This is a genomic window from Photobacterium sanctipauli (genome assembly GCF_003026495.1).
Taxonomy (GTDB): Bacteria; Pseudomonadota; Gammaproteobacteria; order Enterobacterales; family Vibrionaceae; genus Photobacterium; species Photobacterium sanctipauli.
On the sequence record NZ_PYMA01000020.1, the window covers coordinates 57,672 to 100,173 of the forward strand.

The 42,502-nt window shown below is 52.3% G+C and carries 42 protein-coding genes and 1 riboswitch (1 of these 43 running past the window's edge); of the genes, 29 read left to right on the forward strand and 13 right to left on the reverse strand.

Going from position 1 to position 42,502, the window contains the following annotated elements; translation table 11 throughout:
• The 5 genes from C9I98_RS22665 to hemN all read left to right on the forward strand — a co-directional run.
• Positions 1-35, forward strand: partial view of a c-type cytochrome gene (locus tag C9I98_RS22665; RefSeq protein WP_036820819.1) — the 3' end only. It extends 583 nt beyond the left edge of the window; 35 of the gene's 618 nt are visible here — the last part of the coding sequence; the start codon falls outside the window, past its left edge; its stop codon occupies positions 33-35.
• Between the two features lie 889 nt (positions 36-924).
• A complete protein-coding gene (locus C9I98_RS22670) occupies positions 925-1,566 on the forward strand; it encodes a class I SAM-dependent methyltransferase (protein WP_036820817.1) in 642 nt (213 codons plus the stop codon).
• Positions 1,566-2,102: a Der GTPase-activating protein YihI gene (gene yihI, locus C9I98_RS22675; protein ID WP_036820813.1), complete on the forward strand. Its 537-nt coding sequence runs from the start codon at positions 1,566-1,568 to the stop codon at positions 2,100-2,102. The genes C9I98_RS22670 and yihI overlap by 1 nt, the downstream gene beginning before the upstream one ends.
• A gap of 3 nt (positions 2,103-2,105) precedes the next feature.
• Entirely contained in the window at positions 2,106-2,597 is a 492-nt protein-coding gene (locus C9I98_RS22680) for a DUF2489 domain-containing protein (RefSeq protein WP_036820810.1), read from the forward strand.
• Between the two features lie 157 nt (positions 2,598-2,754).
• Positions 2,755-4,128, forward strand: coding sequence for an oxygen-independent coproporphyrinogen III oxidase (hemN, locus tag C9I98_RS22685; RefSeq protein ID WP_036820807.1), 1,374 nt, complete (start codon positions 2,755-2,757; stop codon positions 4,126-4,128).
• 106 nt (positions 4,129-4,234) lie between these two features.
• On the opposite strand, the gene C9I98_RS27070 is transcribed toward hemN, so the two are convergent.
• The 5 genes from C9I98_RS27070 to glnA form a co-directional block, all read right to left on the reverse strand.
• Entirely contained in the window at positions 4,235-4,363 is a 129-nt protein-coding gene (locus C9I98_RS27070; protein WP_276203177.1) for a hypothetical protein, read from the reverse strand.
• A 209-nt stretch (positions 4,364-4,572) separates the two neighbouring features.
• Positions 4,573-5,982 (reverse strand): nitrogen regulation protein NR(I), encoded by a 1,410-nt coding sequence (gene glnG, locus C9I98_RS22690; protein WP_107272514.1) that lies wholly within the window; start codon positions 5,980-5,982, stop codon positions 4,573-4,575.
• Positions 5,983-6,023: 41 nt separating this feature from the next.
• On the reverse strand, positions 6,024-7,073 hold the full coding sequence (gene glnL / locus C9I98_RS22695; RefSeq protein ID WP_107272515.1) for a nitrogen regulation protein NR(II): 1,050 nt from the start codon (positions 7,071-7,073) through the stop codon (positions 6,024-6,026).
• A gap of 121 nt (positions 7,074-7,194) precedes the next feature.
• Entirely contained in the window at positions 7,195-7,752 is a 558-nt protein-coding gene (locus C9I98_RS22700; RefSeq protein ID WP_107272516.1) for a DUF4124 domain-containing protein, read from the reverse strand.
• A gap of 126 nt (positions 7,753-7,878) precedes the next feature.
• Positions 7,879-9,288, reverse strand: a complete 1,410-nt coding sequence (glnA, locus tag C9I98_RS22705; RefSeq protein WP_107272517.1) for a glutamate--ammonia ligase — start codon at positions 9,286-9,288, stop codon at positions 7,879-7,881.
• A 486-nt stretch (positions 9,289-9,774) separates the two neighbouring features.
• Between glnA and typA the strand changes: the two genes are divergently transcribed.
• Complete coding sequence (gene typA / locus C9I98_RS22710; protein WP_036820891.1) at positions 9,775-11,604, forward strand: translational GTPase TypA; 1,830 nt, start codon at positions 9,775-9,777, stop codon at positions 11,602-11,604.
• A 95-nt stretch (positions 11,605-11,699) separates the two neighbouring features.
• Complete coding sequence (locus C9I98_RS22715; protein WP_036820888.1) at positions 11,700-12,239, forward strand: AAA family ATPase; 540 nt, start codon at positions 11,700-11,702, stop codon at positions 12,237-12,239.
• Here the strand turns inward: C9I98_RS22715 and C9I98_RS22720 are convergent.
• A complete protein-coding gene (locus C9I98_RS22720) occupies positions 12,236-12,877 on the reverse strand; it encodes a DUF2959 domain-containing protein (RefSeq protein ID WP_036820885.1) in 642 nt (213 codons plus the stop codon). The genes C9I98_RS22715 and C9I98_RS22720 overlap by 4 nt on opposite strands.
• Before the next feature lie 59 nt (positions 12,878-12,936).
• Between C9I98_RS22720 and C9I98_RS22725 the strand changes: the two genes are divergently transcribed.
• Genes C9I98_RS22725 through C9I98_RS22735 form a run of 3 tightly spaced genes read left to right on the forward strand, consistent with a single transcriptional unit; the run spans position 12,937 to position 15,274 of the window.
• Complete coding sequence (locus tag C9I98_RS22725) at positions 12,937-13,875, forward strand: virulence factor BrkB family protein (RefSeq protein WP_036820898.1); 939 nt, start codon at positions 12,937-12,939, stop codon at positions 13,873-13,875.
• On the forward strand, positions 13,872-14,309 hold the full coding sequence (gene dtd / locus C9I98_RS22730; RefSeq protein WP_036820884.1) for a D-aminoacyl-tRNA deacylase: 438 nt from the start codon (positions 13,872-13,874) through the stop codon (positions 14,307-14,309). Before C9I98_RS22725 ends, dtd begins: the two co-directional genes overlap by 4 nt.
• A 44-nt stretch (positions 14,310-14,353) precedes the next feature.
• Complete coding sequence (locus C9I98_RS22735; RefSeq protein WP_036820883.1) at positions 14,354-15,274, forward strand: bifunctional GNAT family N-acetyltransferase/hotdog fold thioesterase; 921 nt, start codon at positions 14,354-14,356, stop codon at positions 15,272-15,274.
• Here C9I98_RS22735 and C9I98_RS22740 read toward each other — a convergent pair.
• From C9I98_RS22740 to hslR, 4 genes are all read right to left on the reverse strand, one after another.
• A complete protein-coding gene (locus tag C9I98_RS22740) occupies positions 15,229-17,238 on the reverse strand; it encodes an AsmA family protein (protein ID WP_036820882.1) in 2,010 nt (669 codons plus the stop codon). The two genes, C9I98_RS22735 and C9I98_RS22740, sit on opposite strands and share 46 nt — an antisense overlap.
• Positions 17,239-17,399: 161 nt before the next feature.
• On the reverse strand, positions 17,400-19,031 hold the full coding sequence (gene pckA, locus C9I98_RS22745) for a phosphoenolpyruvate carboxykinase (ATP) (protein WP_036820881.1): 1,632 nt from the start codon (positions 19,029-19,031) through the stop codon (positions 17,400-17,402).
• 319 nt (positions 19,032-19,350) lie between these two features.
• Positions 19,351-20,229 (reverse strand): Hsp33 family molecular chaperone HslO, encoded by an 879-nt coding sequence (gene hslO / locus C9I98_RS22750; RefSeq protein WP_036820880.1) that lies wholly within the window; start codon positions 20,227-20,229, stop codon positions 19,351-19,353.
• A gap of 90 nt (positions 20,230-20,319) precedes the next feature.
• The gene (hslR, locus tag C9I98_RS22755) at positions 20,320-20,730 is read right to left on the reverse strand and encodes a ribosome-associated heat shock protein Hsp15 (RefSeq protein WP_036820879.1); all 411 of its coding nucleotides are present in this window, start codon (positions 20,728-20,730) and stop codon (positions 20,320-20,322) included.
• Between the two features lie 291 nt (positions 20,731-21,021).
• Here hslR and gspC point away from each other — a divergent pair, with 291 nt between their 5' ends.
• The 14 genes from gspC to cysQ all read left to right on the forward strand — a co-directional run bounded on the left by gspC (position 21,022) and on the right by cysQ (position 33,839).
• A complete protein-coding gene (gene gspC, locus C9I98_RS22760) occupies positions 21,022-21,915 on the forward strand; it encodes a type II secretion system protein GspC (protein WP_036820878.1) in 894 nt (297 codons plus the stop codon).
• Positions 21,916-21,953: 38 nt separating this feature from the next.
• On the forward strand, positions 21,954-23,975 hold the full coding sequence (gene gspD, locus C9I98_RS22765; protein WP_036820875.1) for a type II secretion system secretin GspD: 2,022 nt from the start codon (positions 21,954-21,956) through the stop codon (positions 23,973-23,975).
• Positions 23,975-25,477: a type II secretion system ATPase GspE gene (gene gspE, locus C9I98_RS22770; protein WP_107272518.1), complete on the forward strand. Its 1,503-nt coding sequence runs from the start codon at positions 23,975-23,977 to the stop codon at positions 25,475-25,477. Before gspD ends, gspE begins: the two co-directional genes overlap by 1 nt.
• A 3-nt stretch (positions 25,478-25,480) precedes the next feature.
• Positions 25,481-26,701: a type II secretion system inner membrane protein GspF gene (gspF, locus tag C9I98_RS22775; RefSeq protein WP_036824397.1), complete on the forward strand. Its 1,221-nt coding sequence runs from the start codon at positions 25,481-25,483 to the stop codon at positions 26,699-26,701.
• 22 nt (positions 26,702-26,723) lie between these two features.
• The gene (gene gspG, locus C9I98_RS22780; protein ID WP_036824400.1) at positions 26,724-27,158 is read left to right on the forward strand and encodes a type II secretion system major pseudopilin GspG; all 435 of its coding nucleotides are present in this window, start codon (positions 26,724-26,726) and stop codon (positions 27,156-27,158) included.
• Positions 27,159-27,163: 5 nt separating this feature from the next.
• Entirely contained in the window at positions 27,164-27,760 is a 597-nt protein-coding gene (gene gspH, locus C9I98_RS22785) for a type II secretion system minor pseudopilin GspH (RefSeq protein ID WP_036824403.1), read from the forward strand.
• Entirely contained in the window at positions 27,760-28,131 is a 372-nt protein-coding gene (gspI, locus tag C9I98_RS22790; protein WP_036824405.1) for a type II secretion system minor pseudopilin GspI, read from the forward strand. Before gspH ends, gspI begins: the two co-directional genes overlap by 1 nt.
• On the forward strand, positions 28,118-28,786 hold the full coding sequence (gene gspJ / locus C9I98_RS22795) for a type II secretion system minor pseudopilin GspJ (RefSeq protein WP_036824408.1): 669 nt from the start codon (positions 28,118-28,120) through the stop codon (positions 28,784-28,786). Before gspI ends, gspJ begins: the two co-directional genes overlap by 14 nt.
• Positions 28,773-29,798, forward strand: coding sequence for a type II secretion system minor pseudopilin GspK (gene gspK / locus C9I98_RS22800; protein WP_036824411.1), 1,026 nt, complete (start codon positions 28,773-28,775; stop codon positions 29,796-29,798). The genes gspJ and gspK overlap by 14 nt, the downstream gene beginning before the upstream one ends.
• Positions 29,767-31,059 carry a type II secretion system protein GspL gene (gene gspL, locus C9I98_RS22805; RefSeq protein ID WP_245907227.1) on the forward strand — a complete coding sequence of 431 codons (1,293 nt, stop codon included), beginning with the start codon at positions 29,767-29,769 and terminating at the stop codon, positions 31,057-31,059. Before gspK ends, gspL begins: the two co-directional genes overlap by 32 nt.
• A complete protein-coding gene (locus tag C9I98_RS22810) occupies positions 31,056-31,532 on the forward strand; it encodes a type II secretion system protein M (RefSeq protein WP_107272519.1) in 477 nt (158 codons plus the stop codon). Before gspL ends, C9I98_RS22810 begins: the two co-directional genes overlap by 4 nt.
• Before the next feature lie 2 nt (positions 31,533-31,534).
• A complete protein-coding gene (locus C9I98_RS22815) occupies positions 31,535-32,293 on the forward strand; it encodes a type II secretion system protein N (protein ID WP_036824957.1) in 759 nt (252 codons plus the stop codon).
• A 152-nt stretch (positions 32,294-32,445) separates the two neighbouring features.
• The gene (nudE, locus tag C9I98_RS22820; RefSeq protein WP_036824959.1) at positions 32,446-32,997 is read left to right on the forward strand and encodes an ADP compounds hydrolase NudE; all 552 of its coding nucleotides are present in this window, start codon (positions 32,446-32,448) and stop codon (positions 32,995-32,997) included.
• Between the two features lie 8 nt (positions 32,998-33,005).
• Positions 33,006-33,839 (forward strand): 3'(2'),5'-bisphosphate nucleotidase CysQ, encoded by an 834-nt coding sequence (gene cysQ / locus C9I98_RS22825; protein ID WP_107272520.1) that lies wholly within the window; start codon positions 33,006-33,008, stop codon positions 33,837-33,839.
• An 82-nt stretch (positions 33,840-33,921) separates the two neighbouring features.
• On the opposite strand, the gene sthA is transcribed toward cysQ, so the two are convergent.
• Positions 33,922-35,337 carry a Si-specific NAD(P)(+) transhydrogenase gene (gene sthA / locus C9I98_RS22830; protein ID WP_036831628.1) on the reverse strand — a complete coding sequence of 472 codons (1,416 nt, stop codon included), beginning with the start codon at positions 35,335-35,337 and terminating at the stop codon, positions 33,922-33,924.
• Between the two features lie 305 nt (positions 35,338-35,642).
• Here sthA and fabR point away from each other — a divergent pair, with 305 nt between their 5' ends.
• Positions 35,643-36,275, forward strand: coding sequence for an HTH-type transcriptional repressor FabR (gene fabR, locus C9I98_RS22835; protein ID WP_036831631.1), 633 nt, complete (start codon positions 35,643-35,645; stop codon positions 36,273-36,275).
• A 24-nt stretch (positions 36,276-36,299) separates the two neighbouring features.
• On the forward strand, positions 36,300-36,674 hold the full coding sequence (locus C9I98_RS22840) for a YijD family membrane protein (protein WP_036831638.1): 375 nt from the start codon (positions 36,300-36,302) through the stop codon (positions 36,672-36,674).
• 71 nt (positions 36,675-36,745) lie between these two features.
• Here the strand turns inward: C9I98_RS22840 and trmA are convergent, their stop codons facing one another.
• Positions 36,746-37,852 carry a tRNA (uridine(54)-C5)-methyltransferase TrmA gene (gene trmA / locus C9I98_RS22845; protein WP_036831639.1) on the reverse strand — a complete coding sequence of 369 codons (1,107 nt, stop codon included), beginning with the start codon at positions 37,850-37,852 and terminating at the stop codon, positions 36,746-36,748.
• Positions 37,853-37,999: 147 nt separating this feature from the next.
• Positions 38,000-38,225, forward strand: a riboswitch (cobalamin riboswitch).
• Positions 38,226-38,266: 41 nt separating this feature from the next.
• Between trmA and C9I98_RS22850 the strand changes: the two genes are divergently transcribed.
• The 3 genes from C9I98_RS22850 (at position 38,267) to murI (ending at position 41,685) form a co-directional block, all read left to right on the forward strand.
• Positions 38,267-40,087, forward strand: a complete 1,821-nt coding sequence (locus C9I98_RS22850; protein WP_036831640.1) for a TonB-dependent receptor domain-containing protein — start codon at positions 38,267-38,269, stop codon at positions 40,085-40,087.
• A gap of 55 nt (positions 40,088-40,142) precedes the next feature.
• Positions 40,143-40,814 carry a Dph6-related ATP pyrophosphatase gene (locus C9I98_RS22855; protein ID WP_036831641.1) on the forward strand — a complete coding sequence of 224 codons (672 nt, stop codon included), beginning with the start codon at positions 40,143-40,145 and terminating at the stop codon, positions 40,812-40,814.
• 73 nt (positions 40,815-40,887) lie between these two features.
• Positions 40,888-41,685 carry a glutamate racemase gene (gene murI / locus C9I98_RS22860; RefSeq protein WP_036831643.1) on the forward strand — a complete coding sequence of 266 codons (798 nt, stop codon included), beginning with the start codon at positions 40,888-40,890 and terminating at the stop codon, positions 41,683-41,685.
• Here the strand turns inward: murI and C9I98_RS22865 are convergent.
• A complete protein-coding gene (locus tag C9I98_RS22865; protein WP_036831645.1) occupies positions 41,645-42,100 on the reverse strand; it encodes an RNA recognition motif domain-containing protein in 456 nt (151 codons plus the stop codon). The two genes, murI and C9I98_RS22865, sit on opposite strands and share 41 nt — an antisense overlap.
• Positions 42,101-42,502: the final 402 nt, after the last annotated feature.

The following is a 42,502-nucleotide window of genomic DNA, read 5'->3' on the forward strand; positions in this document are numbered from 1 at the left end:
CTGCACTGTCTCAATACGTAGGCGGCCTGCACTAATCTTTACAGCCTGGCTTCCAGTGATTGGTGAATGAAAAGGTAGCTTCGGCTACCTTTTTTATTGCCTCTATATATAGAGGCACGCCCCCCTTCCTGCAATTAAATTACAGTCCTTAGTACCCTATAAGCGGATTGCTGACTGGCTTGTGCGAGATCTGCCATAGTTGTTGGCCGATGATAATGGCAAGGTGGAGGGGATATTGTGCTCGTAGCCATAGATTACAAAGGGTTAGCTGTATTGAAAAATTATTTCAGCTTTTTTATTACCTGAACGGTAATTGAACCAAGCTGATATCGGCGTAAAGTATGCGTTGTCGACAGGGAAAGCGGCCAGGATGAGGAAAGCGCCAGAGACGGCATAAGCAGGAAGCTTAAAGGATTCATAGGATGTCTGGCTCGGAAGCCAGAATGTTTGCAAGATGCGTCAGGAAAGTCTGGATGACCCTGAAGGAATAGATGGAAGCGGTGTACTAAGGACAGTGTGCCCACATGGATGGTGAACTCGTTGCCTGAAGGCAACATGCTAATGGATAGCCAGCAACGGAAAGCTGCGTTAACAAGGACTGGTTCACGGAAGGAAAAAATTCACCACGGCTGGTGAAAAACAACAAGTTGGCACGGAAAGCAACAATAACAAAAGGACATTGTCAGACCGGGATGTTTACAGACTGGTTACGGACAGACTAGACAGGTTTATGCCAGCAATGGCAACCCCATAAAGCGACAGGCTTGCCTGTCGCTTTTTTCTTATTTGCCTTCGGAGTAGGGCGCTACCCCCTCTTTCTATTCGACTGCTGCGAAAATGCGCACTTCGCCAGCAAATCTGCTATGATACCCGGCTTCATTATGGCCGAGACAATGATTGGCTTGATTCAGGAGTCGTAACACCATGCACAATTGCCCGCTATGCCATAGCGAAGTGGCCGAAATCTTTCATCGTGATAAGCGCAGGGAGTATTTCCGCTGTCCGGAGTGTGCATTGATTTTCGCCGATCCTGAGGCGCTATTGGCGCCAAGCGACGAAAAAGCTGTCTATGATCAGCATGAGAACAACCCTGCTGATGAAGGGTATCGCCGTTTCCTGAACCGCCTTGCCGCGCCTTTGATGGCGCGCATCGGTGATGAGCCATTGCAAGGCTTGGACTTTGGCTGCGGCCCGGGACCAACCTTGTCGGTGATGCTGGAAGAAGCTGGCCATAACATGGCGGTATATGATCCGTATTTTGCTGACCAGCCTGAAGTGCTAGAGCAGCAATATGACTTCGTGACCTGTACCGAGGCCATTGAACACTTTTATACGCCTGCGAAGGAATGGGGGCTGCTACTTGGGATGTTGAAACCTGGCGGATGGCTGGGCCTGATGACCAAGCTGGCACGAGATGCAGATGCCTTTGCGCAATGGCATTATAAGAGCGATCCAACGCATGTGAGCTTTTTTAGCCGCGAGACGTTCCAATACCTGGCCGACAGAGATGGCCTGGACGTCGAATTCGTTGGGAATGATGTAATTTTGCTGAGGAAAACCCAGTAATGAGCCGTAAGAAAAGAAGCCGTAGCTCTGGTTCTAACGAGCAGTTAGTAACCATTAAGACACGCACCCAGCACGACCTTGAGGGTCTGCAACGTAAGAAAGACAAAAAGCGCAAGGGCCTGAAATCAGGTAGCCGCCACTCTTCTGTTAAGGTCGAAGATGCCCGCGCCGCCGCCAAGCGCAAGGACCCTCGCCACGGTAGCAAGAAGCCCGTGCCGTTGATCATCGAGCCGAAGAAGCCGATGACCAAACAAGAGCGTCGCCTCACGGCGGAGCAAGAACTGGCGATGCTGGAAAACGATGCCCAGCTGATGATCCTGCTTGACCGTATCGAAGCGGGCGAGAAACTTGGCGCTGGCTTGCAAAAGCAAGTGGACGAGAAGCTTGACCGTATTGAGCAGCTAATGGACCAACTGGGTCTGTTGGAAGAAGACGAGCCAGAGATGGACGCAGAGGCATACACCAAGCCGGCGTCGGATGATGATCTGCTGGATAAGTTTGAAAACATGGGCTTTGACGATTTCGACAAGGAGTAACCCTTGCAGAATTTGACACTTTGGCTAGGACTGGCCGGCAGTATTATTGCTGTATTGGCGACCTATGCAGGCTACCTGCTGTTTAAGCTGTACCGACAAAACCAGCGCCACAAGGCGTTTTTGGCTCGGGCCGAAAAGCAGCAGGCTGAAGGTATCAAGCAGCGAAATGCCAACATAATGGAAAGCGTGATGATCATTGCCGAGGCCGGCAAGCAAGATCAGTGCGATGTGTCAGAGTTATCGATCCGCTTGTACAAGCTGATGGAAGTGCTGCAGGGCGAGAAGCAAGTCGACTTCGCCAACCAGTACCCCGCGATGAACGAGCTGTACCAGGTGGTGAAAGACATGCCGCGCGGTGAAGAACGCAAGACATTGGCCAAGAAAGAGCGCATGAAGCTTGATTTGATCCGCATGAAGGCCGAAGCGCGCCTGCAGGATGCAATTAAGGCCGAGCTTGAACTTCTCCTTGAACAAAACCGTGCGGTTGCATCTTAATCGGCACTTTTTCCCTTGGCTATAATGAAGTAGCCAAGGGGATTTCTGATCGGGTTAGCACTTCAGCTATACCTAATAAGTAAACTATCTACATCTTTAGCGAATTATGGCACACTCGTTGGTTCGCAATTCCCCCTATGATAAGTGGAAGTAAGTCATGTCACATGAGCAGATTATTTGGGATCAGGCCTTAATCGAAAAATATAATTACTCTGGCCCGCGTTATACGTCATACCCGACCGCCCTGGAGTTCCATGAAGCCTTTACCCCGGCTGAGTTCGATATGGCTTGCGCCCAATATCCGGATCGCAAACTCTCGCTATATGTCCATATCCCGTTCTGCCATAAGCTTTGCTACTACTGTGGTTGTAATAAAATTATTACCCGCCATCAGCACAAGGCTGATCAGTACCTGGATGCGCTTGAGCAGGAAATTCGCCAGCGCGCTAGCCTGCTGGGCGAGCGTGAAGTCAGCCAGTTGCACTGGGGTGGGGGAACACCAACGTTTTTGACCAAGGCCCAAGTTAGCCGCCTGATGGCGCTGCTGCGCGAACAGTTCAACTTTGCCGGCGATGCTGAAATCAGCATCGAGGTCGACCCGCGTGAAATCGAGCTGGATATGCTGGATCACTTGCGTGCGGAAGGTTTCAACCGTTTGAGTATCGGGGTGCAGGACTTCAACAAGGAAGTGCAGAAGCTGGTTAACCGTGAGCAGGATGAGGCATTCATTTTTGCCATGGTGGAGCGAGCACGCGAGTTGGGCTTCCGTTCGACCAACCTTGATTTGATCTATGGCTTGCCCAAGCAAACCCAGTCACTGTTTGCCGAAACACTTGACCAGGTACTGACGATGCGTCCGGGGCGTTTGTCGATTTTCAACTACGCCCATATGCCTAAGCTGTTTGCCGCGCAGCGTAAAATCAATGAAGCCGATTTGCCGCAGGCCAAAGAAAAGCTGGCGATCTTGCAAGATACCATTGCCACGCTAACCGGCGCCGGTTACCAGTTCATCGGTATGGATCACTTTGCCCTGCCCGATGATGAGCTTGCGGTTGCGCAGCGCGAGGGGATTTTGCATCGCAACTTCCAGGGTTATACCACCCAAGGCGATTGTGATTTGCTGGGGCTGGGGGTATCGGCTATCTCGATGATTGGCGATTGCTATGCCCAGAACCAGAAAGAGCTGAAGCATTACTATGCCAACGTGGGTGAAAAGCGTGAGGCTCTGTGGAAAGGGGTATCCCTTGATAGTGATGACTTACTGCGACGTGAAGTGATCAAGGCGCTGATTTGTAACTTCCAGCTTGATAAGGCAGAGATAGAGCAGCGTTTCGGAATCGATTTTGACCGCTACTTTACCGAAGATATCGAATTGCTCCAGACTTTCATCGACGATGGCTTGGTGACGGTGGATGCGAAGCGTATCCATGTTGAGCTTAAGGGCCGATTGCTGATCCGCAATATCTGCATGTGCTTTGATAAGTACTTGCGTGATCGCGCCCGCCAGCAGCAGTTCTCGCGTGTGATTTAAGTCATACCAACCTGAGCAAGTGGTTATGTAGGTTGGTAGACAGCCGAACAGGGATGAAAAAGCCCCGCGACCGTGAGGTTGCGAGGCTTTTTTTATTCATACGGCATTAGCCATTGAACATGTTCACCGCGGCAATCAGCGCCAGGATGCCAGCAGCAAAATGGCCGGGGCCATTGGCTGCAAGTTCACTGACGGCAGGCATTGCCACGCTGAATGAAAATAAACTTTCCAGCATGGTGGGGTTCCCACTGTGTTTTTGGTGTTTTTACGGTGCGGAATTCGTTGCTGCGGCAATGTAAAAGCCGAGAACTGCTTTGGCCTGAGCTAAAGTTGGGGGTATTTTACGCAAAAAAGGCCGAAATGGAATGGATTAAGAGCAAAAAATGTCCACTCGGCCCGATTTATTAACTAAGTTGTTGATTGTTTGCTTGCGGTTGTTGCCGGCTAGGCGACGTTGAGCTCCTTGAGCTTGCGGGTCAGGGTATTGCGCCCCCAACCCAACAGGCGGGCAGCTTCTTGCTTGTGGCCATGGGTATGTTCCAGTGCCGCCTCGAGCAAGATTTTTTCAAACTCCGGCAGGGCTTCGCCGAGTAGGTTTTGGTGGCCTTGTTGTAGGTTGTCCTTGGCCCACTTTGCCAGCATCTGGTGCCAGTGCTGCTGTTCGCCACCGCCGTCTTCGATCGGTTGCGGCGACATGAGCTCGGGCGGTAGATCGGCAGGCAGGATCTCGTTGCCGCTCGCCATCACGGTGAGCCAGCGGCAGGTGTTTTCCAGTTGGCGGACGTTGCCCGGCCAATCCAGCGCAGTGAGCGCGGTTTCGGTATCAGGATGCAAGGTCTTGACTTCAACCCCCAACTCGTCGGATGCGCGCTGCAGGAAATGGCGGGTGAGTTGCGGAATATCTTGGCGGCGGTCTTTGAGTGCCGGCAGGTGAACCCGGATGACATTAAGGCGGTGGAACAAGTCTTCCCGGAAGTCGCCATCGGCCACCAACTGCTCAAGGTTTTGGTGGGTCGCGGCAATGATCCGGACATCGACGTTCACCGGGGAGTGGCCGCCCACCCGATAAAACTGGCCGTCGGCCAGTACGCGCAATAACCGGGTCTGGATATCGAGCGGCATGTCGCCGATTTCGTCGAGGAACAGGGTGCCGCCATTGGCTTGCTCGAAGCGGCCTTGGCGTACGCTGTTGGCGCCGGTAAAGGCCCCTTTTTCATGGCCGAATAGCTCCGATTCAATCAAATCCTTGGGGATCGCCGCCATATTCAGGGCAATGAACTCTTTGCTGCTGCGCGGGCTGTGGCGGTGCAAGGCGTGGGCAACCAGCTCCTTGCCGGTGCCCGACTCCCCGTTGATCAGCACCGAGATGGATGAGCGGGAGAGGCGGCCGATGGCACGGAATACCTCCTGCATGGCTGGCGCTTCGCCGATGATTTCCGGTGCGCTGGTGTCGGCCAGCTCCGGTTGCTGCTGGCGCTTTTGCTCCTGGCTGTGGGTCACTGCCCGCTCGACCAGGCTGACGGCCTCGTCAATATCAAAAGGCTTGGGCAGGTACTCGAATGCCCCTTCCTGGTAGGCATTGACCGCGGCATCGAGATCGGAGTGGGCTGTCATGATGATCACTGGCAGGGTCGGGTAGTCGCCCTGCAGGGTTTTCAGCAGGGTCAGGCCGTCCATGCCAGGCATGCGAATATCGGAGACCAGCACGTCAGGCACGCTGCGCTCAAGCGCCTCGATGACACTGTCGGCATTGGCAAAGGTCTCGCATTTTAGTCCGGCGGCATTGAGGGTGCGCTCGAGCACCCAGCGGATCGAGCTGTCGTCGTCGACGACCCAGATAAGTCCTTTGCTCATAATGACTCCTCTCTAGTGAGCCAGCTCTGGCTGGCTTATCGTTATTTTATGGGTAGATACAGGCTGAACTTGGTGTGTCCAGGCCAACTGATAACTTCAATCTTGCCCTGGTGTTGGTCTACCAGGTTCTGGGCTATCGACAAGCCAAGCCCGGTGCCGCCTTCGCGGCCGGTCACCATGGGGTAGAACAGGGTGTCTTGGATATCGCTCGGGATCCCGGGGCCGTCGTCGATAATGTCGATTTTGGCCGCGACCCGAAAGCGCTTGCCGTGGATCAAGGCCTGATGCACCGTTCTGGTGCGCAGGGTGATATTGCCGCCCTGGTGCTGCTGCAGGGCAAGCGATGCATTGCTGACAATATTCAAAATGGCTTGTTCGAGCTGGTCGGGATCCATAACGAAATCCGGCAGGCTCGGATCGTAATCGCGGTGGATGGCGATGCTATCGCCGCAATCCATGCCCACCAATTGGCGGACTTTTTCCAACACGATATGGATATTGTCTTCCTGCCGCGCCCCCGGCCGTTGCGGGCCAAGCAGGCGGTCGACCAGGTTTCTTAGCCGATCGGCCTGCTCGATGATCATTTGGGTGTATTCGGTATAGCTTGGGTCGGGCAGGGTTTTTTCCAGTAATTGGGCTGCGCCGCGCAAACCGCCTAGCGGGTTTTTGATTTCATGGGCCAGGCCGCGAACCAACTCCTTGGCTGCCTGCTGCTGGGCGTGCTGGCTGAGCTCTTGGCTGATCCGCCGCTGCTGGTCGATGGGTTTCAGCTCAAGCAAGATAAGTAGCTCTTTTTGCCATGACAGCGGGCTGGCATTGAGCTCCAGGGTGTGGTGGCGGCCGTCGATAACAAAGGTCACGTCGCTGTCGGCCAGCCCCTGGCCGCTGTGCAGCGTGGACTGGACCAAGCCCAGATCAAGCGAGGTATGCTGGAGCAGATCCGGAAAGCGGGTGTTATTGAGCCGCCGCTTGCTGAAAGACAGCAGTTGCTCGGCCGCGGGATTGACGTATCGGATTGCCAGATCCTCATCCAGCAGCACAATCGCCGTTACCAGATTGTCCAATATCAGTGGAGAAAACTCGTCCGTCACAATTACTATCCTTGTTAGCTCAATTCATTGTGGTGCATTGAACAGTGGTTGCACCAAAGTAGTGCAATCAAGTGTAGCCTGTCTGTTGGACGTCGTGAACGTAAATCTTGCGCAGTGCCTGCTATTTGGGCATTGGCGCGGGCGCATTCCTTGATTTGGTCGTGGCACGGTGCAGAAAGACAGTTACTTGTTCTGATGATGCAATAACCTTGCCGTATTTGAGTAACTGGCTTTGCAGGGTATGGCTGCCGCGATCAATATTGGTGAGTTGCCAATGGAGTTGGGTTTGCGGCCTGCCGTAAGGCTTGCCGTCCAGCAACAGCCTGACGCTGTGGCCCTTGTTCATCTTGCGGTTGGCCTCGGTGCGCACCCGGATAATGCCCTCGTTGCTGCGGATGGTTAGCTGGTCGCGGGGGGTGATCAGTTTGATAGTGGCTGGGGGAGGCACGTCGTCAGGAATGGGCGCGGTTGCTGAGGCAGGCCCTGCTCCGTGGGTGGTTGTTTGGGCTGGGGGCGCCGGCTCGGGTACGTTTAACTTTAGCTCGGCAGCGCCGGGTTGGGGGCGGTCGCTGAAGTGAACCGTGCCGTCCTCGTCTTCCCAGGTATAAATCGTGTCAGCCTGGCTCGTTGTGGTAAAGGCCAGCAAGGTGGCAAGGGTCAGTTTGCAAACACAATTCATGGCACCGCCGTGTAGGGGAAGGGAAGAAGTCCCCCATTGTTTTCTGGCAATCGGTTGGCGGCAATATGAAAAAGGCCAGCTTGTGAAGCTGGCCTAAATCTGCAATGTCGACTGTTAATCAGTTACTTAAACTGAGTAGTACAGTTCGAACTCAAGTGGGTGAGTTGTCATGTTGATCTTCTCAACGTCCTGAGATTTCAAGTCGATGTAAGAGTCGATGAAGTCGTCAGAGAATACACCGCCTGCAGTTAGGAATTCGCGGTCGTCGCTTAGTGCCTGTAGTGCACCCTGTAGTGACTCAGCAACAGTTGGGATTTCTGCCGCTTCTTCAGCTGGTAGGTCGTACAGGTCTTTGTCCATTGCTTCGCCCGGGTGGATCTTGTTCTGGATACCGTCAAGGCCAGCCATCAGCATTGCTGCGAAGCATAGGTATGGGTTAGCTGCTGGATCACCGAAGCGAACTTCGATACGGCGTGCTTTCGGGCTTGGTACCACAGGGATACGGATAGAAGCAGAACGGTTACGTGCTGAGTAAGCTAGCATAACTGGTGCTTCGAAGCCTGGAACTAGACGCTTGTATGAGTTAGTTGCTGGGTTCGCGAATGCGTTGATTGCGCGAGCGTGCTTGATGATACCGCCGATGTAGTAAAGTGCAGTCTCAGATAGGCCGCCGTACTTGTCGCCTGCGAATAGGTTAACGCCGTCTTTAGCTAGCGACTGGTGAACGTGCATACCAGAGCCGTTATCGCCTACTAGTGGCTTAGGCATGAAGGTTGCTGTCTTGCCAAATGCGTGGGCAACGTTGTGAACAACGTACTTGTAGATTTGGATTTCGTCAGCTTTGGTCGTTAGGGTGTTGAAGCGAGTAGCGATCTCGTTCTGACCCGCCGTTGCCACTTCGTGGTGGTGAGCTTCAACAACTAGGCCCATCTCTTCCATGATCAGACACATTGCTGAACGGATGTCTTGAGATGAATCAACTGGCGCGACTGGGAAGTAACCGCCTTTAACACCTGGACGGTGGCCTTTGTTACCGCCGTCAAATTCACTACCTGTGTTCCATGCTGCTTCTACGTCGTCAATCTTGAAGAAAGAACCAGACATGTCGGTGTTGAATTTCACGTCGTCAAATAGGAAGAACTCTGGCTCAGGACCGATCAGTACGGTATCTGCAACGCCGGTAGCACGCATGAAGTCTTCAGCACGCTTAGCGATTGAGCGAGGGTCACGGTCGTAGCCTTGCATGGTAGCAGGCTCTAGGATGTCACAACGGATGTTCAGGGTGGCATCTTCAGTAAACGGGTCTAGTACCGCGCTTGCTGCATCAGGCATCATCACCATGTCAGATTCGTTGATGCCTTTCCAGCCAGCAACAGATGAACCATCGAACATTTTACCTTCTTCGAAGAAGTCTGCGTCGATTTGGTGAGATGGGATAGAGATGTGCTGCTCTTTACCTTTAGTATCGGTAAAACGTAGGTCTACAAACTTAACTTCGTTTTCCTGGATCAGCGCTAGTACGTTTTCTACTGACATCTTGAGTAACCTCCGGTGTTAATTTGGGCAACTGGCCGCAAAAAAATTGAGTGGCGAGCAGGCGTTTTGCTCTATGACCAACTACATTGCTAGAACCGTGCCAACTTTTTAAAGCCCTAAAATTGCGCATTTACGCGGTTTTAGCGCCATGAAATTCCATTCTCTGCACCAAGATGGTGAGTTGTTGCACTGTTATGGTGCAATATCGCGAGTTTTCACTCATATGGTGCGTGCATCTACATTATCCCACCGGGACACATTGTCAATTGGCAAGGTGCATAAATAATGCGCTTTTGTGCAAGCTTATCGTCGGTGATTACCCGTTTTGCGGCGCGATGGACGGGCTATCGTGGCGCAGAAACAAAAAGGCGGTGATATAAATCACATATTTCGTGGGTTTTGGCGTAAAATCTGTTAGATTATGAGCCGTTTTTTTAACCAAGTAGCACCATAGGGTCGCTGCATGTTCTGAGTGAATGTGAATCCATGTCAAATCCACAGATCGATAAATTAAGAAATATCGCAATTATTGCGCACGTTGACCACGGTAAAACCACCTTGGTTGACAAACTGCTTCAGCAGTCTGGCACGTTAGAGTCTCGCGGTGAAGTTGAAGAACGCGTAATGGATTCCAACGACATCGAAAAAGAGCGTGGTATTACCATTCTTGCTAAGAACACAGCGATTAATTGGAATGATTACCGCATCAACATCGTAGATACCCCGGGACACGCCGACTTCGGTGGTGAAGTAGAGCGTATCATGTCGATGGTTGACTCTGTGCTTCTTATTGTCGATGCCGTTGACGGCCCGATGCCTCAGACGCGTTTCGTAACCCAGAAAGCGTTTGCCCACGGCCTGAAGCCAATTGTTGTTATCAACAAGATCGACCGTCCGGGTGCGCGCCCTGACTGGGTAATGGATCAGGTATTCGACCTATTCGACAACCTAGGTGCAACCGACGAGCAGCTAGACTTCCAGGTGGTTTACGCATCAGCGCTTAACGGCTGGGCAACATTGGAAGAGGGCGAGACTGGCGACGACATGGAACCTTTGTTCCAGGCTATCGTTGATAACGTTGCTGCGCCGGATGTTGACGTTGACGGCTCGCTGCAGATGCAGATCTCTCAGCTAGACTACAGCTCATACGTGGGTGTTATCGGTGTTGGCCGTGTAACCCGTGGTAGCGTGAAGCCGAACCAGCAAGTGTCTGTTGTCGGTGCAGACGGCAAAACCCGCAACGGTAAAGTGGGTACTATCCTTGGCTACCTTGGCCTTGAGCGTCACGAAGTTGAGCAGGCGACTGCTGGTGACATCATCGCAATCACCGGTCTTGGCGAGCTGAAAATCTCTGACACAATCTGTGACGTGAATGCGGTTGAAGCGCTACCTGCTTTGTCTGTTGACGAGCCGACAGTAACCATGACGTTCCAGGTAAACACTTCTCCGTTCGCTGGTAAAGAAGGTAAGTACGTGACTTCACGTAACATCCTTGAGCGCCTGCAGAAAGAGCTGGTACACAACGTTGCACTGCGTGTTGAAGAAACTGAAGACCCGGATAAGTTCCGCGTATCAGGCCGTGGTGAGCTTCACCTGTCTATCCTGATCGAAAACATGCGCCGTGAAGGCTTCGAGCTAGCGGTATCTCGTCCTGAAGTTATCATCAAAGAAGAAGATGGTCAGCTGATGGAACCCTACGAGACCGTGACTATCGACGTGGTGGAAGAGCACCAGGGCGGTATCATGGAGAACATCGGCCTGCGTAAGGGTGAGCTGACTGATATGTCTCCAGATGGCAAGGGCCGTGTTCGCATGGACTTTATGATGCCATCTCGCGGCCTGATCGGCTTCCAGACTGAATTCATGACTTTGACTTCTGGCTCTGGCCTGATGTACCACACGTTTGACCACTACGGCCCACACAAAGGCGGTACTATTGGTCAGCGTAACAACGGTGTGTTGATTGCTAACGCCGCGGGTAAAGCCCTGACTAACGCCCTGTTTAACCTGCAGGAGCGTGGTCGCCTGTTCATCGGTCACGGTGTAGAAGTGTACGAAGGTATGATCATCGGTATTCACAGCCGTGACAATGACCTGACGGTTAACGCCCTGAAAGGTAAGCAGCTAACCAACGTTCGTGCATCTGGTACCGATGACGCGCAGGTGCTGACTCCGCCGATCAAGTACACGCTTGAGCAAGCGCTTGAGTTCATCGACGATGACGAGCTAGTAGAAGTAACACCTGAAAGCATCCGTATCCGTAAGAAACTACTGACGGAAACTGATCGTAAGCGTGCGAGCCGCGCAGCAAAATAATTGCTAGCTGTTAGCCGTTAATCAATCCCCCCATCGGTGCTACCATGGGGGGATTGTTGTATCTGAACCCTACCAAACACGATAAGAAAAAAACTATGCAACCGATAATTATCACCGGTGGTCCCGGGGCCGGGAAGACCTCGTTGCTCAGTGCTCTGGCCCAGCGTGGCTATATGGCATTTACCGAAGTGTCGCGTACCTTGATCCGCCAGCAGGCTGCCCTAGACGATGGCATTTTGCCTTGGACTGACTTGCCGCGTTTTGCTGCGCTATGCCTTGAGGCGATGGGCGAGCAACGCCAGCAGGCCATGTGCGGCACGATGCCGGCCTTTGTTGATCGGGCGATAGGCGATATTTGCGCCTACCTGGTGATCGGTGGCGAAGCGGTAGCGCAGCATTATATCGAGGCGGCGAAAGGGTACTACCCGACGGTGTTCTGTTGTGCCCCGAACCAGGCCATTTATGTTCAGGACGACGAGCGTCCCCACACCTTTGCTGAGGCAGAGGCCATCCACCGCCAGTTGAAGCAGACCTATAGCGAGTTGGGTTACCAAGTGGTGGAAGTGCCGTGGGATACGGTCGATAACCGAGCCAGCTGGGTGCTGGCCCAGATGAGGCAGGCGGAAAAGGCCTAGCTTCTCTTCAGTTGTGAGATAAAGCGCTCGGACTCGGCAATCGCCGCTTCCATGTCGCTAATGGCGCGCTGGATATCCCGCTGCAGCGAGTTGAATTCGCCCTGAAGCGAGCCAATCGCGGCGGCATTCAAGTTATGCTTTAGATATAGGGTGTTGTCGCGTAAGGTATTTAGCACCGGCGCCATTTTCTGTTCGGCACGGTGCATGGCGCTGAGCATGCGTTGGTAGGATGCCTGTGTGCTTTTTAGCTTTTGCTCGCTGTCGCGGCGCAGGCTGTCGCTGGTATACAGCGAGAGTTCATCTTGCCATTCTTCGAACAGAGCGTCGGCGACATCCTCGATGGCGGCAATGCGCTCACTGACTTTGTCGGCTGCGTCGCTGCTGGCCTCGTACTGGTCATTGACATTGTTGTAGGCCGTTTCCAATTCACCGCCGTCAAATTGGTTCAGTGCCTTGAGGGCATCAAGCGCGCTGGTGAATTGTTCTTGGGCATCTTGCTGGGCTTCGTTGGCGTCTTCGACCCGGTCAACCATGATGTCGCGCTTATGCACCCCGACTTGCTCCATGGCCGAGTAGTAGGCGCTCTGGCAGCCGGTTAGGGTGGCTAGGCCGAGGATGACAGCAAACAGGTAGGGCATAAATCTTCTCCAAATTTGTCCTAAAATTTTGATAAAGAAAAGCAAATTACTACATGACTATGGCTGACAAAAAAACAACTGGCAAGCATCATTGGTGGCAGGGAATCCAAACCATGATAGCCTATTTCGGTTACCTGCAGCACCGGGCTATCCATGATCGCCTGACGGTAACCGCAGGCTCGATGGCCTATGTCACGCTATTGTCCCTGGTGCCTTTGATCACCGTGGTGCTGTCGGCGCTGTCCTCTTTTCCCGTCTTTGCCGGATTTGGCGAGCTGCTGCAAAACTTTGTGATCGAGAACTTTGTGCCGGCGGCAGGGGAAGTGGTAAAGAAATACCTTAACGAGTTTGTTGCCAATGCCGGCAAGATGACCGCCGTCGGGGTAGGGGCCCTGTTTGTGGTGGCCATGATGTTGATTTCCTCGATCGATAAGGCACTCAACTATATTTGGCGGGTTCACGAAAAGCGCCGTCCGGTGATATCCTTTTCCATCTATTGGATGGTATTGACCCTCGGCCCTATTCTGGTGGGCTCAAGCATCGCGGTCAGCTCGTACCTCGGCTCGCTTAACCTGCTCAATAGCGATGCGGTGAACGGGCTGTTCCAGCAGGGTTTGCGCGGCTTGCCGGTGATCATGTCGAGCAGTGCCTTTCTTGGTTTGTACTTATTGGTGCCCAATACCAAGGTGCGTTTCCGCCATGCGGTGATCGGCGCGGTGATTGCCAGTATCTTGTTTGAGCTTAGCAAGAAGGGCTTTGCCTTATACATAACGAACTTTCCATCCTATCAGGTTATCTACGGTGCCTTGGCGGTGATCCCGATTATTTTTGTTTGGGTATACCTATGTTGGTGCATCGTGCTGATAGGCGCTGAAATTACCGCGAGCCTCGGTGAGCGCGAGCACTGGCACCCTGATGCGAAGTCCCGTCAGGCAAGCGTGCCAACCGTGGAAGAACTTGAACAACAGACAATTGATGAAGGTAGTAACAAAGAATGATTGCGCTTATACAACGGGTGAGTGAAGCCAGTGTAACGGTTGATGGCCAGGTAACGGGTGCCATTGGTAAGGGCTTGTTGGTATTGCTAGGGGTGGAAAAAGGCGACGATGAAGCCAAAGCGCAACGTTTACGCGATAAAGTACTGGGCTACCGCGTGTTTGAAGACGAAGACGGCAAGATGAACCTGAATGTCCAGCAGGCTGGTGGTAGCGTGCTGGTGGTGTCGCAGTTTACCCTGGCGGCAGATACCAAAAAGGGCATGCGCCCTGGCTTTTCAACAGGTGCCGCGCCGGATGAAGCTGAGCGCTTGTACGAATATTTTTCTGCTTGTTGCAAAGACAAGGGGATCAAGACTGAAAATGGTATCTTCGGTGCTGACATGAAAGTGGCATTGCTGAATGATGGTCCGGTGACTTTTTGGTTGCAGGTATAATTAAATTACAGGGTTAGGCCCTAGGAAAGTTGGAGAAGGATTTCATGTTTCGACTGATCACCCCGCAAACCGAAGACGAGCTGGCGCGCTATTATGATTTCCGCTGGCGGATGTTGCGCGAGCCTTGGCATATGCCGGTGGGCTCGGAGCGGGATGCATATGACGAAATGAGCTGCCACCGGATGATCATCAACGACAAGGGGGAGACGATCGCCATCGGGCGCTTGTACATGACCCCGGACAATGATGGGCAGATCCGCTATATGGCGGTGCATCCCAACCATCGCCACCAGGGGATGGGGGCGCTGGTACTCATGGCGCTGGAATCGCTGGCACGCCAAGACGGGGCCAAGCGCTTGGTGTGTAATGCCCGCGAGGATGCCATCCCGTTTTACCTGCGCAGCGGTTTCACCAGCCAGGGGGAGCTCAGCGAGGAAAAAGGGCCGGTTCGCCATCAGCAGATGCTCAAGCACCTTGACCCGCTTCATGAGGTGGTGCGCCATCCCGACTGGTGCCAGGAGTTGCAGGAGCTATGGCAGTCGCAGTTTCCGATCAGCGACAAGATGGGGGTGAAGATCAGCCAATACACGGGCTATCGCTTCGAAGTCAGCGCGCTGATCAATGCCAACCTCAACCCGAACGAAAGCATGTTCGCCGGCAGCATCTTTACCATGGCGACCCTGGCCGGGTGGGGCTTTGTTTGGATTTTGCTAAAAGAGCGCAAGCTGCCCGCTGATATTATGCTGGTCGATAGCCATATCCGTTTCCTCTCGCCCGTCAAGGAGCGGCCGCGCGCCGTGGTGACGGTCGAAGATATCTGCGGCGATATCGACCGCCTGGCCCGAGGCCGAAAAGGCAAGGTCGAGGTCGAGGTCAGCGTTTACAGCGGCGACCAGCTAGCCTGCCGCTTCACTGGTACCTATATGTTGTTCCCGTCGCACAAAGAGTGCGATGTGATTTGTTGATCGTGCTGCCATACCTTGGTCAGGGCTTGGCACCCCAGCCAAGCCTCAAGCGTTAGCTGCTGCTCTGGCGGCGACGCCAAATCCCAATTGCCAGCAATGGTGGCGCGAAGCTCGCGGCTTTTTAGCTCGGCAGGGGCAATCACGACTCGCCCCCTATTGCTCGTTATGCTAAATGGTGTGATTGCCACGGGCTGTGCCTTGGGTGTTGAAACCGTTTGGGCGCTCCCTTCTTCCTGCCCTTCGGGGACGGTTTTTTGCCACGACTGCCATAGCGCGGTTGCTGGGGTGGTGAGTTCAAGGTCGCGAAATTGGCTGCTTAGTTTGCCATCCAAGCTATAGGCCAACGCCGCTTGCGATTGCCCCAGGCCGGAGAGCTGGGTGTCGAGATCCCATTTGCCCTTGAGCGGCAGCTCGATCCCCAACCAGCGGTCGATAATGGCAACCGGGAGGCTGTCTCCTGTGAGGGAAAGCGACCAAGGCTGCCCGTCGATATTTCTTTGCCATTGGCCGCTAGCCTCGGCAATACCGTGTTCGAAAGGAATGATGGCTTGGGTGAGCTGCCAATTGCCTTGGTTTGCCGTCATCTCAATCAAGGGCTCAACCATGTTGATACGGTTGAAGCTGGCAAAGCTTGCATTGCTCGACAACGCCCCCTGCCACAGTCCCCATTGCTTATCTCTCATCACAATCAAATCGTGGCCGTTGAGGTGCAGGCCCGACAGTTGCCACGGCTTGTCGTCGTCGGCAGCGGTTAGCTGCAGGTAGCCGGTATCGAGGCTGCCGACACTGATATCTTTGATGTTTGCCAGCGGCCCTTGCAATGATTGTTGCCAACCTTGAGGTGCTAGCCATTTGATCCCGTTTGCGGTCAGGCTGTCGAGCAGGATGGCGTCGGGGAGAAGGGTGCCCGCGGTGCGCAGGTACCCCTCAAGCAGGCTGACAGAGAGCCCCGATACCGTGATTTGCTGCGGGGCAAAGTGGAGTTCGGCGAGCGCAGCAGTAAAGGGGGTATCCAGCCAGATCCCGTCCTCGGCATTGAACGACAGTGTTGCTGCCTGTTGTTGCCAGTGGGGCTGGGGCCAGTGCCAGTTTTGCAGGGAGAGGTTGGCATGGTTAACCGTTATATCGGGTAGCTCGATACTGCTATCGAGAATATCGAGCCGTTCCAGGAACACTTGCGTACCGGCTTGCGCCATGTTCTGAACCATTGCGCTCAGTTGCTTGGCAAGCTCGGGCTCCTGGAGCTGTAGGCCGGATAGCGTGAGTTGTTGGACGTCAAGCAGGCTTTGTTGCTGGTGGTAGGCCAGCTGCCCGCTGATATCGGCCTGCTGCCAGTCGAGGGAGAAGCCGTTGAGCGTCCAGCGCCCCTGCGAATGGTGGCCATCGAGCAATACTTGCTTAGCGGCTTGCGATTGCCACTCGACTTGATCGGCGGAGAGCTGGAAGCCGCCATTGAATTGTTGCCATGGCGGCAGGCCTGAGTGGGGATCGTAGTGCCAGTTGTCGAGTTGGAATTCGCCGCCGGTGATCGCAAGCCCCCCATATTGGAGGTCAACATCGGTGAGTGCCAGCCGCTGGCTTGATACTTCTGCGCCTAATGGCGAAAAGGCGCTGGGCAAAGAAGAGGGGGCTTCGATTAGTAGCGATTCAAACTGCCAGCGTTGCTCGAGCAAGGCGGCAGGGGAGAGCCAAAGCGAGATTTTGTTGGCAGCCCAAGACGGTGGGTTACCGCCTGCTTCTATTTCGTCATTGAGCTGGATTTCTGGCTTATCAATAACCAGTTGCCAGGGGGAAGAAATATGGTAGTGCACTGCCTCGGCGGAGATAGGGTGGGGGGAGGCAAGGTTGGCCGTTGCTAGCGCGAGCCGGGTGGCGTACCGAGTGTGCATCATGGTGGCAAAGATGGTTGTGGCGAGCAGTGCCAATACCAGCATGGTTGCGAGCAATTTCCCCAGTAGGCGCATACATTCTCCCTGAAATGGCCATCGTCTTTCTTTTATTAGGGCGGAAAAAACGGCGGGCTGCAAGTGCTTCCTGTTGCCAGGGGCTTGCACCCGCAATGAAAAAGCCCCTCATAAGAGGGGCTTGGTAACCATGGTTAGTGGATAAACCACTTCAATGCGGCTTAGTCTAGCTGGGGACCGGCTGCAACTAGGCTTGCACCTTCGGTAGTATCAGTGTACTTCTCGAAGTTGTTGATGAAGCGCTCTGCCAGATCTTTTGCCTTGCTTTCCCACTGCAGTGGATCTGTGTAGGTATCGCGAGGGTCAAGGATCTCTGGGTCGACATTCGGTAGTGCTGTTGGTACTTCAAGGTTGAAGATTGGAATGTCTTTGGTTTCGGCGCTGTCGATAGAGCCGTCTAGGATGGCATCGATGATCGCGCGGGTATCTTGGATAGAGATACGCTTGCCTGAGCCGTTCCAGCCTGTGTTCACTAGGTAAGCCTCGGCACCCGCTGCTTCCATACGCTTAACCAGTACTTCTGCGTACTTGGTTGGGTGTAGGGTTAGGAACGCGTTACCGAAACAAGCAGAGAACGTTGGTGTTGGCTCGGTGATACCACGCTCAGTACCCGCAAGCTTGGCTGTGAAGCCAGATAGGAAGTGGTACTTGGTTTGCTCTGGCGTTAGCTTAGAGACAGGCGGTAGAACACCGAAGGCATCAGCCGATAGGAAGATCACCTTGTTGGCATGGCCACCCTTCGATACTGGCTTAACAATGTTTTCGATGTGGTAGATCGGGTAAGAAACACGGGTGTTTTCTGTCTTCGAGTTGTCATCGAAATCGATCGAGCCGTCGCTGCGAACCGTGACGTTTTCTAGTAGCGCATCGCGGCGGATCGCGTTGTAGATGTCTGGCTCAGCTTCTTTCGACAGGTTGATGGTTTTCGCGTAGCAACCGCCTTCGAAGTTGAAGATACCGTTGTCGTCCCAGCCGTGCTCGTCATCACCGATAAGTGCGCGCTTAGGATCTGTCGATAGGGTTGTCTTACCGGTGCCGGATAGGCCGAAGAATACAGCCACATCGCCGTCTTCACCCATGTTGGCAGAACAGTGCATGGATGCGATGTCTTGCAGCGGCAAGAAGTAGTTCATCATTGCGAACATACCCTTCTTCATTTCGCCGCCGTACCAAGTACCGCCGATCAGCTGCATTTTCTCGGTTAGGTTGAATACGGTGAAGTTTTCAGAGTTCATTTCGTGCTCTTTCCATTTCTGGTTAGTGCACTTCGCGCCGTTCATTACGACGAAGTCTGGCTCGAATGTTTCCAGCTCTTCTTCGGTAGGGCGGATGAACATGTTCTTCACGAAGTGAGCCTGCCATGCTACTTCAGTGATGATACGGATACATAGGCGGGTATCTGGGTTGGTGCCACAGAAACCGTCAATAACAAACAGGCGCTTGCCAGATAGCTGGCCTGTCACTAGCTCTTTCAGATCGTTCCACGCTTCCTGACCAATGCTCTTATTATCGTTTTTGCCTTGGTCTGCCCACCATAGGGTATCTTTTGTTGTGTCATCTTTAACGATGAACTTATCTTTTGGTGAACGGCCGGTGAAAATACCTGTATCAACCGCAACTGAGCCTAGCTCTGTTACGACACCTCTTTCATAACCTTCTAAGCCCGGTTTAGTCTCTTCTTCAAACAAGACTTCGTAGCTAGGGTTACGAACGATGTCTGTAACATTATTGATACCGTATTGAGATAGATCTAATTTTTTTGCAACCTTTTTCTCGACGTTCATGACAGTCATAGGTGCTCCTTGGGTAAGATGTTGTTTAACTGTTGACCATGCTAGCAACCCTAAAGGGGTATTTCAGGGAGGTTTATCAAAATTTAACCACTTAAAAGTTAAGGTTTAGTAAAAATTTTAAATGGGTTGTGGGTGGTGATTTTATCGCGATGTAAAGCGTTTGCGCTAGGTCTCGAAATTAATATTTTTCTTGAAAAAAGCGAGACTTAGCATGTTATTTGCTTACAGGGTGGTGGGTTTTTTCGTGCTTGAGGTTAAAAAAAAGCCGGACAATGTCCGGCTTCTGTAATTAAGTTACGGGCTTAATAATAGCCAATAATTAATGCACTTGGTTGCTGTTGTCGTTTGCTGCATTATTGAACAGTGCTGCAACATCAACACTATCAAAGTCATAGCTAGTGCCACAGTAGTCGCAATGCAGTGAAACCTTGCCTTCTTCTGCCACGATACGCTCTACTTCGCTGCGCTCGATAGAGGCGATAGCAGAAGCACTGCGCTCGCGAGAACAACCGCAGTGGAATGCCACATCCTGTGGGTCGAACAGCTTGACGGTTTCCTGGTGGTATAGGCGGTAAAGCACGTCTTGGCCTTCAAGGCCGAACAGCTCTTCGTTCTTAACCGTGTCGGTTAATTGCTCAAGGTGCTCGAAGTCGCCTTCGTGGCCCTGGCCGTCAGGCATGATCTGAAGCAGCATGCCGGCCGCTTTCGCTTCGCCGTTGTGCTCGCCGTTACGTAGCCAGATGCGGGTCTTCAACTGCTCAGAGTTTTCGAAGTAACCTTCTAGGCAGGCTGCTAGGCTGTCGCCTTCCAGACCGACAACACCTTGGTAGCGCTCACCCTGGTTCGGGGTGATAGTAATGACCATGTGGCCCTTACCCATTAGATCGTGGATTGAGCCTGATGCTGGCACTTCGCCATCCCAGCGGGCAACGCCACGAAGCTTTTGATCGTGGTCGCCATTGATCACTGCCAGCTTAACCGGGCCGTCGCCCTGAAGCTGAACGGTGATAGAACCTTCGAACTTCAGCGTTGCTGTTAGCAGGCTGGTTGCAACTAGCAATTCGCCCAGAAGGGTTTGTACTGGTGCTGGGTATTCCTTGCTGGAAATGATTTGTTGGTAGGTCTCGCCCAACTGAACCAATTCACCGCGTACTGATACACCGTCGAACAGGTAACGGTATAAAGTGTCTTTTGTCATTAGCTTGTATTCTCCAGCAGGTATTATTAGCCAATCGCTATAAAACTTTTCATGGCGGTGAAACTTATTCGCACCGCCATGCACTAATAGTTAATTGGAATTGCTCTTAAACTTAATTATATCGCGTCGCTGTTTTTTATCAGGACGCTTGTCTGGGCTTGGGCTGTTATAAGCATTGAGCTTGCGCATCTGGGCGTGTTGCTCTCGTTGCTTTACGCTGTCAGCCGTTTCGCTATAAAGCGTTTGTGCCTCGGGCGCACCGCGGCGGGTGTCTGACAATTTCTCGATAACCACGGTTTTTTCGTCGTTGCCCTGGCGTAGTCGGATTTCGGCACCGAGTTCGACTAACTTGCTTGGCTTGGAACGCTGGCCGTTGTATTGCACTTTGCCGCCGTCAATCATATTGCGGGCAATTGAACGGGTCTTGTAAAAGCGTGCCGCCCATAACCATTTATCGAGACGGACCTGGAGGGTGTCAGAATTGGAATTTTTCTGTCCCACGATCTGCTCCTTGCCCAAAAGGGCGCTAAAAGTACCATATTGCTGACCCGGCGTCAGCAGGCGGTTGAGTGTAATAAATGGTGATATAGGCTTAAGATTTCAACAGCAAATTGGGAATAAATTGCGCAAAGTGTCTAGTCTATTGATAGTAGGCAAAAATTTTTCGTGATCTCTTCAGATAAAATTTAATTAGAAATTTGATTTTCAGTGCTGAATCGACGTTAGAGCGGTATTCTGTGTGGTTATGCCGTTACGGTTTTGGTTTTTTCTTTATAAGACAATGGATTTCTCATGGTTGCAGCAAATTGGTTGGGAACACTACAGTCGAAAAAGTGGCTGTCTGTTGCCTCGCTCACTCGGAGTTTGACCTGGCTTTTGGTCGTGCTGTTGGCATGGATTGCGGGTCGCTTGGTTTGGTCTGTACTGCAACCGACGGTGTCCCCATCAAAATGGCAGGCTTCTCCCGTTTCTGTATCGGTGACGGCAACGCAAGGCAATGATGTGTCTGACGTGTTGGCGATGAACCTCTTTGGCCGCTACCTGCAGAACGCGCCGCAGAAAGTTGAGCGCCAGCAACCCACCCAGCAAAATGCCCCGCAAACGCGTCTAAGCTTAACGTTAACGGGAGTGGTCGCAAGCTCGGATCCTGAGCGTGCGCTGGCGGTGATCACCCACCGCGGCAAGCAAAACACCTATGGCCTAAATGAAGCCATCGACGGTACCCGCGCGACGTTGCAGGCGGTGTATCCCGATAGGGTTATTATCCGCAACAGCGGTAGGGACGAGACGCTGATGCTCGATGGTGTGGATTTCAATAAAGCCGCTTCCCGCCCAGTACGTCAGCCTGAGCCGCAAGCCCCGGCTGCTGAGCCAACCTCGGAGCTTGGTCGCATCAAGCAGGAGATTCTGGAAAAGCCGCAAACCTTGTTCAGCTATATCCGCTTATCCCAGGTTAAGCGCGATGGCGAGCTGGTTGGCTACCGTGTTAACCCGGGCAAAGAGCGCGCGTTGTTTGATGCGGTTGGTTTGCAGGCCAATGACTTGGCCGTGAGCCTAAACGGCAATGATTTAACCGACGCCACGGTAATGGCGAAGCTTTGGACAGAATTGTCACAGGCAACAGATTTTACATTGACCGTCGAGCGCGAGGGTCAGCTACACGATATTTATATTGAGCTGCAATAGTTGCTCAAGGCGATCATGCGATAACGCAGGAGTTTTTTGTGAAAAAGTGGATGGGTAAAAGTGCCCTCTGGTTACTAGGCAGCTTGATGTGCAGCTCTGCATTTGCCAGTGAGTTTAGTGCCAGTTTCAAAGGAACCGATATTCAAGAGTTTATCAATATTGTTGGACGCAACCTGCAGAAAACAATCATTGTCGACCCTGCGGTACGCGGTCAGGTGAATGTTCGTAGTTACGATCTATTGAATGACGAACAGTACTACCAGTTCTTCTTGAATGTGCTTGAAGTGTATGGCTTCGCCGTTGTCGAGATGGACAACGGGGTATTGAAGGTTGTTCGCGATAAGGACGCGAAGATTTCTGCTATTCCTGTTGTTGGTGACGAAGAAAGGCTCACTGGCGATCAGGTCGTGACGCGCGTGATTGCTGTTCGTAACGTTTCTGTGCGTGAACTGTCTCCGTTGCTGCGCCAGCTAAACGACAATGCGGGTGCGGGTAACGTGGTTCACTACGATCCTGCCAATATCATCATGATCACCGGCCGTGCGGCAACGGTGAACCGCCTTGCCGATATCATCGAGCGGGTTGACCGTGCGGGTGATAAGGAAATTGACGTTGTTGAGCTTAACAATGCCTCGGCAGCGGAAATGGTGCGCATCGTTGAAGCCTTGAACAAGACGGCAGATGCCAAGTCGACGCCAGGCTTCCTGCAACCTAAGCTGGTGGCCGACGACCGGACCAATGCGGTCTTGCTGTCGGGCGATCCGCAGGTCAGAGACCGCCTCAAGCGCCTGATCCGCCAATTGGACAGGGAAATGGCATCGCAGGGCAATAACCGCGTGGTCTACCTAAAATATGCCAATGCCGAAGATATGGTTGATGTCCTCAAGGGGGTGTCGGATAACCTGCAGGCTGAGAAGCAGGGTAATGCCAAGGCGGCGACCAGCGGTAGCAAGAATGAGGTGATGATTTCGGCGCACGTTGATACCAACTCGCTGATCCTGACAGCGCCGCCAGATATTATGCGCGCACTGGAAAACATCATTGCCCAGTTGGATATTCGCCGTGCCCAGGTGTTGATTGAAGCGATGATCGTCGAGCTGGCTGAAGGTGATGGCGTGAACTTCGGTGTCCAGTGGGGAACCACGGATGGCGGGGTGATCCAGTTTGGTAACTCCGGCGTGCCGATTTCCCAATATGCGATTGGCCTTGAGGAAGCGCAGGATACGACCCGGACGGAAACTTTTATAAACCCGAATACAGGTCTTGAGGAAACTCGTACTGTTACCGAAGACGGTGACTTCTCGACACTGGCCAGTGTACTGGGCGGGGTGAACGGTGCTGCCTTGGGTATCGTCATGGGCGACTGGACCATGCTGGTCAATGCCGTCGCCTCGGACCGCAACTCGAACATTTTGTCATCGCCAAGTATTACCGTGATGGACAACGGCGAAGCGTCGTTCATCGTCGGTGAGGAAGTACCGGTGGTGACGGGCTCTACCTCGAGCTCGAGCAACGATAACCCGTTCCAGACGGTTGAGCGTAAGGAAGTGGGTATCAAGCTGAACGTGACGCCGCAAATCAATGAAGGCGATTCGGTACAGCTGAAAATCGAACAGGAAGTGTCGAACGTATTGGGCGCCGACGGTGCCGTCGATGTCCGTTTCTCCAAGCGCCAGCTTACCACCAACGTATTGATCCAAGATGGCCAGATGCTGGCGTTGGGGGGCTTGATCCAAGAGCAGACCAACGAGAGCGAGCAGAAAATCCCAATCTTGGGCGACATTCCGGTATTGGGCCACTTGTTCAAGTCGACCAACACCACCACGGGCAAGACCAACCTGATGGTATTCATTAAACCAACCATTATTCGCGATGGTGTGACGGCCGATGGTATTACCCAGCGTAAATACAACTACATCCGTGCCGAGCAGCTATTCAAGGCGGATGAAGGTTTGCGCCTGATGCCAGAGGCTCAATCGCCGGTGCTGCCGAAATATGGCGAGGATCTGTCATTGCCGCCTGAGGTACGTGCCTTTGTCGCCCAGTTGGAGAATCAGTAATGGACGCCGGTAGCCAGCCTGCGGAATTACAGCCGCTGTTCCGTTTGCCCTTTTCCTTTGCCAGGCGCCACCGTGTGGTGCTGGAGGCGGTGGATGACCAAACCACGCTATTTTTTAGCGGCCAGTTATCAGCCGTGGTGCTAGCCGAGATCCGCCGTGTCGTTGGCGGGGGCTTTGTTCCCCATGAGTTGGACGAAAAAGCGTTTGAGCTGAAACTGACCGAGGCCTACCAGCGTGATTCGTCGGAAGCGCGCCAGTTGATGGAAGATCTGGGGTCGGATAGCGATGACTTCTTCTCGCTTGCTGAAGAGCTACCGGAAACCGAGGACTTGCTGGAGTCGGAGGACGATGCCCCGATCATCAAGTTGATCAACGCCATGTTGGCGGAAGCCATCAAGGAAGCGGCATCGGATATCCACATTGAAACCTTCGAGAAGGTGCTGTCGATCCGGTTCCGGGTGGATGGGGTGTTACGCGAAGTGCTGCAGCCTAGCCGCAAGTTGGCGCCGCTGCTGGTTTCCCGTATCAAGGTAATGGCGCGTCTCGATATTGCCGAGAAGCGTGTCCCGCAGGATGGCCGTATTTCACTGCGCATTGGTGGCCGTGCCGTCGATGTGCGTGTCTCGACCATGCCGTCATCCCATGGCGAGCGCGTGGTGTTGCGTCTGTTGGATAAGAACGCCACCCGCCTTGACTTGCACAGCTTGGGGATGACCCCGGCAAACCATGCCAACTTCCGCCGTATTATCGAAAGGCCGCACGGGATCATTTTGGTGACGGGCCCGACGGGTTCGGGTAAGTCGACAACCTTGTATGCCGGCTTGCAGGAGTTGAACGGCAAAGAGCGCAATATCCTGACGGTTGAAGACCCGATTGAATTTGATATCGACGGTATCGGCCAAACCCAGGTGAACGCCAAGGTGGATATGACCTTTGCCCGTGGCCTGCGTGCCATTCTCCGCCAGGATCCGGATGTGGTGATGGTCGGTGAGATCCGTGACTTGGAAACCGCCTCCATCGCGGTGCAAGCCTCGTTGACCGGCCACATGGTATTGTCTACCTTGCACACCAACACAGCAGTCGGTGCCATTACGCGTTTGCGCGATATGGGTATCGAGCCCTTCCTTGTGTCTTCGTCGCTGCTAGGGGTGTTGGCCCAGCGATTGGTGCGTACCTTGTGCCGTAACTGTCGCCAACCGTACGAAGCCGATGCCGAGCAGAAGAAATTGTTTGGCGCAGGCCCTGATGAGTCGTTGACGCTCTATCACGCCCACGGTTGTGAGGAGTGTAACAACAAGGGGTATCGCGGCCGTACCGGTATCCACGAGCTGCTGCTGGTGGATGAGCAGGTGCAGGAGCTGATCCATGCCGAAGCGGGTGAAATGGCGATTGAAAAAGCGATTCGGGAATATACCCCGAGCATCCGCGATGATGGCTTGGCCAAAGTGAAGGCAGGGATCACCACCCTTGAGGAAGTCATGCGAGTGACTAGAGAGGGCTAAGGGATGGCTGCATTTGAGTATAAGGCTCTGGATGCCAAGGGGCGCCAGAAAAAGGGAGTACAAGAAGGCGATACTGCCCGTCAGGTACGCCAGCAATTGCGTGAGCAAGGGCTGATCCCGGTCGAGGTTGTTCAAACCCATGAGCGTGAAAAGAAGAAGGCCAGCGGCGGCTTTCACCTGCGCCGTGGGATCAGCACGACGGAGCTATCGCTGATCACCCGCCAATTGGCCACCTTGGTGCAAGCTTCCATGCCGCTGGAGGAGTGCCTGAAGGCCGTTGCCGAGCAGAGTGAGAAGCCGCGTTTAAAAAACATGTTGCTGGCGGTTCGCTCTCGGGTGGTTGAGGGCTATACCCTGTCTGACAGCATGGCGGAGTATCCCCATATCTTTGATCAGCTGTTTCGTGCCATGGTGGCGGCGGGTGAGAAATCCGGCCACTTGGATACCGTATTGAACCGCCTGGCCGACTACACCGAAAACCGCCAGCAGATGCGCAGCAAGCTGCAGCAGGCGATGATCTATCCGACCATGCTGACGCTGATTGCTATCGCCGTGGTGGCCTTCCTATTGGCAACGGTGGTGCCAAAAATTGTTGATCAGTTTGTCCAGATGGGACAGCAGCTACCCACCATTACCGAGATATTGCTGGCCATGAGTAACTTTGTCCAAAACTGGGGACTGGTGGTTTTGCTGGTGGTGGCGGTGATATTCCTTGGCGTGAAAGCCGCATTGAGGCGGCCTGATTTTCGCCTCAAGTGGGATCGTTGGGTGATGAAGTTGCCGGTGATCGGCAAGGTGGCGAGGGGGCTGAATACCTCGCGCTTTGCCCGAACCCTATCCATCTGTACCTCGAGTGCCATTCCGTTACTGGAAGGCATGAAGGTGGCATCGGATGTGATGACCAACACTTGGGTTAACCAGCAGATCCGCGAAGCCTCTGACAAGGTCAGGGAAGGCTCGAGCCTGCGTATTTCGCTGGAGCAAACCAAGCTGTTCCCACCGATGATGCTGCACATGATTGCCAGCGGTGAGCGCAGTGGTGAATTGGAACAAATGCTAACCCGTGCTGCCGATAACCAGGATCGCGACTTTGAATCCTTGGTCAACATGGCGCTGGGTATTTTCGAACCCTTATTGATCGTCGCGATGGCTGGCATCGTGATGTTTATTGTTATTGCTACGCTTATGCCGATTATTGCCCTAAACAACATGGTCGGCATGTAATTTTTCTTTGGAGGTCTATTTAATGCAACGCAAACAACGCGGCTTTACGCTATTGGAAGTTATGGTCGTGATCGTGATCCTTGGTGTGCTGGCGAGCTTGGTGGTACCAAACTTGTTGGGTAACAAAGAGAAAGCCGATCAGCAGAAAGTGGTGACGGATATTACTGCGCTAGAGCAGGCGCTGGATATGTACAAGCTTGATAACAGCGTATACCCAACGACCGACCAAGGTCTGGATGCGCTGGTTACCAAGCCGACGTCTAGCCCAGAGCCACGCAACTACCGTGACAACGGCTATATCCGTCGTCTGCCGAAAGATCCGTGGGGCTACGACTACCAGTACGTGATGCCTGGCGAGCATGGCCCGGTTGATATCTTCAGCTTGGGTGCCGACGGCCAGGAAGGCGGTGAAGGCGTAAATGCTGACATCGGCAACTGGAACATGCAGGACTTCTAAGCTCGATGAAGTCATGTAAGCGCGCGGCAGGTTTTACCCTGATAGAAATCATGCTGGTACTGGTGCTACTGGCAACCAGTGCCGTGGCGGTGATTATTTCATTGCCGGAAAGTCAGGAAGACAAAGTCAAAGAGCAGGCCGCGCGTTTCCACCACCTCACCCAGCTGCTGGGTGAGGATGCGCTGTTGAATGGCATTGATTACGGCATCCGAGTGGAACGTAATCGCTACCAGTTTCTTCAGCTAACCAGTCAAGATTGGCAGCCAATCGAAGAGTCACGCTTTTTTACCGAAGTCGAAATGGACGAGGGCATTCGCCTGAAAGTCGAAATCGGTGGCTATTCATGGGAAGACAAGGATCGCTTATTCGAGCCCGGGTCATTGTTCAACGAAGACTTGTTTGCTGAGCAAACTGATAAAGACAAAATTAAGCCGCCCCAAGTGGTGGTGATGGCGAGCGGGGAGTACACCCCGTTCACATTGGAGTTCGAAGTGAGTGGCGAAAACCAGTTTTGGCGGGTTCAGGCCGATGAACTCGGTCAGCTATTCCTGCTTCCGCCGGGCGAGACCATTAAGTCATTGGCCGAGAAGGAGCCGTTTTAATGGCAACGCATCGACGTCACCAGCGTGGCCTGACCTTGCTGGAAGTATTGGTTGCCTTGGCGGTATTTGCTATTTCGGCGTTGGGGGTCATGAAGGCCGTCAGCCAACACCTTAATACCCTTGGCTATTTGGAAGAGAAGACTTTCGCCGCCATGGTGGCAGACAACGAACTTGCCAAGGTGCGCTTATCCGGCGAGATCCCGAGCTCGACCAAGCGCGGCAAGTCGGAGCTCGCAGGCCGTGAATGGTATTGGACGATAAAGAGCACCAAAACCGCCGATGGCTATCTACGCGCATTGGATGTAACGGTCGCCACAGATGAGGCGCGCAAGCAATCGGTAGTCGTGCTGAGAACTTATGTTGAGAACTAATTATTATCCGGGCGCTCGGCAAAAGCTGAACCGGCAGCAAGGCTTCACCTTACTGGAGGTCTTGGTGGCGATTGCGGTGTTTGCCATGCTGAGTTTGTCGGCCTATCAGGTGATGAACGGGGTGCAGCGAAGCGATGCCCAGTCCCGCGAGCACAGCGAACGGATGAAGGAAATACAGCGGGCGATGGTGATGATGGATAATGACTTCCGTCAGATTGTCGCGCGCAAGGTACGTAACCAAGGAGAGGAAATCAGCGAAAGGCTGATCCAATCCGGCGAGTACCTGCTTGATTCGGCCAGTAATGGGATCATCTTTACCCGAACCGGTTGGCAGAACCCGCAGCAGATGTTCCCGCGCGGGGAAAATGTCAGGGTGGGCTACCGGATCATCGAAGATACCCTGGAGCGGGTTTGGTTCCGCTACCCGGATACGGTCGTGGGTAGCGAACCCCTGGTTCGGGAAGTGCTATCAGCGGTTACCGAGCTGTCTTTCGAGTTCTACCGCGACAAAAAGTGGCAGGAGCAATGGGACCAAAGCTCGGCGCTACCTGAGGGGATCAAAATAACCCTGACCCTGGAAGACTTTGGTGAAATTGAGCGGGTATACATTTTGCCTGCTTCGGCACTGACGGCGGGTGATGATGAACAGAGCTAGAGCCATGAAGCAACAGCGCGGTGTCGCCCTGATCGTGGTGTTGTTACTGCTGGCACTGATGACATTGCTGGCGGTGCAGATGAGTGAACGCTTACATCTGAGTTTTTACCGGGCAGAGAACCAGCTCCAGAACCAGCAGGCATTTTGGTTTGCGCAGGGAATGGAAGAGCTGGGCAAGGTGGCGATCAAGCAAGGTATCGACGACAGCGATACCGTCAACCTCAGCCAAGCATGGGCAACGCAAGGCCAGCGTTATCCGCTGGATGGCGGCGAGGCGGTGGGTAATATCCTCGACCGCCAGGCTTGCTTCAATATCAATGCGTTGTCGGGGTTGCAACCGTTAACTGACAGAACCAACAAACCGTATTTGGTGAAGGTGCTGCAAGCCACCTTGGAAGAAGCCGGGGTGGAAAGCTACGACGCCGAGGTCGTTGCGGATTCGAGCTGGGAATATGTCGATCCTGACGAAGCGGTCCATGCGCCGTTTGGTGCCGGCGACAGTACCTATGAAGGGTTTCGCCCGCCGTATTTGCCGCCGCGGGATTGGATGGTCGATATCAGCGAGCTGCGTGCCGTTAACGGGGTCTCGGCTGATATTTTCAACCGGGTGAAATATCTGGTGTGTGCTATCCCTACCAATACGCTGGCGGTGAACGTCAATACCCTGTACGAGCACCAGGCTGCCTTGTTGGTTGGGTTGTTTACCCCAAGGCTCTCGTTGTCGGATGCCCAACGTATTATCAATGAGCGCCCCTACGATGGCTGGGACAGCGTGGATGATTTTCTTGCCGAGTCTGCCTTGGGTGGGGTGGACGCGGATGTAAAAGAACAAGCCAAGGCCCACTTGGCCGTAAGCAGTGACTACTTCCAGCTAGACACGGAAGTACTGGTCGACCGTTCAAGGGTTCGGTTGGTATCGCTGCTTAAACGAGATGGTGAAAACAAGGTGACGGTTGTTCGTCGCCGTTATGGAGGAATCAGTGAGCGAATTTCTGACAATCAGACTGAATAGCCGCGCCGATCAGCCGGTTCAATGGTTAGTCTGGTCGCCACAGCAAAAAGAGGTGATTGCGTCAGGCCAGCTAGCATCGATCGCACAGCTTGATGATATTGCTGACTACGCCGCTCAACGTGCTGTTTATGTCTTGGTTCCAACCAGTGATGTATTGCTGACGGAAGTGGCTATCCCCGCAGGTAGCAGCCGCCAGCTAGCAACGGTATTGCCGTTCTTGCTTGAGGAAGAGTTGGCGCAGGATGTCGATGATCTTCACGTCCACCTGCTGCAAAAGTCCGGTGAGGTGGCGCAGGTGGCGGTCGTTGAGCACCGCAAGGTGGAATTTTGGCTATCAGCCCTGCTTGATAGTGGCTTCGAAGTGAAAAAAATGCTGCCCGACAGTTTGTGCCTGCCGCTGTTTGACAACGGTTATAGTGCCGCCGAGCTCGAAGGCCAGTGGTTGATCCGCCAAGGGGAATCGCAAGGTGTTTGTGCCGAGTCCCAGTGGCTTGATGCTTGGTTGTCGGCCCAAAAAGCCCCATTGCGTTTTTCTGCCGAAGCCGCTGAGGAGGAAGAAGCCAGCGAGGAAAGCGAGGCAGAAAGCGAAGATACGGATCAAGCCGACAAGAGCGAGCAGCCGCTCGTGATCCACCACTACACGCCGGCACCAGCCGGTGTTTCAGGCGTTTGGCAGGCGGAGGCGCCGGAGCTGGTGATGCAGCTGCTGGCTCAAGGGGCGGCCACCAGTAAGGCTAACTTGCTATCTGGGGTCTACAAGCAGCAGCCGGTTTGGCGAAAATACCTCAAGCCTTGGCGCAAGGCCGCGATAGCGGCCGGTCTGGTGTTGTCCGTATTAATTGCTGAGCACCTGATTTCGGTACAGGCCATGGAAAAGCAGGCATTGGTTTACAAGGCCGAGAGTGAGCGTATCTTCCGCGAGGTGTTGCCGCAGTTTAACCGCATCCCGTCACAAAGTTATTTGAAGCGCCAGATGAACAGCGAACTGGCTCGCCTGGGTGGCACGAGCTCGAACAACGGTATCTTGCCATGGTTGGCAGAGTTGCAACCGGCGTTGGCGAAAGTCCCGCAATTGTCGGTGCAAAACCTCAAGTACGATCAGAATCGCAATGAGCTTCGTTTTCAGGCCGTGGCCTCTGACTTCCAGCACTTTGAGCAGCTTCGCACCTTGTTGCTGGAGGATTTTGAAATCGATCAGGGTCAGTTGAACCGAGAGGGTGAACAGGTGACCGGTGCCGTGGTGCTAAGGAGAAAATCATGAAGGCTTGGTGGACAGGCTTGAGCCCGCGTGAACAGCGCCTTGTGCTTGGCGGTGGGATTGCGATGCTGGTGGCGGTGCTGTACTGGGGGATCTGGCAACCGCTGGCTGCCTCGACGGAGAATGCCGAGCGCCGACTGAATAGCGAGCGCCAGTTGTTGACGTGGGTCAGCACAAAAGCCGACGAGATTGTGTCTTTGCGAAGCGCGACGGGCTCAACGGGTTCGGTGAGCGACAAGGGCTTGAACCAGGTGGTGAATGAAACCACGCGCCAGTTTCGAATTGAGCTGATCCGTATCCAGCCTCGCGATGAGATGTTGCAGGTGTGGGTGAAGCCGCTCCCGTTTAATACCTTGGTTAATTGGCTGGCTTTTTTGCGTGATGAGCACGGTATTGACGCCCAGTTTCTGGATGTGTCGAAAACCGACCGCGCCGGTATGGTTGAAGTAAACCGCTTGCAGTTAGGGCGGGGGTAACAGTGAAATATAAATTATTGCTTGGCGCCTCGTTTGGTGCCGTTCTGGTGGGTAGCTTGGTTGCCCATGTTCCCGTCAGTTGGTTGTGGCAGCAAGCCCCCAAGGTACAGGGGCTGGAAGTCTCCGGGCTATCTGGCACGCCTTGGCAAGGGGCTGCCTCCCAGGTTCGTTGGCAAGGTATGAACTTAGGTCGGCTGCAGTGGGACATGAGGGTCTTGTCGCTGTTTACCGGTAAGGTGAAGCTGGATGTCCGCTTTGGTCAGGGGAGCGAAATGAACTTGGCTGGACGCGGCATGGTTGGCTACCAGTCCGCAGGCCCTTTTGCCGAGAACCTATTGGTCTCTTTACCCGCTAGCCAAATTGTTAATTATGCGCCGATGACGGTGCCTGTCAGCTTGGCTGGTAATCTGGAGCTGACTTTGCGTAACTACCAGTTTGCTTCGCCTTATTGTGCCGAGCTGGATGGGGCATTGGCATGGACGTCGGGCCAGGTGAATTCACCGCTGGGGGCATTGAACCCGGGGCCTGTGATTGCAGACTTAGCTTGTGAAGATGGCAAGGTACTTGCCAATGTTGAGCAAGCTTCTGCCGATGTATCAAGTGAGTGGGCAGCAACCTTATCTCCGGGCAATCGCTATGCATTGGTGGGTTGGTTCAAGCCGGGTGCAGAGTTTCCTGCGCAGTTATCCCAGCAACTGAAATGGCTAGGTAACCCTGATCCAAAGGGGCAGTACAAAATCGATTACAACGGCCGCTTCTAGTTCTGGATATCCCCCCTGTTAATACCCGACTAACCTAGTCGGGTTAACGATTTCTTAATAAAAGTCTTTATTTCACGCGCTCATTACCATTAAATAACAATTATTGTCTCAGCTACCGCCTTTAGTGGGTGGTTACAGAAACAGGAACTCGCATGGCTGCCAATCGTACCAAACCCGAAATTTTGGCAACGGAAGTTGTTGCTCAATCTCGGTTATTTAAAATTGAATCTTTGGATCTTCGTTTCTCTAATGGCGTTGAACGAACTTACGAGCGGATGAAGCCATCCAACCGCCATGCTGTGCTAGTGGTACCTGTTACCAAAGAAGGCGACTTGTTGTTGATCCGGGAGTATTCGGCTGGCACCGATCGCTACGAGCTTGGTTTCCCTAAAGGGCTGATTGATCTTGGGGAGTCGGCAGAAGAAGCGGCCAACCGAGAGCTGAAAGAAGAAATTGGCTTTGGTGCCAACCAGCTGCGACCGTTGAAAGAGGTGGTGCTGGCACCGTCTTATTTTTCCAGCCGCATGACCCTGTTTCTTGCCGAGGATCTGTACCCGGAATCGCTTGCCGGTGACGAGCCGGAGCCTTTGGAAATTGTCCGTTGGCCGCTGAGCCAGGTCGAGGAATTACTTCATCATTTAGATTTTGCCGAGGCGAGAAGCATTACCGCGCTTTTCCTTGCCCTTAAACAACTCTCGAAATAGGAGCGGAAATGGACTTATCGAACCTATTGCCTCAGGTCATCGACATTGCCCGGGCGTCGGGCCAGGTGATCTTAGACATTTACCAGCGTGGCCAGTTTGAGAAGCAGGTGAAAAGTGATAATACGCCTGTCACCAGTGCCGATTTGGCTGCGCATAAATTGGTTGTTGCCAAGCTGTCGGAGCTAACACCGGATATTCCGGTGCTGTCGGAAGAAGATGCGGGTGTTCCGTTGGCTGAGCGTGCCGAGTGGCAGCGTTACTGGTTGGTTGATCCGCTGGACGGTACCCAGGAGTTTATTGCCGGCAGCGGTGACTTTGCCACGATTATCGCCTTGGTTGAAAATAACACGCCGATTATGGGCGTGGTTTACGCGCCGGTTTCCGGGGTGGTGTACTACGCCTATAAAGATAAGGGCGCATGGAAAACCACACCGGAAGGTGAGACGGTCCGAATTTCCACCCATCGCCACGAGCTGCCAACCCAGTCGCTGGCGGTAGCAATTAGCCGTCGCCAGGATATCAGCGCGATCACCAACCGTTTGGATCCGGCGCTCAACTATGATCTTGTGCCGCTAGGCTCGGCAGCATTGAAGTCCTGCTTGGTTGCCGAAGGTGCAGTGGATTGCTATCTCCGCCTTGGGCCGACGGGTGAATGGGATACTGCCGCAACGCAATGTATTGTCGAGGAGGCGGGTGGGCGCATTCTTAATACCCATCTCACACCGTTGTCATACAACGAGCGCGATACATTGGAGAACCCTAACTTCATTACCCTTGGGGATGAGAATTTGCCATGGTCATCGATTCTGACGCCGGATGATCGGTTGATGGATGTAGAGTAGTTTCCTGACCTGCGCTAACCATGAAAAATAAAAACGGAGCCAATTGCGGCTCCGTTTTTTATTTTAGCCAGTAGGCTCATCGCTAGAATAAGCGATTAAGGCCATTAAGTGCGGCGACGCGGAATGCTTCGGCCATCGTTGGGTAGTTGAAGGTGGTATTAACGAAGTAGTCGATGTTATTGCCTTCGCCTTTTTGCTCCATGATCGCCTGACCAATGTGGATGATCTCTGCTGCACGTTCCCCGAAACAATGGATCCCGAGGATCTCCTTGGTTTCGCGGTGGAACAGGAGCTTCAGGCTACCGACTTCCGTACCGGCTATCTGGGCACGGGCAAGGTGCTTGAACTGCGAGCGGCCGACTTCGTACGGCACTTTCTCGGCGGTCAGCTCTTGCTCGGTTTTGCCGACGGAGCTGATTTCCGGAATGGTGTAGATTCCGGTAGGGATGTTTTCAATCAACCGGCCAAGCGCCTCGCCGTTGGCAATGGCCTGGGCAACGAATCGGCCTTGGTCATAGGCGGCGCTGGCGAGGCTTGGGTAGCCAACGACATCCCCGACGGCATAGACGTGCTCGATATCGGTGCGGTAGTTCTCGTTCACTTTCAGTTGTCCGCGAGAATCCGGCTCTAGGCCCACCTTGCCTAGGTTTAGCCGGTCTGTATTGCCTGTTCGGCCATTGGCGTAAAGCAGGCAGTCAGCGCGCATCTTCTTGCCGGATTGCAGGTGCAAGACCACCCCGTCTTCGGTGGGTTCGATTTTCTCGTAGGTTTCGCCGTTGCGGATCATGACGCCGCTGTTCCAGAAGTGGTAGGAAAGCGAGTCGGAAATTTCATTGTCGAGAAACTCAAGGAGCCGATCGCGGGTGTTGATCAAGTCGACCTTGACCCCAAGCCCTCGGAAGATGGAGGCATACTCGCTACCGATAACGCCGGCACCATAGATGATGATATGGCGCGGGTCGTGCTTGAGTTGCAAGATGGAGTCGCTGTCGTAAACACGGTCATGGCTAAAATCGACATCGGCTGGCTGGTAAGGGCGGGAGCCGGTGGCAATAACAAACTTGTCGGCACTGTAATACTCGCGGCTGCCATCGGGCTTTTTCACACTGACGGTATGTGTGCCGGTGAAGCTGGCCTCACCAAAAATAATGGTGCACTGGTTGCGATCATAAAAGCCCTGGCGCATGCGTGTCTGTTTGTTCACGACAACCTGGGCATGGCCGAGAATTTGGCTGAAGGTGCTATGCAAGGTCGAATTGTTCTTGCAATAAAGCGGGTTGTGATTGTATTCGATGATCCTGCTAACAGCATGGCGCAAGGCTTTTGACGGTATGGTTCCCCAGTGAGTACAACCTCCACCTACACTTTCTTCCCGTTCGATAATCGCGACATTGTATCCGGCTTTGGTTAGCCCCATTGCCGCCCCTTCACCACCGGGACCACTGCCGATAATGATGGCATCGAAATGTTGGGTAGCGGAATTTTTGCTTTTTGTCATGCTTGGCCTTTATTATCATCCTTGCAACATTGCTGTCTCGTCATTTTAACTTCTTCTAAAAGCAGGTAGAATCAGTCATCGACGATAGGTAGGCAATGATCACGTTGTTCGGGCGTTGGGGAGTTAAAAATCTGATATCCGTGGAGCTTTTGTTGCAATGTGCGAGTTTGTGAGCCAACAGTAAATCTGGCGATTCCGGCTTTGATTAAGCCTATGTCAGGAATTACTATGTTTTGATGGCTGTGAAAAAGCGCGTATAGTGGCAACAACTTGCGCAAGATAATCCGAAGAGAACCAAGAAAACCATGGGTATTAGGGCTCAACAGAAAGAAAAAACCCGCCGTTCATTAATTGATGCTGCATTTAACCAGTTAAGTGCGGAGCGTAGCTTTTCGAGCCTCAGCCTACGTGAAGTGGCAAGGGAGGCAGGCATTGCGCCGACGTCTTTCTACCGTCATTTTAAAGATATGGATGAGCTCGGTTTGACCATGGTCGATGAAGGCGGCTTGATTTTACGTCAGCTGATGCGTCAGGCTCGTCAGCGCATTGCCAAAGAAGGCAGTGTGATCCGTACTTCGGTCGAGACGTTTATGGAATTTATCGAGGGGAGTCCTAACGTTTTTCGCTTATTGCTGCGTGAGCGTTCTGGTACTTCTCCGGCATTCAGGGCGGCGGTTGCCCGCGAAATCCAGCATTTCGTGGCGGAACTCACCGAATACCTGGTTGCGAAAACAGGGGTAACCCACGATGAAGCCTACACTCAGGCGGAAGCGTCGGTCACCTTGGTATTTAGTTCCGGTGCCGAGGCGCTGGATCTTGATAGTCATGCTCGAGCTGAGCATGCCGAAAGATTGATTATGCAATTGCGAATGATTGCAAAAGGTGCCTACTGGTACCGTAAAGAGCGTGAGCGTCGTGAGCTCAGGCAAAAACTCTAACTTCATTTTTGTTGGTGAAAGGATATGAACAAAGATCAAATTAAAGCTGAACGCAAAACATTGGTGATGTCGCTGCTAGCTGGCTTGTGTGGTAACGCTACACTGGCAGTGCTGACTTCAAGCGCGGTATCATTTTCTGTTTTCCCTGTGATTGCGTTCGCGTTGGCAATCTACTGCCTATACCAGGAATACCTAAGCAAGCCGATGTCTGAAGGCACCCCGGCGATTGCTTTTGCCTGTTTCCTTGTTGGTGCGTTCGGTTACTCGGCGTTCCTACGCGCAATGTCGCCTGACATGGGCTCAAACTTCTTGCCGCTAATGATCACCCTAGGCCTATTGTTCTGGGTGACATACAAAATGGGCTTTATGACGCCTAAGAAAGAAGAAGCGCAAGCATAAGCTAAATTAGCTTCGACCAACAAAAAAGGCGCTGATAGCGCCTTTTTTAGTTTCTGCTGCCTGCCGAGCGGTTATTTGCGCTCGAGCAGTACACCGGCTTCCATATGGTGGGTATATGGGAACTGATCGAACAGGGCAAAGCGAGTAATACGGTGGGTTTCGCTTAGGATATCCAAGTTGTCTTTCAGTGTATCCGGGTTGCAAGAGATATACATGATACGGTCGTAACCCTGCACCATGCGACAAGTGCCCTCATCCATACCTGAGCGCGGTGGATCAACAAAAATCGTGTTGCAGTTGTAGCTCTGGAGGTCGATATTTTGATCTTTTAGGCGGCGGAATTCGCGCTTGCCTTCCATTGCGTCGGTAAAGTCTTCTGCCGACATGCGGATGATCTGCACATTATCGATGTTGTTGACTGCAATATTGTATTGGGCTGAATCAACGGAAGGCTTGGCCAACTCGGTAGCCAGTACGCGCTCGAAGTTTTTAGCTAGGGCTAGCGAGAAGTTACCGTTACCGCAGTACAGTTCGAGCAAGTCACCTTCGCTGTCTTGGGTGCAATCGACAGCCCACTCCAGCATTTTCTGGGCAACTTCACCGTTAGGCTGGGTGAAGCTGTTTTCCACTTGCTTGTAGGTAAGGGTGCGGTCGTGAACTGTCAGCTTTTCGATAACGTATTCTTGGTCGAGGACGATTTTCTGCTTACGGGCACGGCCGATGAAGTTAAGGTTGAAGCCTTCGTCGTTCAGGCGTTGCTTCAGCGCTTTGGCTTCTGCTACCCACTCTTCATCCAGTTGGCGGTGGTAAAGCAGGGATACCAAGATTTCGCCGCTAAGCGTTGAGAGAAAATCCACTTGGAATAGTTTGTGGCGCAAGGCTTTGACTGGCTTAAGAGCATCAACCAGTAATGGCATTAAGTCGTTGATCAAACGGCTGGCCGCTGGGAACTGATCAACGCGGTACTTTTCGCGCGTTTCTTGGTTGAACATAATGTAGAACAAGTCTTCGCCTTCATGCCAAACGCGGAACTCTGCACGCATGCGGTAATGTTCGGCTGGCGAGGCAAACACCTCTAGTTCAGGGGTTTCAAAATCCGCAAAGATATTTTGAATACGCGCTGCTTTTTCATCTAGCTGTGGTTGGTATTCAGCTGGATTAATCGCGGTGGATGCCATGTCATTGCCTCAAACTGCTCAAAATAAGAGCGCAGATTTTATTGCATTGTTGACTGATGTCCAGTGTTAGCGGTGATAAAAATGCTGCGACTAGCCATATTTCAGTTTACACCACCGATGAAGCTAGACATTCGCCTGAATGATTATTAGCATTCTGGGTGCGCTGGTTAGCCTGGTTTCAGGCATAGGGAATACGGTGAAACTCCGTAACTGACGCGCAGCGGTGATAGAGAACGAAAGCACATGGACAGTTAGTTCCGAACACTGCTTCTACAAGCTGTGCAATGCAGCGAAAGAAGTGGGAAGTTGTTGCCTAGGTGGTTATTCAACCTTGCTCTTAAGTCCGAAGACCGACCAGTGTACCGAGTAGGAAAGCCTGCTCTGTAATAAACGCGACTTAAGGTAATCCAAATAATGAAAAAAACACTATTAGCAGTGGTGTTGGCACAAGTGTGCCTACCGTCTGTGGTTTTGGCAGATCAATCTTCAACAGATGAAGTCATGGTGGTGACTGCCAACCGTTTCGAACAGCCCATCAAAAATGTAATTGCACCGGTATCGGTGGTTACCAAAGAAGAAATCGACGCTATCCAAGCGAAGTCTCTTGCGGAAGTATTGCGACGTCTACCTGGGGTGCAAGTGGTATCTGGTGGTTATGGCCAGGCGACTGAAGTCTATGTACGCGGTACCACTTCCCGCCATTTGCTTGTGATGATCAATGGCGTACGTATTGGTAGTGCGACCCTTGGCAGTGCTGATTTCAGCCAAATCCCTTTAACTGGTATCGAACGAATTGAATTTATTCGTGGCTCGCGTGCTGCCTTGTATGGCTCTGACGCCGTGGGTGGTGTGCTAAACATCATCACTGAGTACCAGTCTGGCGAGCAATTGGTACAAGTTACAGCTGGCGCTGGCAGTGATGGCTATTATCAACTAGGCGGATCTGCCGCTGGTTCGCTGGGGGAGAGTAGCTGGGGCAAATTGGCAGTTAAAGGTGAAGAGGCTGATGGCTTCTCGGCGCGTAAGCCGCCCTTTGAACAAGATGATGATGGCTTTAAGCAGAAAAATGTTGTTGCGGAGCTGGGTACCCAGTTGGGCGATAACTGGAAGTTGAGCCTGCAAGGTTATTATCACGACGGTGAGGCAGAATACGATGACTCGTATGGTGCCCCAAATGCACAAAGTGAAAGCTCGCTATATAACGTTGCGGCAAAAGCGGGGTATTTCGCAACTGACTACGTGAGTGAAGTGACTGTTGCCCACAACCAAGACGAGGCACGTAACTTTAATGACTTATCCCCAGGCAGTACTATCAAGACCAAGCGTGATGTGGTGAACTGGCAAAACCATTACCAGGTCAATAACCAACTGGAAGTTGGTGGTGGTGTAGAGTGGAACCGGGATAAGGTGTCAAATACCGATACCACTTATGACAAAGATACTCGGGATAATACTGCGTTTTACCTTACCTCGATTTATCGCAATCAGGGGCTGCAATTAGAAGGTAGCGTCCGCACCGATGATAATGATAGCTATGGACGTAATAATACGTGGCAGGCAGCTGCAGCTTATACCTTTGCGTCCGATATTCAAATTTCTGCCAACGTAGGGACGGCATTTAAGGCGCCTACCTTTAATGATTTGTATTGGCCTGATTCTGGTAACCCAGATCTGGAGCCGGAAGAGTCGACAAATTATGAAGTTTCCCTGGCCGGCTCCCACAGCTTGCTTGATTGGCGTATTACTGCGTATCAGTCAGACATTGAGAAGCTCATTGCTTGGGCACCTAAAGATGCCAGCAATCCAGCTGGCGATTGGATTCCAATGAATGTGAATGAGGCTGAAATTAAAGGCGTGGAGTTAACTGCAGGATTCTACACTGGCCCGCTTTACCATGATTTAAGCTACGACTACCTAGATGCGAAAGATACTGACTTGGACAAGCAATTAATCCGTCGAGCCAAGCACAATGCGAAATGGAATATGTCGTACATGCTTGATCAGTGGCAGTTTGATGTCAGTGCTCTGTATCGTGGTAAAAGTTATGAGGATGCCTCAAATACCAATGAACTTGATGCTTATACCTTGGTTGATGTCGCTGCCAGTTACTTTGTGACTGACAACCTTACTCTAAGAGGGCGGGTCGCTAATTTATTCGATGAAGATTATGTCGCGAAAGAAACCTACAACGTTCAAGAGCGTAGCTACTACGCCACGGTTACCTACCAATTTTAATTGAGTCATTAAGCCACCACTTGCTGGTGGCTTTTCTATAAGAGCTAAGCAAACAATGAAACCTATTCGAACCATTGTCAGTTGGTCTTCTGGTAAAGACTCAACCTTGACGCTCATTCGCTTGTTGAACGATCCTCACTATGAGGTTGTCGGTCTATATACAACCTACCTAAATGATGAAGTGCCTTTTCAGGCAACACCAATTGAAGTGGTTAGGCAACAAGCCCAGCAGGCTGGACTACCGCTAATTGAGATCCCCTTGCCTGAAGTGTTCCCGGCAAATGATATTTACCAGTCATTAGTGATAGAGGGCATTAAATCCAGCAAGCTTGAAGTAGAGGCCGTTGCTTTTGGTGATATGTTTTGTAACGGCATTGCCGAATACCGACGTAGTTACATTGAACCTGCAGGGTGGCAGTGTGTTTTCCCGCTGATAGGGCAAGCGAGTACTTTGCTGGCACAAGAGATGTTGGATATCGGTATAAAAACACTGGTAGTGACCGTCGATACTGAACAGCTCGACGGTAAGTTTTGTGGAAAGTGGTTTAGCGAAAGCTTTATTCGCAATCTACCCGATAGTGTGGATCCTTGCGGTGAGGACGGGGAGTTTCACACGCTTGTTGTTAAGGCGCCGTGTTTTGATGGAGAGCTAAAGATCCATTGCTTGGATGTTGAGCGTAAGGGACGGTTCCATCATCAGCGTTACGAGTTGGTTGAAGATAAATAAACTCAGAGCCTTTTCGTGCTACCCGTATTCACAGTATGATGAGCCTGATATAGGCATAGGGGTATAACAAACTGTGAAGCGGGTACTTATATTTGATTCAGGTGTAGGTGGTTTATCAATTTACCAAGAGATCTACCGTCAGCTTCCGCAAGTTCAATATGTTTATGCTTTTGATGATGCCGCGTTCCCTTATGGCGAATTACCAGATAGCGAACTCATTGAGCGAACCTCCCATATCGTGACCCGCCTGGTTGAACGTCACCAAGTCGATCTCGTGGTGATAGCCTGTAATACTGCGAGCACTATTGTATTACCTTCGTTGCGTGAGCAACTGTCCATTCCAGTAGTTGGGGTCGTACCAGCGATAAAACCTGCTGCACTCGCCAGTAAACGCAAAGCGATAGGCTTGCTAGCCACACCTGCCACAATCACCAGGCAATATACTGATATCTTAATTAGCCAATTCGCTAATGATTGTGAGGTACTAAGAATAGGTTCGACTCGTTTGGTTGAAATGGCAGAAGAGAAATTGCGCGGTAAGCCCGTATCGATTACTGAGTTGAGGGAGATACTGTCTGCATGGCAAGGGAAAGTTGATTGTATCGTGCTTGGTTGTACCCACTTCCCACTGATCAAAGAAGAAGTATTGCTAGCTGTAGGTGAAAAAGTACAGGTTATCGATTCGGGAATGGCGATAGCTAACCGAGTCAAAGCACTGCTCGGGGATGTAGTTGTTCATCAGCAAGTATTTTCTAACTTCACATATAACAGTGCCGCAGGTGAAAATGCTGCGGCACTGAATATTAGTTTGGAACAGCTCGGGCTTAGCGCTATCGAATCTCTGAACTATCCCCGTTCTTTGGTTCGTTAGCTTCGCGTACTTTGAGGGTGCGCTGGCCGTACTCTTTGTTGTTTAGCTGTTCAATGGCGTGGTCTGCATCTTTACTGTTAATCACGACAAAACCAAACCCGCGACGCTTACCCGTTCGCTTATCTTTCATAAGGCGAACAGCAAAGACTTCTCCATACTCAGAAAAAAGCTTCTTAACTTCATTTTCATTCGCGCGGTAAGGCAAATTGCCTACATAAAGGGTTTTACTACTTTGAGAGTTGTCGACCTGCGAGCTTTTTGACTGAGAAGAAGTGAAATAAGGAAGCGCAAAACCTACAGCTATTGCACCAAGTGCGAATGCAAGGCCGGATGGAAGGGGAAGAATAGTAAAGAGAATCCCTCCACCAACAGCGATTGCAAGAATCGGTATTAAATTTTGATTGGATAATTTCATATAAAGCTACATCGTCATAAAAATTAGAATAGAAGGCGTTATTGGTTATTTTAACAACAGAGTCACATTGATATTACTTTCATTGACTTGTAATTGCTAGTAAGTGAATGTGACGATGCTCTAATGTTGAATTTAGAGGCATTTATCTCACATTAGTTGAAATAATCGCCAAGTGGAAATTTTTTCAAAAAAAAGGGTTGTCAGGCGGAACAAACTCTCTATAATGCCGCCTCACTGACACGGAGCACGGCAACTTAAGCCGCTAACCAATCAGTATTGTTCTTTAACAATTTGACCATGCAATCTGTGTGGGCACTCGTGAAATGATAGTCAAAAGATTTATCAATGAAACTGAGTGACCAAATCGAATCGCAAGATTCGGCACAGTCAATTCATTCATTA

Excerpts from the sequence above, each read along its gene's own strand:
- fabR (WP_036831631.1), top strand. The coding sequence starts at position 35,643 with ATGGGTATTAGGGCTCAACAGAAAGAAAAAACCCGCCGTTCATTAATT.
- C9I98_RS22670 (WP_036820817.1), top strand. The coding sequence starts at position 925 with ATGCACAATTGCCCGCTATGCCATAGCGAAGTGGCCGAAATCTTTCAT.
- C9I98_RS22855 (WP_036831641.1), top strand. The coding sequence starts at position 40,143 with ATGAAACCTATTCGAACCATTGTCAGTTGGTCTTCTGGTAAAGACTCA.
- gspF (WP_036824397.1), top strand. The coding sequence starts at position 25,481 with ATGGCTGCATTTGAGTATAAGGCTCTGGATGCCAAGGGGCGCCAGAAA.
- C9I98_RS22715 (WP_036820888.1), top strand. The coding sequence starts at position 11,700 with ATGCAACCGATAATTATCACCGGTGGTCCCGGGGCCGGGAAGACCTCG.
- C9I98_RS22700 (WP_107272516.1), bottom strand. The coding sequence starts at position 7,752 with ATGAATTGTGTTTGCAAACTGACCCTTGCCACCTTGCTGGCCTTTACC.
- dtd (WP_036820884.1), top strand. The coding sequence starts at position 13,872 with ATGATTGCGCTTATACAACGGGTGAGTGAAGCCAGTGTAACGGTTGAT.
- sthA (WP_036831628.1), bottom strand. The coding sequence starts at position 35,337 with ATGACAAAAAGCAAAAATTCCGCTACCCAACATTTCGATGCCATCATT.
- pckA (WP_036820881.1), bottom strand. The coding sequence starts at position 19,031 with ATGACTGTCATGAACGTCGAGAAAAAGGTTGCAAAAAAATTAGATCTA.
- C9I98_RS22725 (WP_036820898.1), top strand. The coding sequence starts at position 12,937 with ATGGCTGACAAAAAAACAACTGGCAAGCATCATTGGTGGCAGGGAATC.
- trmA (WP_036831639.1), bottom strand. The coding sequence starts at position 37,852 with ATGGCATCCACCGCGATTAATCCAGCTGAATACCAACCACAGCTAGAT.
- gspJ (WP_036824408.1), top strand. The coding sequence starts at position 28,118 with ATGTTGAGAACTAATTATTATCCGGGCGCTCGGCAAAAGCTGAACCGG.
- gspH (WP_036824403.1), top strand. The coding sequence starts at position 27,164 with ATGAAGTCATGTAAGCGCGCGGCAGGTTTTACCCTGATAGAAATCATG.
- C9I98_RS22720 (WP_036820885.1), bottom strand. The coding sequence starts at position 12,877 with ATGCCCTACCTGTTTGCTGTCATCCTCGGCCTAGCCACCCTAACCGGC.
- gspC (WP_036820878.1), top strand. The coding sequence starts at position 21,022 with ATGGTTGCAGCAAATTGGTTGGGAACACTACAGTCGAAAAAGTGGCTG.
- C9I98_RS27070 (WP_276203177.1), bottom strand. The coding sequence starts at position 4,363 with ATGCTGGAAAGTTTATTTTCATTCAGCGTGGCAATGCCTGCCGTCAGT.
- gspE (WP_107272518.1), top strand. The coding sequence starts at position 23,975 with ATGGACGCCGGTAGCCAGCCTGCGGAATTACAGCCGCTGTTCCGTTTG.
- yihI (WP_036820813.1), top strand. The coding sequence starts at position 1,566 with ATGAGCCGTAAGAAAAGAAGCCGTAGCTCTGGTTCTAACGAGCAGTTA.
- C9I98_RS22740 (WP_036820882.1), bottom strand. The coding sequence starts at position 17,238 with ATGCGCCTACTGGGGAAATTGCTCGCAACCATGCTGGTATTGGCACTG.
- glnG (WP_107272514.1), bottom strand. The coding sequence starts at position 5,982 with ATGAGCAAAGGACTTATCTGGGTCGTCGACGACGACAGCTCGATCCGC.
- C9I98_RS22735 (WP_036820883.1), top strand. The coding sequence starts at position 14,354 with ATGTTTCGACTGATCACCCCGCAAACCGAAGACGAGCTGGCGCGCTAT.
- C9I98_RS22865 (WP_036831645.1), bottom strand. The coding sequence starts at position 42,100 with ATGAAATTATCCAATCAAAATTTAATACCGATTCTTGCAATCGCTGTT.
- nudE (WP_036824959.1), top strand. The coding sequence starts at position 32,446 with ATGGCTGCCAATCGTACCAAACCCGAAATTTTGGCAACGGAAGTTGTT.
- typA (WP_036820891.1), top strand. The coding sequence starts at position 9,775 with ATGTCAAATCCACAGATCGATAAATTAAGAAATATCGCAATTATTGCG.
- C9I98_RS22850 (WP_036831640.1), top strand. The coding sequence starts at position 38,267 with ATGAAAAAAACACTATTAGCAGTGGTGTTGGCACAAGTGTGCCTACCG.
- hslO (WP_036820880.1), bottom strand. The coding sequence starts at position 20,229 with ATGACAAAAGACACTTTATACCGTTACCTGTTCGACGGTGTATCAGTA.
- C9I98_RS22810 (WP_107272519.1), top strand. The coding sequence starts at position 31,056 with ATGAAGGCTTGGTGGACAGGCTTGAGCCCGCGTGAACAGCGCCTTGTG.
- gspG (WP_036824400.1), top strand. The coding sequence starts at position 26,724 with ATGCAACGCAAACAACGCGGCTTTACGCTATTGGAAGTTATGGTCGTG.
- glnA (WP_107272517.1), bottom strand. The coding sequence starts at position 9,288 with ATGTCAGTAGAAAACGTACTAGCGCTGATCCAGGAAAACGAAGTTAAG.
- gspK (WP_036824411.1), top strand. The coding sequence starts at position 28,773 with ATGAACAGAGCTAGAGCCATGAAGCAACAGCGCGGTGTCGCCCTGATC.
- C9I98_RS22840 (WP_036831638.1), top strand. The coding sequence starts at position 36,300 with ATGAACAAAGATCAAATTAAAGCTGAACGCAAAACATTGGTGATGTCG.
- cysQ (WP_107272520.1), top strand. The coding sequence starts at position 33,006 with ATGGACTTATCGAACCTATTGCCTCAGGTCATCGACATTGCCCGGGCG.
- gspI (WP_036824405.1), top strand. The coding sequence starts at position 27,760 with ATGGCAACGCATCGACGTCACCAGCGTGGCCTGACCTTGCTGGAAGTA.
- hemN (WP_036820807.1), top strand. The coding sequence starts at position 2,755 with ATGTCACATGAGCAGATTATTTGGGATCAGGCCTTAATCGAAAAATAT.